Source organism: Noviherbaspirillum denitrificans, from assembly GCF_002211445.1.
Lineage (GTDB): Bacteria > Pseudomonadota > Gammaproteobacteria > Burkholderiales > Burkholderiaceae_D > Noviherbaspirillum > Noviherbaspirillum denitrificans.
On the sequence record NZ_LSTO01000001.1, the window covers coordinates 2,880,829 to 2,938,499 of the forward strand.

The following is a 57,671-nucleotide window of genomic DNA, read 5'->3' on the forward strand; positions in this document are numbered from 1 at the left end:
GGGATGTCAGCGAGAAGCTGGAAGAGATTATGTCTGGCCGCATCGATCTGCGTGGTTGCGGCCAGTTGTTGGGTTTTGTTTGACGGCGCAGCGACTGCCGTGGCGAGATTGCTGGCCGCACTGCTTCCCCTGGCCGCGGCCGGTATCCTGTTTTCTTCCGGCCGCAACGCGCACGCGTCCGCTATCAGGTTGCCGGCCACGGTGGAAATGATCGAGGTTCCCGCTGATCCGGACGAGCAGCAAGGGTTTCTTGTGAGCGAACAGGAAATGCATGCGTTGCATAACCGCGTTCAGAATCTGTTCTCTTTGCTCGAAAGGACCATTGCCGACATGGCGCGCGCGGGCGCGGTGGCCAAGGAATCTGGAGGAAGTGTCGACCGGGCAGTGATGGCGGTGCAGCAGGCTGTGGAATCGGTGACGACGATCGGCATTTACATTGATACCTCCTTGCAGACTTACCGCAAGCTTGTCGAGCAGGCGGCGACGATCGGCAATATCGTCGAAGGCATCCGCGAAATCTCCAGTCAGACAAATCTTCTTGCGCTCAATGCCGCGATCGAGGCTGCCCGGGCGGGTGACAGCGGACGTGGCTTTGCCGTTGTGGCTGCCGAGGTCAAGCGCCTGGCAAGCAGGGTCGACCAGTCCAGCAACGAGATCGGAAAAATTGCCGAGTCGCTCAGCCGTTCGTCCGGAGATGCCTTGCGCGATGCGGAGAAAGCCGCGGCCCAGGCCAGCGTCGGGCGCGTCGGAGCGGAGCAGGCGCACGAGGCGATGGAAGAGGTAATTGACGGCGCGCGCAAGCGCGTTACCATCGTTAGCGCAATCAATGACGCGCTGAATGATCAGAGCAAGCTCACAACGCGCTTGTCGCGGGAAATACAGATGCTGTTGCAACAGGGTGCCGCCGGGCGTAGCGATGGTCCCAGAGATCTAGCGAATTGCGTGGAGAAATGAACACGCCTGGGGCGAAAGAATTTTCCGAGGCACCCAAGGTCTTGGCGAGATTGAAAATCCCGCAACCCGATAGCGTGCGTCATTTGCAGAAAATCAAGTTACGATTCGGCAGACTAGAACAAGAAAGTCAAAGCCGCAGAATGGATTGCTTACGTAAATCCACGAGCTCATCCACAGTCTTTCCCGCAGAATCTGTGGGTACATGGCGACATGACGCTTGAATGTCCTGGTGCTGGATACTGCATCGAGGAAAGAGCGAACCAGAATGATGCAGGCCGTGCGCCAGAATAGGTCGGCATGATCTGCAATGGGGCGGTCGGCTTTCAGAACTCGGCGTCGAGTTCGTCGATCTGGTCCGGTTCCGCCAGTGCCGCTTCCACCCATTCCTTCATCTCCGACAGCGACATGATCTGCTCGCAATAGGCGGCACAAACCTTGTCCAGCGGTACCCCATAAGTGAGGAAGCGCGTCACTACTGGCGCATACATCGCGTCCGCCAGACCCGGTTCCGGACCGAACAGGTAAGGACCGCCATGGGCGTCCAGGCATTCGTGCCAGATGGTCTTGATGCGGTCGATGTCCGCCTGGGCACGTGCCCATATCTTGAAGTTCTCGAAACGGCCCTTGATGTTCATCGGTAGCGCCGAACGCAGTGCCGTGAATCCCGAGTGCATCTCGCCGCAGATGGCACGGCAATGCGCGCGGGATGCGCGGTCGGCAGGCAGCAGGCGGGCATTGGGTTTGACTTCGTTCAGATACTCGCCGATCGCCAGCGTGTCCCATACCTTGATGCCGTTATGCGTGAGGCAGGGTACCAGGATTGAGGGCGCCAGCAGCAGGATTTCCGCACGCACCGCGGGATCGTCGGAGGGCACCTCTTGCACATGGAAGGGGAGGCCGGCGAATTTCGCCATCAGCCATCCACGCAAGGACCAGGATGAATAATTCCGGCTGCTGATCGTAAGGCTGGCACGTGCCATCGGCGGGTCTCCATGTCGGTGCATTCGACTGCGGCAACGGTGCAATCATGCAAACCATGTGCCACGCCAGTGATGGCCTGCAACTTGCTTCGAGAAAGTATTCTCTACGCGAGAAGTCCGGGGATAGCATGCGGTATCAGGCTTATCAGGTTCATGCAGACACAATGGCTCTGCTGCACTTCCTGTCGCAGACGACGGGACGGGTACTCTCGCACATCCCGCATGGTTGGACAGGCAGGCAGCCGTTTGCACATTCGCTGGCAGCGGCGCAGGAAGTGTTCGCCGCCACCCGCATCACACATGCGCGGCCGGACTACGGCATCAACAGTGTGCGCCTCGACGGCAGCGGGCTCGAAGTCACGGTGCATGAGGAAGCTGTGCACGTCGAAGCTTTCGGTACGCTGCTGCATTTCAGGAAGGAAGGCATCACCGGCGAGCCGCGCGTGCTGCTGGTGGCGCCGATGTCAGGCCACTTCTCGACACTGTTGCGCGACACCGTGCGTACCATGCTCGCCGACCATGACGTGTATATCACCGACTGGCACAACGCGCGTGACGTGCCGTTGTCGGCAGGCCGGTTTGACATGGATGAATATGTGCACTACCTGATCCTCTACCTGCAGATCATGGGACCCGGCGCGCATGTCGTCGCAGTGTGCCAGCCATGCGTAGCGGCACTGGCGGCAGCTGCAGTCATGGCCGAAGACCAGGATCCGGCACAGCCGCGCAGCCTGACCTTGATGGCCGGGCCCATCGACACCCGCATCAATCCAACCCGGGTCAATGAACTCGCCACCAGCAAGCCCTTCCACTGGTTCGAGAAGAACCTGATCGGCATCGTGCCGAACCGCTATCGCGGCGGACTGCGCCGGGTCTATCCCGGTTTCGTGCAGCTGGCTGCCTTCATGAGCATGAACCTGGAGCGACACACGCAATCCTTCCGCGATTTGCATCATTGTCTGGTCGCAGGTGACACCGCCAGGGCAGACGCGATACGTGCGTTCTATAAGGAGTACTTCGCGGTACTGGACCTGACAGCCGAGTTTTATCTGGAGACAATACGCGATGTATTCCAGGAACATGCGCTGCCGAAAGGGCAACTGGAATGGCGCGGACGCCTCATCAGGCCGGCGGCCATTCGACATACCGCCTTGCTGACCGTCGAGGGCGAGCGCGACGACATCTGTGCAATCGGACAAACCATGGCCGCGCAGGAGTTATGCAGCCGAATTCCGTCCTATATGAAGCTGCATCACATGCAGACCGGCGTAGGGCATTACGGCGTATTCAGCGGCAGGCGGTGGGAACAGCAGATCTATCCGATCGTCAGGGACGTGATTCATTCGAGCAGCCAATGAAACCCGGTTCGGCCTGTTGATGATGATCCGGCTTTGTTCGGTGGTTCAGACAAATGGAACTTGCAATTTTTGACGCTGTAAGTGTTTGATTTTATTGTCCCCGCCATTTTGGACAATTCGTCAAAAGCCCTGTCACAGATGCCAATCGGATGTGACTCGCTAAAAATGCGCAATTGATACTTGAAATCAAGTTGCCATCGTAAAACAGCTCCCGAAACAAGCGGAGGGGGGAGATGACATTATGAGCATGAGGTCAGCAATCTTCCTCTGCCGAGGAAAGCGCAAGATCGAATCAACCTATCGCGTGCTGCCCTGAACAGACTCGCCGATATACCGCGTCGTGCGCGGCGCATCCTTTCCGATATGGAACGCCAGTCGTCGGTTGCGCAGACCGATGTCGGCTGCAGTGAACCGTTCCAGTCGTCGCTGGTGCTCAATCCAGTTTTCGTCGAGAAAATATTCGATATAGCGTCCGGCATGGGTCGTGTCGCGAAACAGGCCCCAGGACAAGGCACCTTGCCTCAGGCGGGCCAGTCGGGTTTCCTGCATGACTTCCCGAAACTCGCCGGACTTCGCCGGATCGATCAGGTACTCGACCGTCACCATCACTGGTCCTTCGTTCGCGTCAATTTCGATCACCGGTGGTGGTGCAATGAATGCTGGCGCCGCCGGCGTGAGGTCATCGTCGCCAATGCCCCCTACACCGTGACGTTTCGTGAGCAGAAGCACGATTGGTCCCGCGGCGGCGGCGGCAAGAATGCTTGTGGGCACGGAAGTCATGCTTGCCAGGTAACCCCAGAGGGCAGCTCCGGATGCACTGCCGCCCATGAGTGCCATCTGGTAAATCGACATGCCTCGCGCACGCACCCAGTTCGGCAGTGCAAGCTGAGCGGCCACGGTCAACGAGTTTGCGGTGCCGATCCAAGCCATGCCTGCGACAGCCATGGCGGGGACCGCAAGCCATAGGTTGGGAGATAGAACTGCGGCGACGGATGCCGCGGCGTGCACGCAAGTCCCCCCGTACACCATGGTGTTCCTGTCGACATGGCGTCGTAGCCGGGTGAGATTGAGTGCCATGAGCAAAGCCCCGAAACCCATTGCCGCAAGCAGAACGGTGAATGTTCCAGGCCCGCCATTTTCAATTCGCCGCGCGATCACCGGCAATAGCGCGGTCAGCGACGTGGCCTGGAAAAAGAACAGGAAAATGCGCATGAGCACGACACGCAGGCGGGGCGACTGCACGACGTGTTGCAATCCCACGCGCATCGCTGCAAAGAAGCGTTCCCCGGGCAGGGCGCTGATCTTCGGTTCCGTTCGCCAGCGCATGATCAGTGCGAACGCGACGATGGACATCACGGCATTCACCAGGAACACGTAGGCGATCCCCGCGCTGGCAATGAGTGCGCCGGCAATGATTGGTCCGATCACACGCGACATGTTCATTGCAATGCCATTCAGGGCCAGGGCGGGAGGCAGCTCCTGCCGAGGAACCAGGTCAGGGACGATGGCGGCGAACACCGGCCAGCGCATTGCCATGCCGATTCCGTTGGCGAAGGTCAGCCCCAGCAACACCGGAGCAGTGAGTGCGTCGAGAAAAGACAATGCGGCGAGCAGGACGGCAATGCAGCCAACCCAGATCTGGGTGGATGCGAAATACCGGCGCCGATCGACGATGTCGGCCATTGCTCCGCTGGGCAGGCCGAGCATGAATACGGGAAGCGTCGACGCGGCCTGCACCATGGCGACCATGAAGGCACTCTCGGTCAGCGAGGTCATCAGCCACGCAGAGGCGACGTCATTCATCCACATCGTCACATTGGCGGCGAGCCAGGCCAGCCATAACATGCGGAACACGGGACGATGCAATGGAGCGAGGGCTGATGGGTCCGTGACTGGATCGTTCGACAAACTTATATCTCCTTCAATCGGACTCGCGGCACCCGCTGTGCCTCGTTGGCTTCGGAGCGGGAATATCATCGGGAAAAAAGCATTGAAACAAATTCGCGGACACGCTCATGGTGTCTGCGTCCGCAGCAAGCCGTCGATTATGGATCGCGCAAGTTCGATCAAGGGTGCACCCAATTGCCCGGCAACTTCAGATATGGGGGCCTGTGTTGCGAGACTGAAGTTCAGGACAAGGACCGGGCGGGCAGGGACCTGGATGGGGGCGGCGAGCGCCACGACTTCCGGCTGCCAGGACGCAGCACAGTATCCCACGGACATGACACTTTCGCTTGCCTCGAGGATCTCGCGTTCAACGACTTTCCAGTCCCCCGGCCTGCGTGCACGGAAGATGCGAAACAGCTCCTCCCTGCGCGATTTCGGTGCGACCGCAAGATATGCGCGCCCCAGTGATGTCAGTTCCATGGGGATGCGCTGCCCGGCAACGATATTGCGGAGCGAGACCTTGCGGTTGTATCGAACCGATTCCAGGTAGACCATTTCGTCCCGATCGGGAGCGGCGAGGCCAACGTTGATGCGGCGTTTCTCGGCCACCGTGCGCATCATCGGCGCGGCGACCTGCAGCACAGACGAGCCGCTCAGCATGGCATGCGCAAGGCTCAAGACCGGAGCGGCGAGCCGATAGGCGCGCGCGTGTGGATCATGTTCGAGGAACCCGCATCGCACAAGTGTCTGGGTAAGCCGGCTCACCGTTGCTGCCGACAGGCCGGTCCGCTCGGCCAGCTCACCGTTGCCAAGCAATTCGGAGCCGGGGCGGAAGGCTCGCAATATTTCCATGCCCCGTTCAAGGGATCGATTGGATGGCGAGCTGCCAACGCGTTGAATATTCTCTTCTTCGCAATGCATGCTGCGCATGGCATCTCCGCTGCAGGTGAATATGGATTATTGCATCGTCAGACGCGGTGGTTGTCGAGATCCATAACGCCTATCGATGGCACTGAATAGCGAAATCGTCCGCTCCCCAGCAATGGTACTTCACCCCCATCGGTAGCGCGCCATGACGCGATTCCACCTGGTGAAAATCACCTGTCGCATCCGGAATTCCCCGGGACTATCCTCATCGCACCGCGAAGGCGGCAAACACGATTTACACGGGAGACGTCGTATACGGCATGTCGTTTGTTCGCCCAAGGACCTCTGGCCCGGGGCCATTTTTGACTAGGGAGAGTAATGCAATGAAATTGAGAGCAATCGCACTGGCGGCCGGTACGCTGCTTGCCGGTGCCGCCACCGCGCAATCGAATGTGGTCATCTATGGCATCGCCGACGCCGGCATTGCGCGGTCAGATACCAGCACTACCCCCGCCGTGTGGCGACTGCAGAGCGGTCAGCAGTCCGGCAGCCGCATCGGCTTCCGCGGCACCGAAGACCTCGGCGGAGGCCTTTCCGCGATCTTCGTACTGGAGAATGGTTTCAGCATCGATGACGGAAGTTTCGCCCAAAGTGGCGCGACTGCGACGACACCCGCCGGCACACGTCTGTTCGGCCGCCAGGCCTATGTCGGTCTCAAGAGCGGGAATGGCACACTCAGGGTTGGTCGACTGGAAACGCCAATGCACGCCGCTTTTCTTGTCGTGGACCCCTTCGCCACCAACCTCGCCGGCAATATCGAGAATGTGTTCAATCCCTACGCAATCCGTATGGACAACACCATCAACCTGTCGCACTCGATCGGCGCGTTCAGCGGCGAACTTGCCTATGGTTTCGGCGAACAAGCCGGCAGCATTTCGGCCAACCGCCAAATAGGAGCGAACTTTGTTTATAGTGCCGGCCCTCTCGCGGCAATGGCGACATACCACCAGGCAAAACCGTCCGCAGGTGCGACTGGCGCGGGCTCGGCGGCGGATGATAGCCGGACCTTGCTCCTGGGCGCGGTGTACGATTTCAAGGTGGCGAAGCTGCATCTCGCCTTCGCCGAGAACCGTTCGGACGACGCGCTGGGCGCCGCTGACGGCAAGAGCCGCGACATGATGATTGGAACCACGGTCAAGGTCGGCGCGTCCGGCACCGTGCTCGCTTCCTGGATTCGCAAGGACGACCGGTTCGGCGCGGGAACCGGCGACCGCGACCAGCTTGCCATCGGCTATAGCCACAGCCTGTCGGCACGCACCAACCTGTACACCTCCTTCGCCAGGACCGACCGCAAGCCTGCCACACAGGCTGACTCGACCTTGTTCAACGCTGGCATCCGCCACCGCTTCTGATATCCCTCGGGGTAGCCGGGCGGACCTGTCCGCCCGGTGCCTTTCTCCTGCCTCTCCATTTCCGGCAGCGCGGTAATTCCGCGGTCACTTCCCCAAAAGCAGGGAAGGCCGCCCGTGCACCTGCCCCGAACGCAATCGGGGGATGAAAAACAGGCTGGCGCGGCGGGCATGATGCCCAGTCCCGATCGGCCACATCAATTCCACTGGATGGAATTGGGGCGATGCGTACGGAGGCCGCAAGAACTAAGCTGTTTCTCATGGAACGACAGGTAACGGCCTATTCCTGTCACTTGCACGTCCGCCTGAAAACCACACTTCACTTGGAGACACCATATGCAAACGCTTCTGGCTTCATCACTCCGCAAGCTCGGCACGCTCGCCGCCCTTGCGGTCTCCTCCGTCCTGACGCTTGTCCCGGCACACGCTGCGTATCCTGAGAAACTCGTTCGCATCATCGTTCCGTTCGCGCCCGGCGGTGGCACCGACATCATTGCCCGCAGCCTGGCCGATGGCATGGCGCGGGAACTTGGCCAACCGGTGATCGTTGAGAACAAGCCGGGTGGCGGAACCATCATCGGTTCCGACGCTGTAGCCAAGAGCCCGCCCGACGGATACACGCTGCTGATGGCCACGTTCGCGCACGCGGTCAATCCCAGTCTGCAACCCAAGCTCCCCTACGCCACCAACAAGGCATTCGCGCCGGTGAGCCTGGTGGGCATATCGCCGAACGTCCTTGTTGTGCGTCCGGACAGCCCTTACAAAGGTGTTGCTGATGTGATCGCAGCGGCCAAGTCGAATCCCGGAAAGCTTACCTACGCATCGCAAGGCAATGGCACGTCGGCGCACCTCGCCGGCGAATTGTTCAGCAATCTGGCCAAGGTGGACCTGGTACATGTGCCGTATCGCGGTGCGGGCCCTGCGATCACCGATCTGCTGGGTGGACACGTCGACATGATCTTTGGCACGGCGGCCGCAGTCGGACCCTTCATCCACAGCGGAAAACTGCGCCCGCTCGCCGTCACGACCGGAAAGCGCGCAGCCACGCTGCCCAATGTGCCTACCGTCGCCGAGAGCGGTCTTCCGGGCTATGCCGCCGAGAGCTGGTACGGCGTGTATGTGCCGGCAGGAACCCCGGCGGACATCGTTGTCAAGCTGAATGCCGCCGTCAAGAAAGCCGCCTCGGGACCGGAATTCCAGAAGCGCGCGGTTGACGAGGGACTCGCAGTGAGTGCGACTTCGCCGACAGAGCTGGACACCTACGTCCGTGCCGAGGAAGCGCGCTGGAGAAAGATTGTCAAGGAAAACCAGATCAAACCTGATTAAACCAATTCACAAGCAAGGCTAGACACCTATGAGCACCGACCTGATCGAAGTGCGAATCCATGAAGGGATCGCCACTCTCCACCTGAACCGTCCCGAGAAGCGCAATGCCATGAGCGACGACATGCGCACCCAATTCATTGCCGCGCTGGAGCGCATCGCTTCTGACCGGGAAATCCGCGCGCTCGTCCTGACCGGCAATGGAAAAGGCTTCTGCGCCGGCGGCGACGTGGCCGGCATGGAGCGCCGCATGCAGGCGCCGGCGGGAGAAGTGGGCTTCAACGGCTGGGCGCGCCAGCAGCGCGTCCATTACACGCAGTCCCTGCTGCACACGATGCCCAAGCCGACGATCGCCGCGGTCAACGGCGCCGCATCCGGACTTGGCGCTGACACCGCGCTGGCGTGCGACTTCATCATCGCCAGCAGCGAAGCAAGCTTTACCTGGTCCTACATCAACCGTGGCCTGATTCCGGACGGGGGCGGGATGTACTTCCTGCCGCGCCGCGTCGGCCTGGCGAAGGCGAAGGAACTGATTTTCAGCGGCCGCAAGGTGGAGGCCGAAGAGGCATTGCGCCTGGGGATCGCCGACCGCCTCAGCCAGGCGGAGACGCTACTCTCGGACGCACAGGCCTGGGCGTCCGAGCTGAGCAAGGGATCGAGGACGGCGCTGGCGCTGGGCAAGGCCATCCTCAACCAGAGCTTTGAGCTGCCTGCCGAGCAAGTCTTCGCGCAAGGCAGCCAGGCGCAGGGCATCTGCTACACGAGCACGGAGCACCGGGAGGCCGTCATGGCTTTCCTCGAAAAGAGTGCTGCGCGTGCCAGCAAGGGGTAATCGACATGACTGCCATTTCTCGCCTGATCAAGCCCCGAAGCGTTGCTGTCATCGGTGCTTCCGCCGACCTGAGCAAGACCGCGGGACGTCCTGTGTCCTACCTGCTCAAGCACGGATTTGCCGGCGACATCTATCCTGTCAATCCGCGCGCGGAAAACATTGCCGGCTTGCGCTGCTATCCGGACATTGGCTCGCTGCCTGGCGTTCCCGACGTGGGGATCGTTCTGCTGGGCGCCGAACGGGCCCACCTGGCCGTGCGTGAGCTTGCCGCACGCGGCACGGCAGCGGCCATCGTCCTCGCCAGCGGTTATACCGAAACCGGCGACGAGGGCGCGCGGCGCCAGCAGGAACTGATCGAGGCCGCAGGGTCGATGCGGCTGCTCGGCCCGAACACCATTGGACTGGTCAACCTGACCGACAACATCGTCCTGTCTGCGAGTGGCGCACTCGAGATGGATGACCTCCCGGTCGGTTCCATCGGCGTCGTCTCCCAGAGCGGCGGCATCCTTGGCGCCTTGCTGTCGCGGGCGGCGGCACGCGGCATCGGGCTGTCCAAGCTGATTTCGACCAGCAACGAGGTCGATCTGGATCTGGCCGACTTCATCAGCGAACTCGCCGATGATGAAGCGACCAAGGTGATCGCGCTGTACATCGAAAGCGTGCGCAATCCGGCGACATTCCGCGCAGCCGCACTGAAAGCGGCAGCGGCCGATAAACCTGTTGTTGCCTTCAAGATCGGGCGCTCCGAAGCCGGTGCTCGCGCCGCCGTCTCGCACACCGGCGCCATGGCCGGCGCGGACAGCATGTACGACGCGTTGTTCAAGCAGGTTGGCATCGTGCGTGCGCAAACCTTCAGCGACCTGCTCGACATTCCGGCGGCGCTGGCATCGGGCCGTGTCCTGCGCGGCAATCGCGTCGCCATCCTCACCTCGACCGGGGGCGCCGGCACGCTGGTGTCGGACAGTCTTGGTGTCTCCGGCTTCGAAACGCCTGCACCGGATGCGGCCACTGCGCAGAGTCTGCGCGATCTGCAGACGGGCAGCCATGCCGCGCTCGACCGCAACCCCATCGACGTCACGCTGGCGGGCCTTCAACCGGACCTGCTGCGCGGCGCAATCAAGGCAATCCTCGCCAGCCCGAGTTACGACGCGCTGACAATCATCGTCGGTTCTTCCAGCCTTGCGATGCCTGATCTGATGGCTGGGGCAATCCAGGATTGCATGCCGCTGAGCGACAAGCCGATTCTCGCCTATGTCAGCCCGCACGCACCGGAAGTTGCGGCCCTGCTAACGCGCCGTGGTGTGCCGGCATTCACGGCGCCGGAAAGCTGTACGGCCGCCCTGGACGGAATGCTCAAATCGGCCCACTGGAAACCGGCATCGGCAGGGAAGACGGATTCACCAACTGATGTACAAACTGCCGATTTCCTCGCGGGTTCGCTCGACGAGGCGCAGGCGAAAAAATTGTTCGCGCGCTTTGACGTACCGGGCGTGCGCGAGAAGGTCGTCACGACGCCGGAGCAGGCCGAGCAAGCCGCGCGAGAGCTGGGCGGCCGCGTCGTGTTGAAAATCCTTTCCTCGGAAATCACACACAAGAGCGATGTCGGTGGCGTTGCCGTCAATCTTACGGCGGAGCAGGTCGGAGAGCGCCTCGTCACGATGACCAGGGAGGTGCACGATAAGGCCGGCACGACGCCGGAGCGTTTCCTCGTGCAGGAGATGGTGTCAGGCGGCACCGAACTGATCCTCGGCATGCATCGCGACGCGCTGGGAACGGCAATCATGCTTGGCATGGGTGGTGTGACGGCGGAGCTGTTCAAGGATACGACACTGCGCCTGATCGGTGAAAACGGACTCAGCCGCGCAGAAGCGCTGGACATGGCGCGCGAACTCAAGACCTGGCCCTTGCTTGATGGCTTTCGCGGTCGGCCCAAGGCCGATGTCGAGGCGCTGGTGTCGGCAATCGTGGCATTTTCGCGGATGGCGGCGAAGATGGGGGAGCGCCTCGTCGAAGCCGAAATCAATCCGGTCTTCGTCCTGCCTGAAGGTCAGGGCGTACGGGCGGCCGATGGCGTTGTAGTGCTCAAGGGCTGAGGAGCCGGGCGTGGAGGCTGCAATGGAAAGCCGGTGTGAACCTGGCCAGATGGGACAGACGCCGGCAGAACTCATCGGTACGCTGGAGGCCAAGGCGCGCAAGCACTTCGTGAACACCGGCGGATGCCGGATGGCCTGGCGCTGCTTCGGTGCAGGCAAACCGCTGGTACTTGTGCACGGCGGCCATGGCAGCTGGCTGCATTGGGTGCGCAACATCGACACGCTGGCACAAGGTTTCGAGGTGTGGGTACCGGACCTGCCCGGCTACGGCGATTCGGATGTGCCGTCTGCGCCGGAACTGTCATCGATTGTCGATGCGACGGCCCCGGCCATCAACGAATTGCTTGGCGCGGAAACCATAGTCCGCATGGCGGCGTTTTCGTTCGGCGGGCTGGTAGCGGCGAATGTCTCGGCCGTGCGCGGCGGTGTCGACAGGCTCGTCCTCCTCGGGGCTGCCGGACACGGCAGCGCCAGGCGGCCGCGCGGTGAACTATTGGCGTGGCGGGCGGCGCAGGCGGCAAATGATGACCAGGCTGTCCATTCCGCGATGCGGCACAACCTGGCCATGCACATGCTGCACGATCCGACGCGCATCGACAACCTCGCCGTGGAAGTCCATACGTCAGCATGCATGCGAACCCGATTCCGCAGCAAGGAAATATCTCGCGGAGCCGTGCTTGCGGCGGCACTCAACCTGCAAACGGCTGACGTGCTTGCCGCATGGGGCGAGCACGATGTAACGGCCGATCCGCAGCGTGTGATCGGTGCACTGTTCGAGGGGCGCGACGGCCGTGCAGGGTGCGTGATCCAGGGGGCAGGGCATTGGGTCCAGTACGAACGCGCCGATGAAACCAACCGGCTGATGATGGAATGGCTGGAAAAAGGAGAAACGAAATGACCGCTTGTGTTCGTGTCGAGCGCGACGGAAATATTGCTGTTGTCGTGATCGACAACCCGCCAATCAATGCCGGATCGGTTGAGGTCAGGCGTGGCCTGGTGGCCGCCATTGACGAGGTGAACGCCCAACCCGAGGTATTCGGCATCGTCATCATGGGTGCCGGGAATACATTCATTGCCGGATCGGATCTGCACGAATTCGGACAACCGATTGCCGAACCTTCACTGCCTGCGGTGATTTCGGCCATTGAGACTTGTGAAAAGCCGGTCGTAGCTGCGTTGCACGGTGCTGCCCTGGGCGGAGGATTTGAGCTTGCGCTGGGCTGTGATGCGCGCGTCGCCCTCTCGGGAACGGTTTTAGGATTGCCCGAGGTGACGCTCGGCATCATTCCCGGCGCGGGCGGCACCCAACGGCTGCCGCGCCTGACCGGCATCCCTGAAGCCATCTCGCTCGTTTGCAGCGGCGAGCGGGTGCGTGCCGACGCAGCACGGATGCTCGGAATGGTCGACATCGTCGTGACGGACGATCTGCGTGGCGCTGCTGTCGCCTGCGCAAGGAAAATGGAAGGCAGGAAGGCGCGCATCCGCGATCGCGCCGTTCCTGCCTGCGACGACGGCGCGATCGAGAAGGCATCTGCAGCCGCCCTCCGCGCCGGGAAGAACAGGCCGGCTGTCCGTGCGGCGATCGATGCAATCGTATCTTCAGCCACACATTCCTTCGATGATGCCCTGGCGAGCGAACGTGCCGCGTTTCAGGCACTACGCGTGTCGCGCGAGGCGCGCGCACTGCGGCACCAGTTCTTCGCCGAGCGCGACGCGGCAAAGCATCCCGCAGCCGAAACAGCCACGGCACGCCCGCTGCAACGGGTGGCTGTCATCGGCGCCGGTACGATGGGTGCCGGCATTGCAATTGCAGCGCTAGAAGCGGGTTTCGACGTTGTACTGCTGGAGCAGGATGAAGCGGCGCTCGTCAGGGGCGTGGATCGCATCCGCAGCCATTACCAGGGGCGTGTGGATGCGGGCAAGATGGATACCTCGGTCGCGCGCGAGCGGGAAGGGCGGCTGAAGGCAAGCGTCGACTGGACGCTGGTTGCCGGCGCCGATCTTGTCATCGAGGCGGTCTTTGAGGACCTGAAGGTCAAGCAGGAGGTTTTTCGGCGCCTGGACAGCATCGCGCGGCCCGGTGCCATCCTGGCGTCAAATACGTCTTATACGGATCTGGATGCGATCGCCGCTTCGACATCGCGTCCGCAGGATGTCATCGGCCTCCACTTCTTCAGTCCGGCCCATGTGATGCGCTTGCTCGAGATCGTACGCGGGGCCGCCACCTCACAGGATGTCCTGGCCACCGGCCTGCAGCTGGCAAAACGCCTGCGCAAGCAGCCGGTGGTGTCGGCCAACGCCTTCGGCTTTATCGGCAACCGTATCTATGCAGCTTACCGCCGGCAGTGCGAGTTCATGCTGGAGGAGGGCGCCAGTCCGCAGCAGATCGACGCGGCGCTGGAAGCCTTCGGTTTTGCCATGGGCCCGTTCGCCGTTGCGGACCTGTCCGGTCTCGATATCGCCTGGCGCATGCGCCAGAGCCTTGCCTCCACGCGTGAGCCGCAAGCACGGTATGTGCACATTCCCGATAGATTGTGTGAAGCCGGCCGTCTAGGACGCAAGACCGGGGCTGGCTATTACCTGTATGACCAGACGGGAGGTGCGCGACGCCCCGACCCCGAGGTGGACAGGGTGATTGATGCGGCGCGTCTGGAGAAAGGTATTGCTGCCCGTGTGATGAATGACGAAGAGATCGTCCGGCGTTCCTTGCTGGCCATGGCCAATGAGGCGGCGCTGCTGCTGGCGGAGGGCATCGCGCGCCAGGCAAGCGATATCGATGTGGTGCTGGTCAATGGCTACGGTTTCCCGAAGTGGGAGGGTGGTCCGATGTTCTGGGCGCGCGAACGCGGCGTGGAAGCGCTGGAAGAAGATCTTGACTGGCTTGCCGGACTGAGCGGACCAGGCTTTGTCCGCGGCGACATACGGCAGCTTTTCAGTGCCGAACAGCGGACATGAGCCACCTGCCCGGCGCTGACTCCAACGAACATTCACGCAAGGAACAACGATGACCCAATACGCCTATATTTGCGACGCGATCCGCACCCCATTCGGCCGTTACGGCGGCGCACTCTCGAGCATACGGACAGACGACCTGGGTGCGCTCCCGCTGCGCGCGCTCATGGCCCGTCACCCGCGGTTGGATTGGGAGGTACTGACCGATGTCATCTTCGGTTGCGCCAACCAGGCAGGCGAGGATAACCGCAATGTCGCACGCATGTCTTCCCTGCTGGCCGGGCTTCCGCCGAGTCTGGGAGGATCGACGGTAAACCGCCTGTGCGGTTCCGGCCTGGATGCGGTCGGCACGGCGGCACGCGCGATCCGCAGCGGAGAGGCCGGGCTGATGATTGCGGGCGGCGTCGAAAGCATGAGCCGGGCGCCGTTCGTGATGCCGAAGGCAGAGAGCGCCTTCTCGCGCAGTGGCGAGATCCACGATACGACCATCGGCTGGCGATTCGTCAACAAGGTGATGAAAGAGCAATACGGTGTCGACTCGATGCCCGAAACCGCCGAGAACGTCGCGCGCGAGTTCGGGATCGAGCGCGAAGCGCAGGACAGGATGGCCCTGGCATCCCAGCGCAAGGCTGCCGCCGCGCAGCAGGCCGGCGTCTTCGATAGCGAGATCACGCCTGTCTTGATCCGACAGAAGAAAGGCAGTCCTGTCCTCGTTTCGCGGGATGAGCCGCCGCGCGAGACCTCGATGGAAGCGCTTGCCCGGCTCAAGGGCGTCGTCCATCCTGATGGCACCGTAACGGCTGGCAATGCCTCGCCGGTGAACGACGGCGCCTGCGCGTTGCTGCTGGCCGATGAGTCAAGCGCGGCAAGATACGGCCTGGAGCCACGCGCGCGCGTCCTTGGCATGGCAACGGCCGGCGTCGCCCCACGCATTATGGGAATGGGGCCCGCGCCGGCAACGCGCAAGGCCCTGGCGCTGACCGGGCTGTCTCTGGATCAGATGGATGTCATCGAGCTGAACGAGGCATTCGCGGCGCAAGGACTTGCCGTATTGCGCGACCTCGGTCTTGCCGACGACGACGCGCGGGTCAACCCGAACGGCGGCGCAATCGCCCTCGGACATCCACTCGGTGCCAGCGGCGCCCGTCTGGTGACCACCGCGGTCAACCAGTTGCACCGCAGCGGCGGGCGCTACGCCTTGTGCACGATGTGCGTGGGTGTGGGTCAGGGCGTGGCGCTCATCATCGAGCGCGTCTGACTTGGCATAGGGACAGGGAAATCATGAAAGCTGCCGAGAAACTTGCCGAGTTTGGCGCGCAATTCCAGTCTGCTGAACTGAGCGACGAGGTTCTGCATCACGCAAAGCGCGCCGTCGTCGACTGGTACGGAGCGCTCTTTTCGGGCGCGGTCACATCGCCGGTGGTGTTACTGCAGAAAGCGCTGGAAGAAGAACTGGGCAGGGGCGATGCGCATCTGCCGCTTGGCGGACATGCACCGTCCAGGCTGGCAGCGCTGATCAACGGCGCGGCGGCGCACGCGGCCGAGGTTGACGACAGTTTTCGTGACGCGATGTACCACCCGGGAGCGCCTACCATCGCCGGCGCATTGGCTGCAGCCCAGGGAAGCCACGCCAGCGGAGCAGCGTTCTTGCGTGCCGTCGTCATCGGCTACGAAGTGTCAACGCGGATCGGCGTGGTGTTGGGACGCTCGCACTACCGGTTCTGGCATAGCACCGGCACCGTCGGAACGTTTGGCGCAGCCGCTGCAGCCAGCGCAATTTACGGGCTCGACAAGGCCGCATTCGCCCATGCGCTGGCAACAGCAGCCACGTTTGCCGCAGGTTTGCAGCAGGCTTTCCGCATGGATTCGATGTCGAAACCCTTACATGCGGGACGCGCTGCCGAGGCGGGGCTGCTCGCCGCGAAGCTGGCCAGGCAAGGTGTCACCGGGGCACTGGATGTGCTGGATGGGGAAGCAGGGCTTGGAAAGGCCATGAGCAATGAAGCGGACTGGGCAAATGTCGCTGATACGTTGGGGCGCGATTTCCATATTACCCGTCTGACGTTCAAGAATCATATCGGCTGTGGCCACACCTTTTCCGCGATTGACGCTGCCCTCGAACTGCGGCGCAAGTTCGAACTCGATTTCCGCAACATCGAAAGAATCCGTGTGTCCACCTATCGTCCGGCCATCGACATTGCTTGTTACGAGGCGCCGCAGACGGAGAATGAAGCGCGCTTCAGCTTGAAGTACGTCGTCGCCGCCGCGCTCGTTTTTGGCAGTGTTCGCCTTGCCGCCTATGAAGCAAAGCAACTTGCAAACAGTGATGTCAGAAAGCTCATCGACCTGATTGAAGTCGAGGTGGATCCGGACCTGGACAGCCGGTTTCCGCGCCAGCGCGCGGCACAAGTCGACATCCGCGTTTCGGATGGCCGAAAGCTCAGCCACTTGCAAGCCAACCGGAAAGGCGATCCCGAGGAGCCATTGAGCGATACCGAGCTCAATGAAAAAATGCTGGAGCTTGCATCACCCGTCCTGGGTAGCGAACGCGCCGGGAATCTGCTCGCGCGGCTTTGGTCGCTGCAAGACGTCCCGGACATTTCGTCCATGGACCACTAGGTTCCGCCTTGGCAGCGGCCTTGCCGCACGGTTCTTTAGTCGCCAAAGGATGCCGCCGGTGGTCGATATAAACATGACCTCGAGCCAGCGGTATGCCTCAACCAATGCGCCGATGAGAATTCAACGCGAGCGGAAAGCGGCTCAAAGCTTGCACTACGCCGCCTACGGCGACTCGCCGCAGCCAAGAAAACTTGTTTGACGAGAGCGTGCACTGCACCGCGTGTCATCTGGCGCTGCTATGTACCGGTCGGCAGGAGCAGTGGGATTTCCTCGGTAGATCGGTACTTCACTATGGCCTGGCGCCGACACTGCAGGTATTAACGCGCTAGCCACCAGTTAGCAAACGCTCTCAGATCCCGATGTTGCGAATGTGCAAGCACGAGATCGTCGCCTATATTTGGCGAACCGTTTGGCTCACGAAGAACCAACGCTGCGTGGATCTCAGCGGGAATTCCACGAAGGTATGGAAGGAAATCGTCGACGAAGGCGACTGGCTTGATATTGCGGAGCGCTTCGGCCTTGGGACTCACTGCAGCTGTGGAATTGGACGTAGCGAATACGCGGGCGATCGGAAAACCACAATCTCGCAAATTCTGTAGTCGTGCCGACTCAAACTGAGGCTCGATGGCACTTACACACACGAGTTCGTATCCCGCTTCGTTGAGTTCGTGGCAGGCCTCGACGGCGCCGGCAACGGCCGGAATCGTGGACCAGTAATGGTGATCGAAGCATGTACGAAATTGATCGAGCTCGTCGCCTGTGAGGCGGCGCACCTCCCAGCGATCGATCGGCCAGTAGGCAAGAGGGTCGCGTATGGCCGGCATTGCACCGAACGCCTTTGCCCAGGCGCCCGCATATGCTCGGTGGTAGTCCAGCAAGACGCCGTCGGCATCAAGAGCAATGATTGGTTTCATGAGGGAATCATTCTAGAGTGGACGCAGGTAACGTGAACTGGAGCACAGTGCCCTTTCCCTCGGTCGTCACAATCGACATTTCCCCTCCCATGGCAGTTATTCGTTCGCGGATTCCGATTAGGCCAAATGATCTCGGCTTGCGCCTGTCGATAGGGAAATGACCATGGCCGTCGTCGGAAACCTCGATGCGCAATTTGGATTCCCCATGCTGAATACGCACGACGCACGTCGTTGCCTCGGCGTGGCGGATAACGTTCGTCATCGCCTCCTGGATCGCGCGAAACAGGGAGATCGCGTCATCTTCCTTCAGTCCAAGAAAGGCGTTTTCGTCCTGGCATTCAAGGGTGAAGTGCACCTTTCCGAGTTTGTTCATGTGGCGAGTTAGCCAGTGCAGTGCGTCGAAGACACCCAGGTCGAGCACGCTGGGACGAAGGTGATTGATGATCTCACGTACCGACTTGATGGTTGCGTCGATATGCTTGAGGGCGAGATCCATTCTTGCTTCGCCATCCGGGAATTTCTCGCCGATGTCATGGGCTAACGCGCCGACATCCATGCGCAAGACCAGGAGGTTCTGACCCAGGTCGTCGTGTATTTCCCGTGCAATATGCTTGCGTTCGTCTTCCCGGACGCGCAGCTGATGGGTCGCGAGTTGGCGAAGCTCCGATTCTGAGTTGCGAAGTGCAGTTTCCGCGCGTTGACGCAGGGCGCCATCACGCTTGAGTGCTTCAACGGCTAATCTCAGGGCAGTCGCACGGTGCAGCATGTGATGGATAAATGCCACAAGCATGCCCGTCAGGATAAACCCGAACACATAAGTGAGCCGGGATACGGGGGCCGCATCCATCCACTCCTTCGGCGCCGACACCACAACAGTCCAAGGTACCCCGCCGACGTCAATGTGGTGCCTGATGTCGCGACTGCCGTCATGATCGTCGCCCGGGCGCGTTTCCTCGGCCGGGCGAGGGAAAATCCGGTTACCCTGATCGGGCCTGTCTCCAGAGTAAATCTGCACCAAGAATGTTTCGTCGCCCAGAAATCCGCCTTGCTCCATGATGCGGTGCGCGAGGTCCGATGCGTTGAACGCTGCGACAGTGAAGCCGCGAACGTCCGGTTCGGCATGGCCGTATCGCTGCGCATCCGGCGGAGGGCGTCGAACAACAGGTTTCAACAACATGAAGCCCAGGTGGCGGCCATTTTCCTTGACCAGGGGTATGAGTCGGGTTGACGCGATAGTGCCGGTCGCGCGCGAACGCAATGCCGCTTCTTCCATTTCCGGGATAGACGAGGCATCGATTCCAAGCACCTGCTCATTACCATGCTGCGGCGATATGTAATGGACGACGCGGTACCGGCTCTTTTCAATGGCGGGTACGCGCTTGCCATCGCGCGCATCGGTAATGATGAAATCGCCGAAGGTCCGTCTCATGGAGGTCTCGTAGGACTTTCTCGACGACCCGGAGAGGTAGCGCTGATAGGCAAACGATAGGACGTATGGATATTTGTCGAGGATTGGCTGCGTGAAGACCGAAAACTGTTCCCTGCTCACGTCAGCGAGGGTGGCAAAGAGTTGATTGACGGTATCGAGGGCGTGCATGGCGTTCTCGATGCCGTGTACAAAAGCGTCGACTCGCTCTCTAGCCTCTTGTTTGAGGATGATTTCACGTTCGCGTTGCTCGGCGTTTGAAATCCATTCGCCGAGCACGAGCGTCACACAGATGCCAGCGAACAGCGCGCCCAATGAGTACGCACGAATCAGCCTCAGCCGGTTTGGCTCCATTACAACGCCCCCATCTTGATCAATCCGCCTTTATCGCGATTATGCTGGGTTGCCTAAATGGAAATGGCAATGATCTAGCTCAATTTTTGACGGATGTAACGCCGCCCCTGGATGTTGAAAAATATCCAACAGATGGGGCCCGCTGAGCCGACGTGTGCGGGGAGCAGCGCCAGTTGTAGGGTCACATTCTGGGGATTGGATGAAGCAGCAGCGGTGAATCTGGATCCTTTCGCTAGCTCGATCATCGGACGGTTGTGACAGACGGCTTCACCGATGGCGCGAACCTTCCCGAAGCTTGTCCAGGTGCCTGGACCCGTGGCGCTGGAGCGGCGTGCGTTGGTCCGACGAGATCGACTCGATAATCTTCCGAGAACCGCCGCCTCTTGACGGAATCGAATATTGGCCCCCTCCTGAATGGCGTCAGTCTTGCGCCATCGTCAAGCAATAACCAACCTACATGCAAAAGAGCACGTCTTCTCAGGCAAAGCGCGAAAGTCACAGCTACACACGCCTGCACGCCATTCTCGACAGCCTGAATGAAGGCGTGCTGATGATCGACAAGGACGGCCGGGTGGTCGAAGCAAACCAGGCAGCACTGGATTTTCTCAGTGTAACTGGAAAGGAAGAAATCGATCTCTCGAAAGGCGGACTAGAAGCCACCTTCGACGTTTCCACGCTGGAAGGAAAACCGGTACCGGTTGAAGCGTGGCCGGTATGGCGGGTCATGCAGGGGGAGAATGTGTTCGAAACCGTACTTCGCGTCAGAAACAGACGGACGGGACGGCAATGGATTTCCAGCCACAGCGGACGGAAACTCCTATTTCCAGAAACTGATGAGATGTTTGCCGTGTTGTCGATTCGGGACATCACACGCAGCAAGACCGCCGAGATTCAGGTGCAGTCGATGGAAACACGGCTTAAATCCGCGTTCGACAGTTTCACCGATGAGGTCGTAATTATGGATCGCCACCTCAAGCCCACTTATGTCAACGCCGCAGGCCGGCGCTGCGCAGCCTCACTAGTGGGAGACAGGGAGCACACCTTTTGGCATTCGGCCGCCCGGGAAGCAGTGGAGAGCGCCACGTCTGTCATTACGGACGTCCGGCATGCCACTGACGCGGGAGTCCGTGACTATGTCATCAGCGCGATGCCGCTATTCGACGCCGCTGGCGCCGTTGACGAAGTTGTTGTCCTGCTTCACGATGCGACGGAGCGGAACCAGGCTGCGGAGAGCGTGAGACAGGCAGCGCTGCACGATACATTAACGGGACTTCCGAATCGCGTCTTGCTGTCCGAAATTGCCAAGCGCATGCTTGCCGAGGCAAAACGTTCACACCAGCGCATCGCGGTGCTGCTTATTGATCTGGACCGCTTCAAGACGGTCAACGATGTCTACGGGAACGAGGCGGGGGACAAGCTCTTGCGCGAGTTGGCCAAGCGCATTCGCTTTCGCATGCGCAGCCAAGATCTGATCACGCGCTTCGGCGGCGACGAATTCGTCATTCTGTTGCCGCTGGTGAATGAGCATCACCTCCCGCATACGGTGGCTGCCGACCTGATCCATCTCATCGGACAACCCGTCCAGGTGGATGGAGGGCAGCTGACGGTGGAAGCCTGCGTCGGCATTAGCCTGTTTCCCAACGACGGAGAAACGCTCAACGAACTGCTGCGCCAGGCAGACGCGGCGATGGATGCCGCCAAGGAATCGGGGAGAAACAGCTATCGGTTCTATACAGAAGAACTGGCGCATCAATCGATCACGCAATCGCGCGTGGAAAACGAGCTGAGACGGGCGCTTGGGCAGGGCGAGCTCAGCCTCGCGTATCAGCCGATCATCGAGATCCATTCGGGAAAGGTGTTATGCGCAGAAGCCCTTATCCGCTGGGAAAACGGCCGCGTCAGTCCGGACGTTTTCGTGCCGATTGCGGAAATATCCGGGCTGGTCGGCAGAATGACCGACTGGGTGTTGGATGAAATTTGCCGCGAGCAGCGTCGTTGGCGACAGCTGGGGATTCCGCTGATTCCGATTTCCATCAATGTCTCACCGGTGCAATTCAAGCTGCGGGGCTTTGTCGATGACATAGAGAGGCGGCTGCGTGAAAAGCAGTTTACCGCCGAGGCATTGCAAATCGAGCTGACGGAAACGGCGGTGATGGATAACGTCGACCATTCGATACACATTATCAAGCGGCTGCGCGGGCTGGGCATCAAGATTGCACTCGACGATTTTGGAAAAGGCTACTCCAGCCTCAGCTATCTCAGCCGTCTTCCGATCGACAAGATCAAGATCGACAAAGAGTTCATTCTCGGATTCGATCAGAGTGCGACGAATCGCGCGATTACCGACGCCGTGATTGCGCTGGGCACCGCGTTGCAGCTCGAGGTCGTTGCCGAAGGCATCGAGTCGCGCGAAGCCTTGGACTATGTGCGGGAACAGGGATGCAGACAGGCACAGGGTTTCTACCTGTGCAAACCGGTTCCCGGTAAGACCTTTGCTGCGCTCTTCGGCGACGGGACCGCTTCCAGCGTGGTTCTTTATCCGGAGGACAGAATGAAACGATGACCTGCGTGCGCTTCTGTTACCCGTAGGTGACGAATCGACGACAACCCATCCCGGCGGAAAGAAATCCTGTGGATGATCGCGCTGGGGCAGGGCATTCATGCAACCGGTGCGCACCGTGATCTTATCCGGATTTCTGTTCGGGTAGACGGCCCACCAGCTGAATGAGCTGAAGCCGGCGGTATGTTGTGCAGGCAGTGACGCATCAGGTGCAAGTCTTCGTATCCCTGCTCAGGGCCATTGCGATCCACATAGATGGCGGTGCCGTCGGTCACCACGTCCTGTTTTATCCAGGGGATGTCATCTGATAAAACGTAGAGGTGTGAGTGGGCGGCGCGGGCGCGAATGCAGTCAATGGCATTGCGGTAGTAGCGGTTCGTCACGACGCCTGCGTTCCAGCCTCGATACTCCGGATTCATAACCGCATCGCCGCCCCGGAATTGGATGCTGATGGCGTTCGTTGCGTCAAGCTGTTTGCGCATCTGCAAAATAATCACGCGTTGGTTCTACCTTCTGCTATTGACGCCATTGATGCTCATGACTCTTGCCGAGCACCTGCAAGAGCATGGGTTCCACGGAGCCCTTCATGAGGAATTGCTCGCATTCCTGGGCAGACAGTGGAGAGAAGAACAGAAAGCCCTGGGCTTCGTCGCAGCCTTGGTCGACAACGAATTTCAACTGCTCCTGCGTTTCGACACCTTCGGCCACGACCGTGAGGCCGAGGCTGTGACCCATCGCGATGATCGCCGAGGCAATGGCGGTACTGTCGGGGCCGTCAGGGATCTCTTCGATGAATGAACGATCGATTTTCAGCGTGTCCACCGGGAGCTGCTTGAGCGAGCTGAGGGAAGAATATCCAGTGCCGAAGTCATCGATGGCAATCGTGAAACCGATCGCCTTCAGTTGCCGAAGCGCCTCCGCAATGCTCGGCTCGGACTGTAGCGTCGTTTCAGTGACTTCAACATCCACACCGAATCCGTCGAAGGGCGAGCACGCCGCCAATTTCTTCCGGATGTTCTCGACATAGTGCGGATTCCTAAACTGGCGCGCGGAGACATTGACGGCAATCCGCACCGGCGGTACCTGGCGGTCTTTCCATTCACGGATCTGGTTGCATACCGCATCGAAAATCCAGTCGCCGATCCGGTCGATCAACGACGTTTCTTCCGCCACATGGATAAAACTGTCGGGCGACCGCATGCCTTGCGAAGGAGGATGCCATCGAACCAGGGCTTCGACGCCGGCGATGCGGCCGGTCGAAAGTTCGATCTTCGGCTGGTAGAGAACGACGAGCTGATTCGACTGGATGGCATTGCGCAGGCCGCGGTCGATGGCAAGCAGCTCCGAGGCCGCGGTCGTCATCTCCGGTCTGTAGAATTCGTACGCGTTTCTTCCCTTGTTCTTGGCGCCATACATGGCCGTGTCGGCCACCTTGGCCAGGGTCTCTGCGTCTTCTGCATCATCCGGGAATATGGCGATGCCGACGCTCGCCGAGATGGTAATCTCCTGGCCGGCTATCTTCATCGGCTGCGATACGAGGTGCACCACCTTCTCAGCCATCAGCGCCGCGTCCGCCGGTTCCGCTACCTGGGGTAGTATGATCGCGAACTCGTCCCCTCCCAGTCGGGCAATCGTGTTTTCCGCGCGCCCGCTTGTATTTAACCGGGCGGCAATGGCTTGCAGCAGTTCGTCGCCGGCGGAATGGCCGAGCGTGTCGTTCACTAGTTTGAACCGGTCGAGATCAAGCATCAGAAGAGCACCTCGCAGGGCGTGCCGCCGCGCGTACGCGAGCGCCTGCGAGAGGCGGTCGTTGTACAACAAACGATTGGGCAGCCCGGTCAGCGCATCCTGGTATGCAAGACGCGTCAGCTTTTCTTCGGTTTCCTTGATGGTTGTGATGTCCGAGAAGACCGATATGTGTTCCGTGACTTTCCCGCTTTCATCCTTGACGGCGGTAATTGATTCCCATGCCGGAAACATCTCGCCAGATTTTTTCGTGTCCCATATTTCTCCTTGCCAGAAGCCGTGTTCTTCGATGGCATTCCAGAGATGGCGATAGAAGGCTTCATCCTGGCGACCCGATTTGAGGAGGCGCGGGTTCTTGCCAATGACGTCCTCAGGTGTATAGCCGGTGATCCGAGTGAATGCTTTGTTTACCGCGACGATCGTGTTGTCCGCATCGGTGATCAGGATGGCTTCATTCGTATGCTCGAACACCGCCGCAGCCTGCCTCAGCTTGGCGCGCGCTTCCCGCATCTCGGTGATGTCGAAGAGCGTCGTACGGCTGGATAGCACATTTCCCTGGGCGTCGAAGATGCCGGCGGCGCTGACTAGCACTGGCAGGATCGTGCCATCCTTGCGCAAGAACTCGAATTCGACGTCGTGCACGCGCCCGCGGCGAAGGAATTCTGGATAGCCTTCCCGGAACTTCGCCTGGCTCTGCTCCGTCAGCAGGTCTGTCACGTTTTTCCTGCCCACCAGTTCTTCGCGGGTATAGCCGAGCCAGTCCAGTTCGGTCTGGTTGATTTGAACGATCACCCCGTCCCGGTCCAGTGAATGATAACCGCACGGTGCATTGTCGTAGAGATCCCTGACCTCTTCGGCATAGCGGGCAATCGCCTGGTGGGCGCGCCGGCGTTCGCTGATGTCGCGGACGCTGGCCATCCACCTCCCGTCGGGCAGCATGCGCGTGCTAAGTTCGACGGGAAGAAATGTGCCGTCCTTGCGTTTTAGCTCCCACTCTGTGACCTCGGAATGTGATAAGTCCTGTTGCAGGTACGACATTGACTTCGCAAAACGGTCCGCTTCGCTCGATGAAATCAAGTCGACGATCCGTCGTCCTTTCAGCTCTTCGTGCGTGTAGCCGAGCATCGTGCAGGCGCTCCGGTTGGCATCGGTATAGACGCCATCCCTGTTAGCAATGATGATACCGTCGCTCGCATGCTCGAACAGTGTCCGGAAGCGCTGCTCGCTATCCTCCAGGGCGCGTTCTGCCTTTCTGCGCAGGCCGATATCCTGCACCACGCCGATGATGACGTGCGGCTGTCCGTGTTCGCCCCGACTCAATACCTCTCCGCTCGCATGAATGAGTTTTTGTTTTCCATCGGGAAGAACAATCCGATACTCAACCTGATAGCCCCTGTTACCAGAGAAGAGCGACTCGATAGCCCTTTCGACAGGCGGCCTGTCCTCCGCAAGAATGCGGTCGAGGAAGTACTCGATCGGCACCGGCTGCTGAGTCGGCTTCAATCCGAACAGGCGAAAGGTATCTTCGGATGCCGTGGTCTCGCCGGTCCGGTTGTCCCATCGCCAAGTGCCGGAAAGCGCCATCCTTTCGGCCTCCGCGAGGTTGCTCGCAATGCGGCTCAGCGATTCCTGGGTTGTCTTGCGTTCTGTAATGTCCTCTATCGTCGCCAGCAGGCACGTTTGGTGTCCGCCCTCGCGCGGCGCCACGGCAAGGTCCAGGTCGACCCAGATGATCTTTCCGTCATTGCGTACATAGCGCTTTTCGCCATGGAAGGAAGGCAATTTTCCGTCGAGGAGCTGCATCATGATGTTCCGGTCGGCTTCACGATCTTCCGGATCGAGAATGTCGAGGTAAGCTAGCGCCAGCAATTCCTCATGTCGGTAGCCGAGAAGCCTGCAAAAGACACTATTCGCTTCGGAGAATGTTCCATCGGCTGTGATCTCCGCCAGTCCAATCGACACGCCATTGAACACCGAACGCAGGCGCTGCTCGTTCCGCAGCAGGGCAGATTCATTCTGGCGGCTGCGTTCAAGCTGTTGGCGCATACGTTCCATTGCGCGCGTCAAGCGATTCACGCGCGCCTGGAGCCGCTTCGCTTGGTAGTGGTCGTGCTTCGTGGCCATCGTCAATTTCTCCCTTCGCAGGATTGCCGCCACTCATCCACGGTGCATCCAGCGCCATCGTCGCAAGCGTGGCGAAAGCCGGATTGACGAAGGTCAGGACAATCGTGCTTCCTTGGCATTCACGATGGCTTGCATCCGCTTTACATGCTTGCGCCGGGTTTGCTGCGTGCAAACACCTGCTTGATGCATTCGAACCATACGATCATTCCGACTACCACGACGGGAATGGCAAACCAGACAACAGGTTTCACCGGGGAGAAATGAAAGACGGCGCGCAAGACGGGAATGCTGACGACCGCGGCCATTGCAAGGCCGCCCATGCCCAGGATCCACCACTGGGCACTGTTGGGAATGCGGATCAGGGACAGGAAGCTGCTGTGCAGGGCTCGGCTGGAAACGATCAGCGCGAGGTTGCCGAGGACAACGGTCGCGAAACCAAGCGCACGCGCTGCCCCCGGTTCCGTACGGGGGAGGGCGGTCAGGAACACGGCCGCCGCAGCGGCAAGGATGCCGATGCCGAGCAGCAACGCCATGGCAATATCCGGCGCGCCGAACAAGGATTCGGCGCTGTCCCGCGGCGGCATTTTCATCAGGTCCCGATGTTCCGGCTCCGGCTCGAATACCAGCGCACAGGCCGGATTGATGATCAGTTCCAGGAACACGATGTGCACCGGGCCAAGCGCGGGGGGCGTGCTAAGCAAGACCGCCAGCAATACCATGCCGGCGATCGGGACGTGCACGGCGACGACATAGGTCAGGGCCTTGCGCAGGTTGTCGTAGATGTGGCGGCCCAGCCGGATGGCACGCACGATCGAGGCGAAATCGTCGTCCAGCAGCACCAGCGACGATGCCTCGCGCGCGACATCGGTGCCACGCCCGCCCATGCCGATTCCGATATGGGCAGCCTTGAGTGCCGGCGCATCATTGATGCCGTCACCGGTCATGGCCACGACGTGGCCTTCCGACTTGAAGGCTTCCACCAGGTGAAGTTTCTGTTCGGGGCGCACGCGCGCAAAGACATGCGTCGTGCGAACGATGTCTTTCCACTCGCGGTCGTTTGCGGCGCGCAAGACATCGCCGGTGACGATCGGCTGCGCAGGCAGGCCCGCGTCCTTCGCAATCGCCTGCGCGGTCGCCGGGTAATCGCCGGTGATCATGACCACGCGTATGCCCGCTTTCCGGCATTGCGCGATTGCCGCCGGTACTTCGGGGCGCAAGGGGTCCGCCAGGGCGACCAGGCCGAGCCAGATGAAGCGGAAGCCGTCGGGACGGAGCGGCCAGGCCTCGCCCTCGTGGCCCGCCTTGGCCACCGCCATCACCCGCATGCCTTCGCCGGCGAGGCGTTCCGCATGCTGCAGCACGGCGGCATAGCGCGGGGGATCGAGGCGGCAAAGGCGCCCGACCGCCTCCGGCGCACCCTTGGCGGCCACGACGTGCATCGCCTGCCCCGGCATGCGCCAGACGTGGGTCATGGCCAGGAGTTCGGTTGTGATCGGGTAGTCGTGGACGAGCACCCCCTCGCCGAGACAGCGCACGGCCCCGGGGTCGACGTCAGCCAGGGCCTGGTGCAGGGCCTTTTCCATCGGGTCGAAGGGAAGCACTTCGCTGGCCAGTACCGCATGCGCCAGCACCTCGCGCACGCCGTCGGGCGCCCGACCGGCGTTTGCGTCCCAAAGCGTTTGCACGGTGTCGCCGAACGCCACCGCCGCCACCGACATCCGGTTTTGCGTCAGCGTGCCGGTCTTGTCCACGCATAGCACGGTCGCACGTCCCAGTGCTTCAATCACCGGTGTGTGCCGCGTCAGTACGTGGCTCTTGGCGATGCGCCACGCGCCGAGGGCCATGAAGGCGGTGAAGACGACGGTGAATTCTTCCGGAAGCGTGGACATGGCCAGCGCAATGGCGGTCAGCAGCCCGCCGAACCAATCATCGCGCAAGGCCACATACAGGAGAAAGGTAAGGCTGGACACGCCGGCGCCAAACCAGGCGAAGCGCTTGATCAGCCCCCGGATTTCCCGCTGCAGGGGGCTGTCTTCCGCCTGCACCGATTGCAGGGTGGTGCCGATCTTGCCGAACTCGGTGCGCGGCCCGGTCCCAAGGATGCGTGCCATGCCGCCGCCGCGCACGACCATCGTGCCGGCATAGACCGGTGCGGAAGCAGCGGTGCGTACCTCCTTGCCGACCGGGAGTGATTCTCCCGTCAGCAGCGACTCGTCCACCAGCAGGTCGTGGCTTTCGATCAGGACGCCGTCGGCCGCTATCCGGTCACCTTCTTCCAGCAGCAGGATATCGCCGGCAACCACCTCCCGCCCCGGAAGGCGGACGGGAGCGCCGTCGCGCAGCACAAGCGCGCGCGGGCTCGACAAGTCCTTCAGCTTTTCCAGCGTGCGGTCCGTCTTGCGCTCCTGAAGGATGCTGATGGTCATCGAAACGATGACAAACCCGAGCAGCAGCAAGGCGTCGGCGGTATCGCCCAATAACAGGTAAATGCTGCCGGCTGCCAGCAGGAGCAGAAACATCGGCTCCCGGGCAACATCGATGGCTGTGTCGAATATCGACCGAGTCCGGCGGCGCGGAAGTTCGTTGTAGCCATGCTCCTGCAGCAGACGCGCCGCCTCGTCCGCCGTCAGTCCCGTCACTCCGGATGCCGGCCGGGTGGAGGAGGGTTGCAGCCGTTCCGCGCCTTGCCCGGCCATCCCATTAACCCGTCCTGAGGCGCGTGCGCCACCATACCGCCCAGCCACCCAGTCCGGCCACAATTGCCAGCAGCAGGATGAAGGCGCCGACGAAGGGAACGGCCAGCGCCACGCTCAGGATCAGGAGGGATAGGGCGAAGTAAAGCACTTGCCTGGTCCTGGATAGCGGCTCCGCTTGCCGGGTCGTCGCAGCCAGGCGTCCGCCGAGGAAAAAGGCTGACGCGAGGTAGCCCAGCATCAAGGCGAGCGGATAGAGCAGGAGCAGCGTAAAGCCGATTGGCAATCCGATCACCGTCACCATGAACAGCACCGCCATCGGCGGAACCGAAAACAGGAGAGCCACGCCGACTAGCAGGATGCGTCCAGGTTCCTGCCGCATTGCGTCCTGTACGCCGGCGATGGCGTTCGGGAAGAGCGCGTGGAGAAGAATGCCGGAGGCCAGCATGCTGGCCACGAAGAGGGGATGAAACCAGGACAGCGCACCGTCGCCCTTGCGCTCGCCTTGCCATTCGCGCGGCGTGCCAAGGCGCGTGACCTTGCCGTTGACCTGGCTGAACTGGCTTTCCGGCAATTCGGCAGCGCTTGCATAAGAAAGGTTGCCGTCGATGCGGGCGGACCGGGCCAGGACAATCCGTTCGGCGCGGAGCTCGGTGTCGCCGCCGATTTCGCCGGCCAGCGTAATCGTATTGCCATAGATTCTCGCGCCGCGACCGATGCGGCCGTCCACGATCACGTCCCTACCGGCGATCCATCCCGACCCATGCACCGACGCCCCGGGTGCCACATGGACAGTGCCGCCAGCCGCGACCAGGTCTGCGCCCACGTCCTTCTCGATGCGCACCGTGCCTCCGGCGGCACGCAAGTCCTGCCCGACCGGCGCGCGAATGTCGATCGTTCCTCCGGACACCGCTGCGTCGGCGCCCACATTCTGCTCCACGCTGACGCGCGCTCCAGCCGCAATCAGATCTCCTCGGACGGGCTGCATGATCCGTACTTCTCGCCCGGCCAGATAGGTATTGCCCGCCTCGCTGGTTTCGGCATGGGTGGGCGCCGCCGGCAAGATAACGGCACACAAGAAAAGAATGGACGAGGGGAATACCGCATGCATGATGGACTCCTTCCCGGTTGATTCCGCACTGCTCTCACTGTGCGACGTGCCACCAGGGTCGATTTGACGGCGCACAAAAGATCATGATCGGCGGCCGTGCCCTCGTTCGGAGGGTACTGAAGCGATCGGACGGAAAGCGTAGAAGAGCTGCTTCATGACCTGCGCCAGCAAGAGATACAGGATGGCAAGACCCGCGATAGCCGCGTAGAAAAACGGCGGCAACGGCGCAAAGTTGAACCAGTCGGCCAGCGGTGTGAGCGGCAGGGCGATGGCGACGGCAAGGATGCCCGCGGCAGCGGCGACCAGTGCCGGGTGAGGGCGGCTTTTCAATGGATTCTTGCGCGTTCGGATGACAAAGATCACCAGGATTTGCGTGGCGAGTGATTCCACGAACCAGCCGGTCTGGAATTGTGTTTCCCCGAGCCGGAACACGCCGAGCATCAGGTAAAAGGTAGCGATATCGAACAGCGAACTGACCGGCCCCATGACGAGCATGAAGTCACGCAGGAAGTGCATGTCCCATTTCTGTGGCTCCAGCGTTTCGGACCTGTCCACCGTATCCAGCGGAACGGTCGCCTCCGAGAGGTCGTAAAGGACGTTGTTTAACAGGATCTGCAGCGGTTGCATCGGCAGGAAAGGCAGGTACAGCGCGGCGATCGCCATGCTGGTCATGTTGCCGAAGTTCGAACTGCTGCCCATCATGATGTATTTGCGCACGTTGCCGAAGGTGCGCCGCCCCTCGACCACACCGGCGGCAATGACGTCGAGATCGTGATGCAGCAGGATCAGGTCGGCCGCTTCGCGCGCGACGTCGACCGCCTTGTCGACGGAAATGCCGACGTCGGCACTATAGAGCGCGGGCGCGTCATTGACGCCGTCGCCGAGATAACCGACTGTACGACCATTGTCGCGCATGGCCTGGATGACCCGATTCTTTTCCATGGGACTGACACGGCAGAAGAGATTGGCGTTGCGCACGCGTTCGCGCAGCGCCGCGTCATCCAGCTGCGCGACCTCGTTCCCCATCAGCACGCCGCGCACCGGTACGTCCAGCATGCCGCAGATGTATTGAGTTACCCGTTCACTGTCGCCAGTCAGGATGTTGACGTCGATGCCGAGGTCCTTGAGCTTCCGGATCGCCTTGGCCGCGCCTTCCTTGGGCGGGTCGAAGAAGGCAGTGAATCCGGCCAGCGTCAGCCCTGCTTCGTCATCTAGCCGCGCGTGGTCCCTGTCGGGCGGCATGCACTTGACCGCGACGGCAAGCGTACGGAAGCCCGCGTCTTCAAGCTCCGCCAACCGGGCCTGCGCCATGGCCCTGATGTTTCCCTCCAGGGGGATGACGGCGGAGGCGGGATCGTCCGGATCGTCCAGCGCGTCCCGGCAGTGCGACAGGACCGCGTCGGGGGCGCCCTTGAGAATCAGCCAACGCCGCTCATCTTTTCCGGCGCCGTGAGCCAGCAGGACTGAGAGGCGTTTTCGCTCGAAGTCGAACGGCACCTCGTCGAGTTTCGTCCACCCGGTCGCCTCCACCGCACCATGTGCAAGAATCGCTTCTTCGAGCGCCGTGCGGATCCCGGACTCGAACGAGCTGTTGAGCCAGGCGTAGCGCTGTACGGCTTCGCATTCCCGGCCGCGGATGTCAACGTGCCTGATCAGTTTGATCGCGCCCTCGGTCAGGGTGCCGGTCTTGTCGGTGCACAGGACGTCAATCGCGCCGAGATCCTGGATCGCCGACAGACGCTTGACGATCACACGCTGCCGGGACAGGCGCAGTGCACCGCGCGCCAGGGTGACGGTCACGATCATCGGCAACAGTTCCGGGGTGAGACCGACCGCCAGGGCCAGCGCGAACAGAAACGATTCCATCAACGGCTTTTGTCCGACCAGATTGGTCACGGTAACGAACAGAACAAGCAGCGACACAACGACCAGGATCATCTTCCCGAAGTCTCGTACGCCCTGTTCAAAGGCCGTGGCCTTGCGGAACGTCGCCAGTACGTTGGCAACGGCGCCGATCCGGGTAGCATGTCCGGTCTCGCAGACCAGCATTACGGCTTCGCCCGAAATGACGCTGGTGCCCATGAACAAAGCACCGCCTTCCCCGTTTAGCGCGGCGCCCTTCTCGACAGGATAGGGCTCACCGGTCAAGGCCGCCTCGTTGACGAACAGGTCGGTCGACGTCACGATTCGTCCGTCAGCGGGGACCAGCCGCCCGGCATGGAGGAGGACGATGTCGCCAGGGACCAGGTTCTCAGCCAGAATGTCGTCTGGCCGGTTGTTACGGAGAGCGGTGGCTCGCAGGGCTACGGCGCGCTTCAAATGTTCGGCGGCCCGGCCCGCGCGGTGCTCCTGGAAGGTATCTAGCAACACGCTGCAGAGGATGATGGCAGCGATAATGAGGGTGCTGGCCGGATCGTCGGTTGCGGCGGACACGGATGCGGCGAAAAGCAGGAGCAGGACGAGCGGACTGGCGAGCTTGCGGATGATACGCTTCCAGGCGGTGAGCACGGACGTATCCGCGAGCAGGTTCTTGCCGTGCAGCGCAAGCCGCCGCTCCGCCTCTTGCGTGGTAAGGCCGGCGGCGCTGCTGCCGAGCGTCGCCATTTCCAGGGGAAGAGGACGGCGCCACCAGATGCGGTCGACGCCGCCATCCTCCCCAGTTCCCCGGCGGGCAGAAAGCTGAGGCGACGAACCGGAGGTACTGGCGTTGCGCATGAGCGAAGGCGGCTTCAGGATGGCGGCACCTCCAGCCGCTCTTCCGCAAACGGCACCACCGTCCCCGATGCCATGTCGCACCATTCGACGCGGTTCATCACTGCCTTTACGCCTGGCACGTTTTCCGCGGCCACGCGCAAGGCATCTCGTTCCCTGGCATCGGTAACGATCCCGTGCAGGTGCACCACCCCATCCTTCACGATCACCGTGATATAGCCTTTGTCGCCCCAGGATGTTCCCTGCAGTTCATCGAGCACGCGCTGCCGGATGCCAGTGTCGGAAGGACTCGGGCCTGAAAATCCAGGCGAAAAGTACATCAGCGCCTGCATCAGGTTCGCCCGCGTGATCATACCCGCGAGGCGGTCGTTTTCCACGACCGGGACATGCTTGATGCGATGCTTTTCCATTGTCGATACAGCCACTTCGAGCGGCGTTTCCGGCGTAACGGAAATCATCTTCGGGGACATCAGATCGCGTACCCGCCGGCTATGGCTGTGGACATACTCTTCCGCCAATTTTCCTTGTCCGGCAAGGAATGCAATCCAGCGCGGACGCGAGCGTTCGGTACCGGTTTCGGAACGGCGCAGCAGATCGCCTTCGGTCAGCATGCCGATCGGCCTGCCATCATGGTCGACGACGGGCAGTCCGCTGATCCGGTTCTTCAACATGAGCTGGATGGCCTCGCGCAGCGATGCGTCGTGACAGACCGCGATCACGGGTTGTGTCATGACATCAGATGCCTTCATGCATTCACCTCCTCGCCTGATCAGGTGGAAACAGCGCACAGTAGAACATTGCGCGTCATGCGCAATTCCTGATGGCAGACTAGGCTGCCGCCACTCTTTCTTCCATGATCCACCTCAAATGCGGACAAGGCGAATCGGGGTATCTGTGGCATTGTTCGGCGTCGCAAGCAAAGGAGTGGGAACATGAAGAAGGAATTGATAGCGGTCATACTGGGGACAAGTCTGGTTGCATGTGCACAGACGCAGGGCGAACCGCGGGCCGCACTCACAACGGGCGAATTTGACGCGCAGGCGGCACAGGTGCAGGAAAGCATCGGCAAGATGCAGGCGCAGATGGACCGAATCGCGAAGACGCAGGACCCGGCGGAGCGGGAGCGCTTGCTGCAGGAGCACTGGGTTGCCATGCAGTCCACCATGCGCATGCTCCATGGCATGAATGGACCGGGCATGGGCGGGGGGCCGGGTATGGGCGGCGGCATGATGGGTTGGCGCCACATGGGCGGCTATTACGCAGGGCTAACACCGGAGCAGCTCAAGCAGCGCCAGTACATGACCGACCAACGACTGCAGATGCAGCAGATGATGATGAATCAGATGATGGAGCACCATTACTGGGCAGGGCAGGCGCGTCCGCCCACTTCCGGACGCTGATCGGTTGACGCGCGGCATGCGCCGCCCGGGTCGGCCGCATGCCGAACCGGCGCAACCATGACCAGGTGCAGGCCCCCTTATCCACGCCAGGAGGGAAACGTCATGTATAACCGTATTCTCCTGCCGACAGACGGATCCGAACAGTCCAGGCAGGCCGTGGAAAGCGGCATCATCTTCGCTCGGAACATGGGTGCAGCGGTCGTCGGTCTTCACGTCCTGCCGAGGCCGCACAAGGACCTTCTCGACGCCTGGATGCATCACGACCCCGGCTATGCTACGCAACGGCTTGCGCTATTCGATCGCATGGCGGATGAAGCCCTGAGCTTTGTGTCCAACGCGGCGCTCGGGCTGGAGGTGCCGTGCATCTGCCGCAAAGTGGAATCGGATGAGCCCCATGCTGCGATCGTCGCCGTCTCGGACGAAGAGCGGTGCAATCTGATCTACCTCGCTTCGCATGGGTGGAAGGGACAGCAGCTGTATCTCGGAACCGTGACGCTCAGGGTCCTGCGCGACAGCAGGGTACCCGTCCTGGTATACAAGCCGCATTTCCGGTAGGCATAAAGAACGAACCGACCATGGACGCTATCGAAGCCCGCATGCAGCAGCGCGTGCCCCAACCTGATCACGAAATACCCACGCCAGAGCCTGGAACGCCGCCCGGCGAACGGGTAGTGCCGCCGTCCGAACCGGTGACGCCACCGCGTGAACCGATCGCGCCAGCGCCGGAACCGCTATCCATGCGGCACCACGTGCCAGTCGACAAGACAGAAATTCTACCTCGCTTGCGCTGAGTCAAACGCACATATTGGACGCAGCTGCGTCTGCGCATACGCTAAAGGTGGTCGTGGCCGAGATGCCGCTGACGGCGGCCGGATTCTGCGCTGGGCCGCACGCCTCTCCGTCCGTTAGACAACATCCTGCGAAGGAGAAGTGATGGCAGCGAGGGAATTGCACTTTTACCGTGAAGCCCGCGCGGGGATTTGCGCCGGCATGGAAAAGCTCGCGAACGCAGTGCGCGTGACCCTCGGACCGAAGGGACGCACGGTCATGCTCGAAAACCAAGCAGGTCCGCCACTCATCATTAACTCCGGCGTAGTCGTTGCGCGGCATATCGAGCTCGCCGACAAACTCGAAAATCTCGGGGCGAGCCTGCTGCGGGAAGTGTCGGCTAAGACCTCCGAGTCCGCCGGGGACGGCACGACCACGGCGACCGTTCTGGCGCAGGCGCTCGTCGGCCAGGGCATGAAGTACGTGGCTGCCGGCTTCGATCCAATGGACTTGAAACGCGGCATCGACGCCGCAGTCAGCGCCGTGGTCGGGCGTCTGCGTGACACCTCACGGCGCGTGTCGACCGACGACGAGATCGCCCATGTCGGCGCCATTTCAGCAAATGGCGACAAAGCCATCGGCGACATGATCGCGGAAGCGATGCGCCGTGTGGGACGCGAAGGCGTGATCCGTGCCGAGGACGGCCGCGGCATGGAAAACGAGCTCGACGTCGTTGACGGCATGCAGTTCGAACGCGGCGCGGTCTCGCCTTATTTCTCCAATCAGGCGGACGGCGTGCGTACCGTGCTGGAAGATGCCTGGGTACTGGTCACCGACGGAAAACTGACGGCAATAGCCGAGCTGCTGCCAGTGCTGGGAAAGGTGATGGACACCAAGCGTCCCCTGCTGCTGATTGCCGACGAGGTGTCCGGCGATGCGCTCGCCACGCTGGTCGTTAACGCCCTGCGCGGCGTGCTGCCCGCCTGCGCGGTCAGGGCGCCCGGTTTCGGCGACAGCCGACGGGCGGAACTGGAAGACATCGCGATCCTGACCGGAGCCTGCCTTGTCAGCAACGAGACCGGCGCGCCGATTGCCGATGTCACGCTGCAGCAGCTTGGACGCGTCCAGCGCGTCGAAGTCGACCGCGACAGGACAGTACTGATCGGCGCGCACGGCAACCCGGAAAAGATCCGGTCGCGCATCGAGCAGCTCCGTAGGCGGGCGTCGGAGGTGGCTGCGCCGGAGCGGATTGCGCTGGAGGAAAGGACTGCGCGATTGCGTGGCGGAGTTGCGCTTATCCGCGTCGGTGCGACGACCGAAACGGAACTGAAGGAAAAGCGGTCGCGTGTCGAGGATGCCTTGCATGCGACGCGGGCAGCTGTCGACGAAGGTGTCGGACCGGGTGGAGGCATTGCGCTGCTGCGTGCACGCGAGGTGCTCGCCACGCTGAAGACGGGATCGCAGACCCGCGATCTCGGCATGTCGCTCGTCTTCCACGCGCTTGAATCGCCGCTGCGCCAGATTGTCGAAAACGCCGGGGGCGAGGCCGACGTGGTGATCGAAGCAGTGGCGGCAGGCAACGAAAATTTCGGATTCAACGCTGCCACGGGCGCGTACGGCGACGTCATGGAAATGGGCATCATTGATCCGACGAAGGTTACCCGGCTGGCACTGCAGAATGCGGCGTCGATTGCAGGCCTGATACTGACCACCGACTGCGCGGTCACGTCCGTGGCGTCGGTGGCCTCGGAGTTTGTGCCGGGGGCACTGGAAGGAATGGGTCTGTGAGCATCGCATTCATGCCGCGCAAAGCCACACCTGTCGCAATCCGGCATCGGTTGATCCACCTCATGGTGCGATGGCAGGACGCTTCCTATGCTGGTGTTCGCCCGGCCTGTGCAATCGCGGGACGGACACCGTGGTGGAAGGTTCTTGTTGTGCTTCATCTTCCGGGACGCGATTTCCCTTGTTCACATTCCACAGGAGGCTTTTATGGCTGGCAATCTCATGCGTTTTGATCCCATCAATGAACTGATGCGTCTCGATCCATTCAGGAACATGGATGATCTCTTCCGCGAGTTTTCCGTCGCGCCCTCGCTGCGCGGCCTGGAACCGGAACCGCGGATCCGGCTGGACGTGGAGGAGGCCGACGACGCCTATATGGTGAAGGCGGACCTGCCCGGCGTGAAGAAGGAAGACATCAAGATCGCCGTCGAAGGAAACCGCGTCAGCATTTCAGCAGAATGCAAGCGGGAAAAGGAAGAAAAAAGCAACGGCAACATCGTGCGCAGCGAACGCTATTACGGTCAGCAGCACCGCAGCTTCACGCTGCCGCAGGATGTGGATGATTCGAAGGCTCAGGCGCGCTACAGCGACGGCGTGCTCAGTCTGTCGTTGCCGAAGAAGGCAGGCGCCGCCAGCAAGCAGATTTCGGTGCAGTAGTGCCGCGATAACTGATGCTGCAACCGCGCCTGCCCTGGGCGGTTGCAGCAGAGGTTTAGTGGAAGACGGTGACGGGAATCGCCGAATGCGCAAGCACCTTTTGCGTCTGGCTTCCGAGGAATACCTTCGACAGCCCCTTGCGCCCGTGCGAGGCCATGAAGATGGCGTCGCAGTGGCATTTTCCTGCGGCATCGACGATTTCCTTGTAGGGGTCGAACGACTGCGCCACGACGGTTTCCACTTTGACGTGCCGCTGATCGGCCATCTGTTGCAATCGATCCACGTGGGAGCGCGCCTCTGTCATCGCCTTTTCCTCGAACTCCTTCGCGCCAATGGCCGAAGTGCCTTCATACAGCGGCGAGTAGGGATAGGGTTCCGCCACCGAGAGGGCAACGACGGTGCCGTCCAGCCTTTCGGCCAAATCGAAAGCGGCCTGAGCCGCTTTTTCCGAAAGAGCGGAACCGTCGGTAGGAACCAGGATTTTCTTGAACATGATGAAACCTCCTTTCGTGCGGTGTCGTTGCCGGCTGGCCGATACATCGTCCCATGCCTGTACCAGCCGCGTTTGAGAGGCGTCAATCCTGAACGGACAGGTGTCCTATGAACACGACCGCGTCACCCTATATCCGCTGGTTTTCCGATCTCGGTATCGCCGATGTCGCCTCCGTCGGCGGCAAGAATGCCTCGCTCGGCGAAATGTATCGCGAGCTGTCAGCACAGGGGGTGCGAGTGCCGAACGGATTCGCGGTCACCGCCGACGCATACCGGCACGTGCTGGACGAGGGCGACGGATGGCTGGCACTGCACAAGGTGCTGCAGGGAATGGATGTCGCCGACGTTGCCGACCTGGCGCGGCGTGCCCATCTTGCCCGTGAAATCGTGTACGGCCTGCCGCTGCCGGACGATCTGTCCGGCGCCATTCTCGATGCCTACCGGCAGTTGCAGGCGCAGTACGGCGAACAGATGACCGTGGCCGTGCGCAGTTCCGCCACGGCGGAAGATTTGCCGACTGCCAGCTTCGCCGGCCAGCACGAGACCTATCTGAACCTGTCGGGGAGCGCCCGGCTGCTGGACGCTGTCAAGCGCTGCTACGCCAGCCTGTTCACTGACCGCGCGATCCGTTACCGCGCCGACCGCGGATTCGATCATCTCAAAGTCTATTTGTCGGCGGGTGTGATGAAGATGGTGCGTTCCGACCTTGCCTCGAGCGGCGTGATGTTCACCCTGGATACGGAGACCGGCTTTCGCGACGTCGTCTTCATCACGGGCGCTTACGGCCTCGGAGAAAACGTAGTGCAGGGGACGGTGGACCCGGATGAATTCCACGTATTCAAGCCGACCTTCCTGCGCGGTCACAGGACCGTATTGCGACGTTCGCTCGGCGCAAAGGAGGTGCGGATGGTGTATGCGAGCGCGGCCGGAAGAGAAACGACGCGCAATGTTCCGACGCCCGACGCCGATCGGGCACGCTACTGCCTCGACGATGGCGAGATCCTGCAGCTAGCCGATTACGCCCTGGCGGTTGAACGGCATTACAGCAACAGGGCCGGAATGGACATGCCCATGGACCTGGAGTGGGCCAAGGATGGCGTGGATGGACAGCTCTACATCGTACAGGCGCGTCCGGAAACGGTAGCTGCGCGGAAAGCAGTCAACGTCATTGAGGAGTACGTGCTGGAGCAGCGCGGCGAGATTCGCGCCAGGGGGCGGGCTGTCGGAAGCAAGCTGGCGACGGGTGTCGCCCGCGTGGTGCGGGATGTGTCGGAATTGCCGCAGTTCCGGCCGGGCGAGGTGTTGGTCGCGGATACCACCACGCCGGACTGGGGAACGGTGATGAAGACCGCAGCCGCCGTGGTCACCAATCGCGGCGGCCGGACCTGCCATTCGGCGATCGTCGCGCGCGAGACGGGCATTCCGGCCGTCGTCGGTTGCGGCAATGCGACCGAGCGGATCCGTACCGGCGAAGCGGTCACCGTCTCCTGTGCGGAAGGCGACGTCGGCCTTGCCTACGCTGGAACGCTGCCATACCGGGTGACGCACACGGACCTGGCAACCTTCGATCGTCCCAGCACGCGCCTGATGCTGAACCTTGGCAACCCGGACCTGGCATTCCGCTCCCGCTTCCTGCCCGCCGATGGCGTGGGGCTGGCACGTATCGAATTCATCGTTGCCGAACATATCCGGGTCCATCCCATGGCGCTTGTCCATCCCGAACGCATCCCGGACAAGTCCGTGGTCGAGGAGATCCTGCGCCTCGCGCAGCACCATGCACGCCCGGAAGATTATTTTGTCCGGACGCTGTCGGAGGGCGTGGGCACCATCGCCGCCGCGTTCTATCCGCGCCCGGTGATCGTGCGCATGTCGGATTTCAAGACCAACGAATATGCGAGCCTGCTCGGCGGACGCTGGTTCGAGCCGGAGGAGGCAAATCCGATGATCGGCTTCCGCGGCGCGTCCCGCTACACCCACCCCGCGTACCGCGAAGGGTTTGCTCTGGAATGTCGCGCCATGAAACGCGTGCGCGAGGACATGGGACTGGACAACGTCAGGCTCATGATTCCATTCTGCCGCCGCATTCCCGAAGCCGAGGCGGTTCTGGCCGGCATGGCCGAGGAGGGCCTCGTGCGTGGAAAAAACGGGCTGGAAGTGTATGTGATGTGCGAAATTCCCAACAACGTGCTGCAGGTGGACGCGTTCTCCCGCCTGTTCGACGGATTTTCCATTGGTTCCAACGACCTGACCCAGCTCGTTCTGGGTGTCGACCGGGACTCGGAGACCGTGGCCTTCGACTTTGATGAGCGTGACGAAGGGGTGAAGACCATGATCCGCATGGCAATCAAGGGCGCGCGCAATAACAGGAGACATTGCGGCATTTGCGGTCAGGCACCCTCGGACTACCCTGACTTTGCGGAATTTCTCGTGGAGCAGGGCATCGATTCGATCAGCCTGAATCCCGACACCCTGGTTGCCACCACGCGCCGCGTGCTGGAGGCCGAGCGGCGGTTGACTAGCCCCGGCACTCGTCCAGGTACAGCTTGACGAAATCCAGCGCCGAGACAATGCCTTCCACTGACCGCCCTTCCATTACGAGTACGTGATGCACCCGATGCTCCACCATGAGTTCCGCGACCTTGGGAGCGGGAGTGTCGGCCGATACCTGCAGCGGTTTGTAGGTGCACAATTCCCAGGCCTTCGTCGCCCGGCCTTCCTTTCCGGACGCATGGTGCCTGACGACATCGGTGGTCGTGATGATGCCGATCACCGCGCCGCCGTCATCGTAGACGGGAGCCGAGGAAATGCGATGCGCGTTCATCACGCTTTCCACGATGTCGATCGTGTCGTCCATGTGAACCGGACTGACGGTCCTATGCATGATCGAGGAGATCGGTTTGCCCATGATGTCCCTCCTGCACGTGCGTGTCTCGGCCAGGGTGACCGATGCGCAAACCTTACGCGGATGGACGGCACCGGCCTTGATCTCGTTCAAACAGCGCCCCGGGTCGAAGTCCTGGACCGCCAGATATCGTCGAGGGCATGACACCATCCTCCTGTGCTGCTCCGACGGGCAGTTATACCCTGGTTCGCGTCTCGTGCGAACGTTCCGTGGTCATTGCCTGCACGGCCATCTGAAGTTCGTCGGCGACGATTTCGAGAATGTCATCCATGCTGACAATGCCCTCCAGGATACTGCCGCTCCTGACGACCGGCACCCTGCGTACACCTTTCTGACGCATCATCGCGAGCGTGTCGTAGATGGAATCTTCCGGGGCGACGGTGACGACCTCGTTGCTCATGACATCGGCGACGCGCAGGGTCTGGGGATCGAAGTCCCGTGCCACGGCAATGATGGCAATGTCACGATCCGTCATTATGCCGGCGACAACATGTCTTCCCTCGACCTCGCTCACCACGACCAGGCTGCCTACGTGCTCGGAGCGCATGAGGTTGGCCGCCTGCTTGAGGCTCATGTCCTCGGTGACACATATCACGTTGCGGGTGCAGATTTCGCCGACATTCAATGGCTGTTTCATGATGCCTCCTTTTGCATGGCTGTGTGGAAAGAGAATACGCGGAACGTCTCTGAGGAAGGAATGCCGCATTGACTATAGCCCCGCCAAATTCGGCGCAGGCAGGAACTGGATCAAGGTTCGCTACAGGTAGACGGAACGATATCCTCGCCGGCAAGCGGGGCCATGGCTTCCCTTGCGGCCTGCGCCATATCTTCCGGGCTACCGTCGTGATCGTCGCCGGGCTGCCATACCGCATGGACGACGACCATCAACGGGGTGCGGACCGGCTGCCATGTTTTGAGCGGCAGTGCCTGCCGGGCGCCGCGCATGCCCGCGAGCACGATGGGCACGCCATGGCGCGCAGCGATCACAAAGGCGCCGGAATGGAACGGCCTGAGGCCCGGTGCGCGCGCAATGGCGCCTTCCGGAAAGATGACCAGGTTATCGCCTTCCTCCAGCCGCTCCCGGAGGCGTTCGATATTGGCGTGTGCGGCATGGTCGGTGTGCGGACGGAGAATGATGGTTCCGACTGCGCGCAATATCGGCCAAAGTAACGCCTGGCTGCGGAATTCCTGCCGGGCGACAAAGGCATAACCGGGTGAAGCGGGCAGGGCAGCGGTGAGGATCAGTGCATCGAGGAAGCTGGCGTGGTTGGCGATGAGGATATGGGGATGTTTCGGCAGGCGGTCGAGCCCGTCGACACGCAGGGGAATGCAGGCGGAACGGAACAACAGGCGCGCGCCGCATCGTGCGACGCGCCGGCGCTGTGCGCGCGGCCCGGGCCAGAGAACGATTAACGCACCGAAAACCAGAAGAATGACGCAAAACAGCGTCCAGCAATACATGCTGTACACAAAGTGTCTGCGGGAGGTACTGCCCATCGGGCCAATCAGCGGTTTTGGCTGCGGCGAGGTCATGGTCAAGGTCCTGGTTGTGGTGCCTGTCAACTTACAGCCACCGGCAGTCATTGCCATGCGCCGCATCAAGGACGTATTGCAGACTTGTTGGTGATGAAGACAGGCTGCTCACCGACTTGATAATGCGCCCAACAGCGCCCATGTGTTCATCAGCCCATATTGGAGGTATTCATGGACCTGCATTCTTTCGGCCACGAAATGAAGCGCTTGCGGCGCGGTCTGGCTGCCAGGCTTGCATTGATGTCGCCCCGCTTTCATCACCTGCTTCCCACCGGAACATCCTTCAAGCGGATCGACTTTCGCTGGGATGAACACGGCGAACACCTGATGGTGTTCCTGCCCGGCATTGGCGATGTGGCGGAGGATTTTATCCGGCGCGGTTTCATCGAAAGAGTACGCCATCATGGCGTAGCGTCCGGCTCCGTCGTGCTCGATGCGCATTACGGTTACTATGCGTCTCGCTCCCTGCATGCGCTGCTTCGGCGCGACGTGCTGGATGCCGCAGACAAGGAGGGATACCAGAAAGTGTGGATGACAGGTATTTCGCTGGGCGGATTCGGGGCCGCGAGCTTCGCCGCCATGCACCCCGACCGGGTGGCCGGCTTGCTGCTGCTCGCCCCTTATCTGGGCAATGAAAGCCTGATCCGGGAAATCCGCCAGGCAGGCGGTGCAAGACACTGGGAGCCGGGGCGCATTACCGAGGACGACTACCCTCGGAGATTATGGGCCTGGCTGAAACACGCGTACGCCGCAGGCGGTACGGACATGCCGATCTATCTTGGTTACGGCACGCACGACCGTTTTGCGCCAGCCCACCGCCTCCTTGAGGAACTGCTTCCGCCGGCCAACGTATGTGCACTTCCGGGCGGACACGACTGGAGGACATGGGAGCGCTTGTGGCGTCATTTCATGCAACGCAAGGATGTGATGGGCCGCTAGCCATCGCTTTGAAATAACCCATACGACCTTACGGACCGTAGACGGCGCACTTCGGCGTTGCCCGACGCTTGCGAAAAGTCCACCGCGGCGCGTCCCCGAGAGGAAAAAATGGACAAGATGGACCGATTTTATGACGGCGAGAAGGCGCCGTCCGCGTTGTCGTAAAGGGAACATCGGCACGGCCTGGCTTTCCGCTTTGAGAGAGATCAACGGCTCCGCTCCACCGGTTCGTAATCTGAGGATATCGAGAAACGGACGGTGTCGCAGGACGTCGGCGGCCGCCGCCCGGGAAGGAGCAGTGGCAGAAATGGTTCTAGAGATCGGGGCATGGCAGTGAGAGGCGGCTGGCTGCAGGCGGCCATCTTCGACATGGACGGCGTGATCACGCGCACCGACCGCCTGCACGCAGCGGCCTGGAAGAGCACATTCGACGATATGCTGCGCCAACGCGCGGAGCACGGCGGAACGTGGCAGCCATTCGACGAGCATGCCGAGTACCGTGCCTACGTGGACGGCAAGCCGCGCCAGGAAGGGGTCCGGACCTTCCTCCGCGCGCGCGAAATCACGCTCCCCGAGCAAGAGATTGCCTCGCTCGCCGAACGCAAGGATGCCATGTTTGAACAGCTCTTGCGGGAAAAGGGCGTCCAGACCTATCCATCGACGCTGGCCCTGATCGAAGCACTGCGCGCCAAAGGGATCAAGACGGCGGTCGTCACATCGAGCCGCCATGGACGGGAGGTCTTGCGGTCGGCCAAGCTCATCGCTCTTTTCGACGTCTGCCTGGACGGCAACGATCTTGCGGCATCAGGATTGAAGGGCAAGCCGAACCCGGACATCTTCCTCCGCGCGGCGGAACTGCTGGAGATGCCGCCGCGCCGCATGATGGTGGTGGAAGATGCCGTCGCCGGCGTGCAGGCGGCACGCCTCGGGAACTTCAATCTCGTCGTCGGGATCGATCGCGGCGGAAACGCCGAGGCGCTGGCGCGTGCTGGCGCGGACATCGTTGTGACCGATGCCGCTGCGCTTTCGATTGACCGACTGGACTCCGCCTTTCGTGACCGGCAAGAGAAGGCGGCATGGCGGATCGAGCAGGAAGGTTTCGATGCCGCCCGCGAGCGGCAGATGGAAAGCCTCTTCCTCGTGGGTAACGGGTATCTCGGCGTGCGCGGCGCGCTCGACACGCCGCTGCCCGGCTCCCAGGCCGACCTCTTCATTGCCGGCCTGTACGATCGCAAGCGTGCCGCCCTGCCGTACTCGGAAATCGAGTTCCTCGCGCCCGAACGCGACGATCCCTACGCCGAACTGGTGCCGTTGCCGTTCCCGTTCCGCCTAGCGATATCTGTCGAAGATGTCGCGCTCGACTTCTCCGCTAACGCAGGGCGCGAACTGCGCCGGTCTCTGGACATGCGCCAGGGAACCCTGCACACCGAGGCCGTCTACGAAACGGAGGGTGGACGCCGGACCACGGTGCGCACCAGTCGTTGCGCATCGCTCGCCAACGCGCACGTGCTGCTGCAGGAAGTCGTCATTACGCCGGAGAACCACTGGGCGACAGTCTCGCTGGACGTGGCGCTCATTGATCCGGACATGGCCGCACGGCATCCCCACATCGAATGCATCGCACACATCGCAAACGGCGACATGGAGCTGGTTCATTACGCTACACGCGCATCCGGATTCCATATCTGCCTCGTTTCCCGCGTCTGGCGCGAGACAAACTCGCTGCGTCGGATCATTTCGGTATTCACGAGCCGTGATGGCGTCGATCCGGTCGCCGCCGCGACCGCTCAGGCAGAGGCGCTGAGGCCGGATGATTTCGTGCGCTTGCTCGGGGAGAACGGCGAGACATGGGCCGATTTCTGGTTCAGGGCCGACGTGCGCGTAACGGGACGTGCTTCAGTGGAGCAAGCCCTGCGCTTTGGAAGCTATCATCTTCGACTGGCAGCAAGCGATGACGCGCGGGTGTCGATCGGGGCGCGCACTTTGTCAGGCCGCGCTTACGAAGGGCATGTGTTCTGGGATGCTGAAATCTTCATGCTCCCCTTCTATCTGCATACCGATCCGAGACGGGCGCGCAACCTGCTCCTGTATCGCCACCATACGCTGGACGGCGCGCGCCGCCGCGCACGCGGATTTGGGTGCAACGGTGCCTGCTTCGCCTGGGAATCCACCGTGACGGGAGACGACGTCACCCCCAGCCATATCACGCTCAAGAGCACGGGCAAGGAAATTCCGATTTACACCGGCCGTCAGCAGATCCACATTACGGCCGACGTCGCGTATGCCGCATGGCGATACTGGGAAATGTCGGGAGACGATGACTTTCTCGCCGGGCCCGGCGCGGATCTGCTCTGTGAAACAGCACGGTTCTGGGCCAGCCGCGTCGTGCGGGGTGATCGGCACTATCACATTCGCGGCGTCGTCGGTCCCGACGAATACCACCATTCGGTCAACGACAACGCCTACACCAACTGGATGGCACGCTTTAACCTCGATCGTGCCGCCGTGCTGGCGAAACAACTGGGGATGAACCAGTCGGAAGCCGAGGAATGGACCGCCATTGCGCAAGCGTTGTACGTGCCGCCCCCGAACGAACATGGCGTCATCGAGCAGTTCGAAGGGTTCTTCGCGCTGGAGGACATGGCGGTCCCGGGGGAGGCACGGTTCAAGGTGCCGGCCGGCCGCCTGTTCGAATGGGAGCGGATCAATCACGCCAAGCTCCTCAAGCAAGCCGATGTCCTCATGCTCCCGCTGTTATTTCCGGACGCATTCACGGATGCGGTGGTGGCAGCGAACTATCGGTATTACGAACCCATTACCGACCATGGCAGCAGCCTGTCACCGCCTGTTCACGCTGCCATCGCGGCCCGCATCGGTGCCAAGGCAGATGCCGAGCGCTATCTGAAGCAAAGCCTGTGGCTCGATCTGTCCGACACCATGGGCAACAGTACCCTGGGCGTCCACCCGGCGACGATGGGCGGCATCTGGCAGGCACTCGTGTTCGGATTCCTGGGCGTGCGCTTCGACGACAGCGGTCCCCGTGCCGATGCCGCGGCGACAGAACGGCTTCCCGAGGGATGGGAAGGTGTCACGCTCAGGCTTGCACACCTTGGCCGCACACACACCCTGGAGGTCAGGCGGCCAGCGAAAGGCGAGGTGCCACCATGACTCCATTTCATTCTCTCCTGTTGTCGCTCGACGGATCACCGGAAGCAGCGCGCGCGGCTGGGACCGCAATATGGCTGGCCGAGGCGCTCGGCGCCACGCTGCATATCCTGCATGCGGTAGCGCAGCCGCTGCCGAAGCAGGACGCGCTGGCGCAACTGCACGTTCCCGAAATGCGGCGAGCCAGGCTAGTGTTGCACCAGCAGCCGGACAATGCGGAAGCGGCCGTGCTGAAGGCTATCGCCAAGTTCGACATCGACCTCGTTGTCATGAGCGCGCGCGGCCAGTCCGCGTCGGCCGGTCTCCGGTTGTCGCAGCGTCTGGGGAGCGTCGCGCAAGCCGTGATTGAACACACCCCGGTGCCGATCTTGCTGCTCCCCGTACGCTACCGCGAATCGCTGCCATGGAAATCGATTCTCGCCGCCGTCAGCGGCGAGACGGCGGCCGATAGGGCGCTGCAAGTCGCAACCCGGCTTGCGGCATCGCTGGGAATCAAGGTGACCGCAGTGCATGTGGGCGACGGTCTGGCCGAAGACCGGACCCAGCCGTTCGGCCGTTATACGGATGCGGCACACCATGAGTATCCCTACAGGATCGAGGAAATGGTCGAGCGCGGACTGGCTTCTCGCACAACCGAGGAATGCGAATGCGTGGGACAAGTCGTTTTTCGCCAGGGAGACCCGGCGGCGGAACTGCAGGACCAGGTCGACAGTCACGCAGCCAGTGTGCTGGCCCTCGGCTGTCATGGCGCGCTCATCGCCGGACGGGCACTCGTCTTCAAGCGCCTGGTAGAAAGTGCCGATTGCGCATTGCTACTCGTGAAGCAGACCGAACAACCGACCGCCCGGCTGAGAGTCGGTAAGGCCCTCGACGATTCGACGTGACGTAAGGCGAAAAGACAACGCTGATTGATTGTCAGCTCGCCTTGACTTGCGATGATGCAACGACCACGCTGAACGCATGGAGGATGGATGCGCCGCAGTTTCCCATGGAAAAACAGACCGCGAAACAAGCGGAGGGGAGATGGCATTATGAGCATAACGTCATCTACGCAAAGTTGCGCTGCACGGACTTCTTGTGCGCGCTTTGGAGACCTTCGAGGCCGGATTGTTAAAGCGCCGTCATTGCCGAACAGAGAGCTCGGGTGCGGCAGAGCGTTGTAAGCGATATCGGTGCTCTTTTGTCCCAAACTCGGCGCTTGGGTGCCAGAAACCGAATGATCAGGCCTTCTGCTTCACATAGCGGCCGGGTGCCGGTTCGATGGGCTTGTACTTGCGGCTGCCTGGTTTCTTCGGGGCCGGTATCTGCTTGCCGGCGTGCTGCTGCAACCAGTTTCCCCAGTCCGTCCACCAGCTGCCCGGCTGCTCCACTGCCTGCTCGAACCATTGCTGCGAATCTTCCGGCTGCGCGTTGCCTAGCCAGTAGCTGCGCTTTTTCGCGCTGGGCGGATTGATGACCCCGGCGATATGGCCGGACGCGCCAAGGACGAAGCGCCTCTCGCCCGTGAGCAAGGACACCGAGCGATAGGCCGAAGTCCACGGCACCAGGTGATCAGCCTGCGAGGCGTAGATATAGGCTGGTGCGCCGATCGTGCGCAGGTCGATTTTTTCGCCACACGCAGCCAGCGCGTCAGGCAGCTTGAGCTTGTTCTCGAGATAGGCGTTGCGCATGCACCAGCAGGCCAGCGGCCCGGGCAAATTGGTGCTGTCGCCGTTCCAGTACAACAGGTCGAAGGGCGGCGGGGTTTCACCTTTCAGGTAATTGCCGACGACATAGTTCCATACCAGGCTTTCCGGCCGCAGGAAACTGAAGACATTGGCGAGCTCGCTGCCCTTGAGCAGCCCGGGGCCGTTGGGTGCGTGCAGGCCAATCGTCCTCTCGCGCGGCTGCACGGACGCTTCATCGACGTGAAGGGCCAGTACCCCCGCATCGGCAAAATCGAGGAGTGTTGTCAGCAGCGTGAAGCTTGCCGCGGGATGGAATCCCTTGCGCGCCTGCACGGCGAGCGCGATGGAGAGCAGCATGCCTCCGATGCAGAAACCAAGCGCGTTAAGTTTGTCGCTTCCGGTGATGTCGAGGACCACGCGCATTGCTTCGACGGGCTCGTGCTCGACAGCCCAGCGGATCAGGGAGTTATCCGGCTGCAGGTCGAGGATATAGTACTTGTTGATGCAAGGCGATACGAACAGCAATGGCCGCGCGTGAACCTTGGCCGTCAACGGCTTGTACTCGATCAGTTGGAAAAGCTCGTTTTCGTACACCACTGATCCTTCAGTGGTCGCCACGTTGCGCCCCACCTCGAATGCGTCGTGGTCGGTCTGGGAGATGTGTCCGCGCTCGAGGTCTTTGAGCAGGTTCAGAAAGCCCTGTGTGATGCTGCCGCCGCCAGTTTCCATCGCCTTGCGCTGCGCTTCGGGGTTGAACCAGAGGAAGTTGCTGGGGCTGCCTGCGGCGATGAGCTGCTGTACGGCAAAACGTATGCGCTCGCGCGTCTTCTCGTCGCCCTCGATGCTCTCGGCCATTTGCTGCAGTGTGCGGGCATTGAGCAGGTACAACTGTGCCGTGAACGCAGCGGCCGGGTTCTCCGCCCAGTCGCTGGCGGCGAAGCGCTGATCCGGCAGCGCGGGTTTTGCAGGTCCGTTCGCTGCAATCCTGTTGGCGAAGTCGATCCAGATCTGTCCGGCCTGCTTGAGATAGTCGGCCTGCAGTTGTGCGAGCGCTTGCGCCGGCACCTTGATGTCCTGTGGCGACTTCACGCCATCACCCGCGTGAAAATGCCATCCGCTTCAAGAGAAACGCTCATCCAACGCTCCTTGCCTAAGTCAATACGAGATTGCCGCTCGCTTGAATCAGAGGCTACGCGAAGTCCTTGCGCGAAGCCCCTCCCAAATCGGAAGAGGGCGGTGGCGCAGATTTCATTGGTGAGCGTGCACGGCGATCAATTCTTGATCGCGTCTCTTTCATACATGCCTCCTCGTGAAGTGGACGTGGTCTGATCTGGAGCGGCTTTTGCCTCTGGAAAAATGAGGAAGCCGCCCTGTCTGGAACGATGAGCGTTTGCAACATCGTTTCCAAGCCGTCTGCCATCAAGTTAATGCTCGTCGGGCCGGTTCGGCCCCCCTCTCATTGGGGGCACGTGGCATGTTGCCGCTTTCATGGGCGGATTTTGATCCACGGAAAGAGATTTGCCGGATAACTGATCGTCGATCGATCAGGCGGTCACCAGCCTGGGGGCAGGGCAATGAATGATCACATGGCGCCAATTCCACCTGAGCAGTGGTCGGACGTGCTGCGCCTGCGTTGATGATTGCCGTTCAGCCCTGGGGACTCTCGGTCATCTGGCGACAGTAGTTCTCGAGGTTTTCCGGCAAGTTGGGCGGACAGACGCCGCATTTCCTGTTGCCTGGGACCGCATAGTCGATAAATTTGGGGTAGGGCAGGTTCAAGCCCGCCATGATTTCCCGGAATTCTTCCAGCGTCTTGTCGCCCCCCAGACGGGGATTGCGCTTCTTTTCCTGCGCGATTGAGGACACATGGCGGTCCTTGTAGTCGTGGCCCGGATAGACGAGCGTGTCACCGGGCAGTGAAAACAGCTTTTCGCGCACGCTCGAATACAAGGCATCTGCGTCACCGTTCTGGAAATCGGTGCGGCCGCATCCTTCGATCAGCAGCGCATCGCCCGTGAAGACCCGATCATTCCAGAGATAGGAAAAATGACCGTCGGTATGCCCCGGCGTGTGCAACGGGTTCAGGACGATGCTCCCTGCCTGGAAAGGCTTTCCTTCCTCGAGCCCCACGTCGGTACAGGGCAGGCGATCCATGGCAGGGCCGGCAATCCTGCTGCCGACGGCCTGCTTCAGGTGCAAAGCGGCGGTGATATGGTCGGCGTGGATATGGGTATCGATGGAACAGGCCAAGGTAAGGCCTAGACGCCTGATTTCGGCCAGGTCACGATCCATCGCCGATACGACCGGATCGATGAGGATCGCCTGGCCTGTTTCCTCACAACCGAGCAGGTACGTGAAGGTGCTCGACAACGGCTCGAAAAGTTGGCGAAAAATCATGTCGATCTCCTTGAGCGTTTCCTCAGGCATGCCGAAAAGCAGGTTCGGTGAATACATATTATGCTCGAATGGAAAAAGGGCGAGGGCGCCGCACGTCGCCAGGGTAATCATCCAGCCTTGAAACCGCCCATCGCTGGAGGACCGGGGGAGGTTCCGAAAATTGGAACTTGGAATTCTTGACGCTGTGCGTCTTTGCTTTTATTGTCCCCGCCGTTTTGGACAATTTGTCAAACGCCCTGTCACAGATGCCACTTAGACGTGACTCGCTAAAAATGAGCAATCAAGACTTGAACTTAAGTGTCCCATCGAATGCTGGTTCCCGACAATTAAGATGGAAAATTTTGAAGCGCTAACTCGTTGATTTTTCTACGAGGAGGATTTCTGACAATTCGCCTAAAAGATGGAAAATTTTCGTCTCTAGGTGGAGTGCCGTTTCCCAATGGCACTCTCAAGATGGAAGAATGGCTGCCGCTCGGTTTGTCCCCATTTGTAAAGAGTCTGCTGGCTAAAAAAGTTGACATTATGAGCAAAATGTCAAAAGCGGAGTTAAGGTGCAGGCCTACTCTTACAAGAGTTTCCATTTTGCACATGATTATCGCGCTCAAACCCGCTCGATCATTACCGCAATTCCCTGGCCGACGCCGATACACATCGTTCATAAGGCAAATCTGCCGCCTTTTCGCTGCATTTCAAAAGCAGCAGTCGTGACCAGGCGCGCTCCACTCATTCCTAAAGGGTGGTTAAGGGCAATTGCTCCACCATTCGGGTTGACGCGTGGATCGTCGTCCTGAAACCCGATTGAACGCAATACAGCCAGTGCTTGTGCAGCAAACGCTTCGTTTAGCTCGATTACATCGACCTGGTCGAAAACCATATCCAACTTTGACAGCAGTTTGCGAGTGGGCGGCACAGGACCGATTCCCATTACACTAGGTGCAACACTGGTGGTGGCCATTCCGATCATTCGTGCCAAGGGCCTCAGGCTGTAGCGGATTGCGGAGTGCTCATTCGCCAGTAATAGCGCGCACGCACCATCATTCACGCCCGATGCATTGCCAGCAGTGACAGTGCCGTCCCGCGTGCACGACTCCCTTTAGCTTCGCGAGCGATTCCAACGAAGTCAGGCGAGGGTGCTCGTCCTGCATAAACACTAACGGGTCTCACTTTCGTTGCGGAACGGACACAGCCGTAATCTTCTCTTCCAGCGCGCAGCCCGCTTGTGCAGAGGCAGCCTTCACCTGGCTGCGCATAGCAAGCCTGTCCTGATCCTCGCGGCTGATGGCGAACTTCCGGGCGACATTTTCCGCAGTTTCCAGCATGGAGTCTGTTCCATACATGGCCTGCATTACCGGGTTGATGAAGCGCCATCCGATTGTGGTGTCCTGAAGAAATGCGCTGCGAGAGAATGCGCTGTCGGCCTTGCCCATGACGAATGGGGAGCGCGTCATCGATTCCACTCCGCCCGCAATCATTAGATTTGCCTCTCCGGATTTGATTGCACGCGCCGGTGTGCTGACGGTATCGAGTCCTGAACCACACAGTCGATTGATGGTCGAGCCGCTAGTCTTTTCTGGAAGATCGGCGAGGAGTAGTGACATGCGTGCGACGTTGCGGTTGTCGTCGCCCGCTCGGTTCGCACATCCGAAGACGACATCGTCGACAGCATTCCAGTCGACGTCTGCGTTGCGTTGCATGAGTGCGTGCAGCGGTACGGCGCCGGGATCGTCGGCACGCACATCTTTAAGCGCGCCGCCATAACGTCCGACCGGCGTACGGATTGCATCGCAAATGTAGGCACTGTTCATTGCAGATTCCTGCCGGCTCCGGTGTAATTTGCATACGCAAGAAATTTGAACGCTTGCTTCACTCATCTAGGTCGCAGCGGCGCGGCGGTCATGCGTTGCAATTCTTGAAATGAAAACACGGACACGATCTCGCGCACTGCGAGATCATCTCCAATGACATCGATGACGGCAAGGTCAGTGTAGATGCGGCCGACGTATCGAACGCCGGTGAGAAGGTCACAGCAATTCTCGACAATCTTGCTTTCGCCGGTCCGGGTCCGGTGTTCGATCATCACAAATATTTGTTTGGTGCGGCCGCCAGATCCATTCCCCAGCCTAAAGCAGGAATCGTGTCCTGCGCTCCTGCATGCCAAATGGCGGTGTCACAGTGTCCCGAAATCGCAGCGATTCCCGCCTCATTCCGGGAGCGGCACGAAGATAGACAGGCAATGCCAGATTCAAGCCTGGACTTCTTCTCCCGGATTGACGACTGCCCGGGAAGATTCGCGGCGCTCGCCGGCACTGAGGCAGGCTGCCGCCAAGGCAGCAATAAAAATTGGAATTGCCCCGATCAGGAAGATCTGGAATGCGTTCATGTTCAGCGAGATCAGCACACCACTGATCAGGGAACTGACCAGCGAGCCTACGCGGCCTACGCCCAATGCCCAGCCAACGCCGGTGGAGCGGATCATGGTCGGATATGCCATTGCGGCAAGTGCATTGGTGCCGACTTGCGCCCCGACAGAGCAAAATCCGGCGGCGAACGAACAGGCCGCCAGCAAGGGCAGGGACGACTGGCTAATGAGGCCAAGTGCGCCGACGAAAACGGCGGCGGCAACGTAGACAGCGGCGATGATGACATAGGGGCGCCGCGTATCGATGAAGCGTCCAAGCACAAGTGTGCCAATGGTACCGCCGACCGGAAACAACGAGGTGATCAGCACCGATTTTTCAAGCGGGATGCCCAGCCCGTTGAAGACGGTGGGCATCCAGTTGGAAATAAAGAAGATTTCGAAAAGGCTCATGAAGAACATCACCCACAGCAGCAGCGTCATGACCGCGCGGCCGTTCTTGAACAACTGGGCGACGGGGAAGCCGCTCGGGTTTTCTTCATGAACGGCGAAGCGAGTGTCCATGTCATAACGGACGCTTGAATCGATCCGCGCCAGGAGCGCACGGACGTCGCCGTCGCGCTTTCCGCGGACGACCAGGTAGCGGAGCGACTCGGGCAGCGAAACCGTCAGCCAGAGTACCAGCAGGAGCGGCAGCGTGCCGCCGACAATGAATACCGAATGCCAGCCGTATTCCCTGATCAGGTGGGCCGCCAGTACGCCGCCGATTGCGCCGCCAAGGGAAAAGCCGCAGAACATCGTCATGACGACCGTGGCACGGATGCGGGATGGAGCGTATTCCGAGGTCAGGGAAATTGCGTTCGGCATGGCCCCCCCAAGTCCGAGACCGGTCATGAATCGAAACAGGATGAGCATCGACAGATTTGAGCTCATGATCGTCAATAGCGAAAAGACGCCGAACATCGCAGTGGATGCGACAAGTACCGGCTTTCGCCCGAAGCGATCCGCCGCCGGGCCGAAGATCAAGGCGCCGATCATCAAACCCAGCAGCCCGGATGCGAAAACCGGTCCGAGCGCGGCCTTGGTCACCCCCCATTCCTTCATGATGAACGGGGCGACGTAGCCGATGGCAAGCGTATCGAATCCATCGAGCAGAACGATGAGTCCGCAAAGGACAAAGGTCTGGATTTGGAACCTGCCCAGCTTCCTGTTTTCAATAAAGTGCTGAATATTTTCGGTGTTCATTGTTGGTCTCCATTTTGTTTTGTTTCCGCTGCGGCTTGCAGCCGGAATAGCGGTTCCGCGATACCTTTTGCGTCGACCTTGATGGCCAGGACGCTCCCGGATAATTCCTGCGTGCGCAGCTGCTCCTCGCTCAATCGCCGTCTCGCCGTCGTGACAAAGAGGACGTCGAGATCGGGCCCGCCGAGGGTGCAGGAAGTAGGCCGGGTAACCGGCAAGGAAATCTGTGCGTCGCACGAACCGTCCGGCAGGAAGCGCAGGATGCGGCCACCGTCGATATTGGCGCACCACACCCGCCCTTGGCTGTCGACTGTCGCGCCATCCGGAAATCCCCGCCCATCCGGTATGCGCGCAAACGGCCGTCGACCCCCGACCCTGCCGGTATGCGCATCGAAATCGAAAACTTCGATCAGGCCGGTTGGCGAATCGGCGAAATACATCCGGGCGCCATCCGGGCTCCAGCACAGGGCATTTGGAATGGTCAATCCGCCAAGAACATGTTCAGTCGCTCCCGATCCGTCCAGCCGCCAGAGGTTGCCAACCGGCGCATACCCGGTCTCCCGCAACGATCCTGACCAGAATCGGCCATGCCGGTCGACCTTGCCATCGTTCAGGCGGTTGTCCGGGAAGTCGCGCTCGGGCGCCGCCAGTTGCGTGCGCGCGGCGCTGGCCGGGTCGAAGAAGTGAAAGCCCGAACGCGCGGCGACGACAAGACCGCCACTGCAAAGGCCAACGGCACCCACTTCTTCGCCGAATTGCCACGTTGACGTTTCCTTGTCTGTCCAGCCACGCCGGTGGATCGTGCCAGCAATGCTGTCAACCCAATACAGTGCCTGTTCCGATACCGACCAGAGCGGAGATTCGCCCAGGATGGCCGCGCCGCCGGCAAATTGCATGACTTTGCTCATCGCTTCAGGTCCGTTGGCCTAATCCGAGGTCGAGTTGGCTGCGGAGCCGACCAATTTGCTCCTCTCTGAAATACGCCACAGACCTTGCAAGGCTTCCGCCTTTTCCCGTGTTTCGGCAAACTTCAGGTCCGGTCCCAGCGCCGGATGGCAATTCACATAGCGCTTCGGATAGTCGAGATGCACGCCAAGCTTGGCTGCCGCATGCCATGCCCATCTCGGGTTGTACAGCATGCCGCGTGCAAGCGCGATCAGGTCTGCCTTGCCGTCCTGGAGGATCGCTTCGGCCTGCTCGGCTTCGGTGATTTGTCCCACTGCCATCGTCGGGATGCCGCCTTCGTGCCGGATACGCTCGGCGAACGGAACCTGGTAGCCGGGGCCGTGGACGATTTTCTGCTTCATTGACGAACCGCCGCTGGTCGCACACACGTAGTCACAGCCGCGGGCCTGCAATTCCTTTGCGATGGCTACCGAATCATCCAGGTCCCATCCGCCATCGACCCAATCGACGGCCGATATGCGGACGCCCATGGGCTTGTGCTTCGGCCAAAGCGCGCGGCACTCGTCAAAAATTTCCAGCGCGAGACGGAAGCGCTTCATGCGGTCGCCGCCATACGCGTCCTGCCGCAAGTTGGTCAGCGGCGAAAGGAATTGGTTGACCAGGTAGCCGTGCGCGAAATGGAATTCGATCAGATCAAAGCCAACTCGATCCGCACGAATGGTGGCATCCCGCCAGGCCGCTTTGATTCGGTCAATACCTGCCTGGTCCAGCTCCCTTGGCAGCGAATGGACGCCGTCCTCTATCACTGAGGGCGCGTCCGGTTGCCACCATCCCTCTTCCTCGGTCAGCGGGCGGCGTACCATCCACGACGGGGTCACCGCACCTTTTCGGCCCGCATGCGCGAGCTGGATACCCAGCTTTGCCTTGCCGTAGCGGCGGCCGAATTCGACTACGCGCGCCAGCGCGCGCTCATTGTCATCCGAATACAGTCCCAGGCAACGGTTGGAAATGCGTCCCTGCGGTTCGACCGCAGTCGCTTCGGCAATGACGAGCCCCGCGCCGGAAACGGCGAGATTCCCCAGGTGCATGATGTGCCAGTCCGAGGCGTTGCCATTTTCTGCAGCGTACTGGCACATTGGCGCCACAACAATACGGTTTTCAAGCGTTAGCTCACGCATTGTGTAGGGCGTAAATAGATGTGATTTCACAAAAGTCTCCTTGCTATTTATTAAATTCGGGCGTCGAACAAGACGCTCGGTGTTCTTCAATCCTTCTTCGCAACCAGTCGGGAACGGGAATGGCCCGGCGCGCTTCGGCTGCGATGCAGACAGACGTGATTCCGGCATCGAACACCGGTGTCCCGTCGACGAGGCTCCCATGCATCGAAAAGCTTACGGTCGAATCTCCCACGGCGCTAACGCTTGCCCTGATATCAAACAATTCGCCAGGCCACAGGGCCCGGTGGAGGGCCAGCGACAACGCCTTGGTCGGCATTGCGCAATGCAGATCTCCCTCTGCCGGTGCATGCCACGGACGCCCGAAGAGTTCGCTCCTGAACGCGTCCAACGCATGATGTACATAGAGCGAAAAGTTGCCGGCGAAGACGACGCCCGCGGGATCGCACTCGGCCCAGCGAGCGCGACGCCGAATCACGAATGGCGTGCGGGACAGGACGATATCGCCGCTTACGGCGGCATCGCAGTCCATTGCGGCCTCGTTCACAAATCGTCTCGCTCGATGCGCAATTGCTCGCGATCGAAGCGAGTGATCTTGCCGGCCAGGCCTCCCGTGAGACTGCCGTACCAAATGGCCGGTTTGAAGCCGAGCTCCTTGCGCGAAAACTCCAGGACATCGTCACTGGAAATCTTAAAATAATTCCGGCCATGTTCGGTAACGACGCATGCAGGTTTTTTGCGCGCCACCTCGACCAGCGCAATAAATTCAGGAACATTCAGGACATAAATATGCGGCATATCGCTCCCCTTATTGCGGCTTCGCAAGAAGGTCGCTCTTCATGCGCCAGACAGTATCGATATCCGCGAGCGCGCGGCGTTCCCTGGCGGCTTCTCCATCGGCAGCCATCGCGGCTTCGACAGTCAGACGTGCATCTTCCTTGTCGCGCGCATCGAACTCCCGCAGCTGCACAGTGATCTCGATGGGATAGCCGTTCGGATCTGCAAAATAGATGGATTCAATGACTTCATGCCGCGTGAGCGGGGAGACTTCCACACCCCTGGCTTCGAGCATCGCTTTCCACCGCTCCAGTTCTTCCCGCGTATTCACTCGCCACGCTGTATGCGTTCCCCGATAGAAGAATTCGTCGGTGCGAGGTGTCAGGTAGTCGGGGCGCTCGGTCCCGATGTAATAGAAAAAGGCGATCGTGCTGCCGTTTCCGCTGTCGAAGAAGAAGTGCACAAAATCGGGATGGCCTTCGCGCCCCCAACCTTTAGCAGAAATGGCGTGAATGAGCGGCAATCCAAGTACGTCACGGTAAAAGCGTACCGTTTCCTGCAGCTTCCAGGTTGGGCGCGCAGTATGGTGCACGCCA

At 61.0% G+C, this 57,671-nt stretch carries 44 protein-coding genes and 1 pseudogene (1 of these 45 running past the window's edge); 20 read left to right on the forward strand and 25 right to left on the reverse strand.

Translation table 11 applies throughout. From position 1 onward, the window contains the following. Positions 1-954 (forward strand): methyl-accepting chemotaxis protein (locus AYR66_RS30415; RefSeq protein ID WP_272938343.1); only part of this gene is annotated, 954 nt, incomplete at its 5' end. A 323-nt stretch (positions 955-1,277) separates the two neighbouring features. Here the strand turns inward: AYR66_RS30415 and AYR66_RS14025 are convergent. Next, on the reverse strand, positions 1,278-1,934 hold the full coding sequence (locus tag AYR66_RS14025; RefSeq protein ID WP_088707990.1) for a glutathione S-transferase family protein: 657 nt from the start codon (positions 1,932-1,934) through the stop codon (positions 1,278-1,280). A gap of 128 nt (positions 1,935-2,062) precedes the next feature. On the opposite strand from AYR66_RS14025, the gene AYR66_RS14030 reads away from it, so the two are divergent. Beyond that, positions 2,063-3,292, forward strand: a complete 1,230-nt coding sequence (locus tag AYR66_RS14030; RefSeq protein ID WP_088707991.1) for a polyhydroxyalkanoate depolymerase — start codon at positions 2,063-2,065, stop codon at positions 3,290-3,292. A gap of 297 nt (positions 3,293-3,589) precedes the next feature. On the opposite strand, the gene AYR66_RS14035 is transcribed toward AYR66_RS14030, so the two are convergent. Beyond that, complete coding sequence (locus AYR66_RS14035) at positions 3,590-5,200, reverse strand: MFS transporter (RefSeq protein ID WP_272938367.1); 1,611 nt, start codon at positions 5,198-5,200, stop codon at positions 3,590-3,592. Between the two features lie 105 nt (positions 5,201-5,305). After that, a complete protein-coding gene (locus AYR66_RS14040; protein ID WP_234814905.1) occupies positions 5,306-6,109 on the reverse strand; it encodes an IclR family transcriptional regulator in 804 nt (267 codons plus the stop codon). 320 nt (positions 6,110-6,429) lie between these two features. On the opposite strand from AYR66_RS14040, the gene AYR66_RS14045 reads away from it, so the two are divergent. The 8 genes from AYR66_RS14045 to AYR66_RS14080 all read left to right on the forward strand — a co-directional run bounded on the left by AYR66_RS14045 (position 6,430) and on the right by AYR66_RS14080 (position 17,274). Beyond that, positions 6,430-7,458 carry a porin gene (locus tag AYR66_RS14045; RefSeq protein ID WP_170942141.1) on the forward strand — a complete coding sequence of 343 codons (1,029 nt, stop codon included), beginning with the start codon at positions 6,430-6,432 and terminating at the stop codon, positions 7,456-7,458. A 333-nt stretch (positions 7,459-7,791) separates the two neighbouring features. Continuing rightward, positions 7,792-8,781, forward strand: a complete 990-nt coding sequence (locus AYR66_RS14050; RefSeq protein ID WP_088707994.1) for a tripartite tricarboxylate transporter substrate binding protein — start codon at positions 7,792-7,794, stop codon at positions 8,779-8,781. Between the two features lie 28 nt (positions 8,782-8,809). Then, complete coding sequence (locus tag AYR66_RS14055; protein ID WP_088707995.1) at positions 8,810-9,610, forward strand: enoyl-CoA hydratase/isomerase family protein; 801 nt, start codon at positions 8,810-8,812, stop codon at positions 9,608-9,610. 5 nt (positions 9,611-9,615) lie between these two features. Further along, a complete protein-coding gene (locus AYR66_RS14060) occupies positions 9,616-11,703 on the forward strand; it encodes an acetate--CoA ligase family protein (protein ID WP_088707996.1) in 2,088 nt (695 codons plus the stop codon). Positions 11,704-11,725: 22 nt separating this feature from the next. After that, complete coding sequence (locus AYR66_RS14065; protein WP_234814906.1) at positions 11,726-12,601, forward strand: alpha/beta fold hydrolase; 876 nt, start codon at positions 11,726-11,728, stop codon at positions 12,599-12,601. Continuing rightward, positions 12,598-14,658: a 3-hydroxyacyl-CoA dehydrogenase NAD-binding domain-containing protein gene (locus AYR66_RS14070; protein WP_088707997.1), complete on the forward strand. Its 2,061-nt coding sequence runs from the start codon at positions 12,598-12,600 to the stop codon at positions 14,656-14,658. The genes AYR66_RS14065 and AYR66_RS14070 overlap by 4 nt, the downstream gene beginning before the upstream one ends. A gap of 49 nt (positions 14,659-14,707) precedes the next feature. Beyond that, on the forward strand, positions 14,708-15,913 hold the full coding sequence (gene pcaF / locus AYR66_RS14075) for a 3-oxoadipyl-CoA thiolase (RefSeq protein ID WP_088707998.1): 1,206 nt from the start codon (positions 14,708-14,710) through the stop codon (positions 15,911-15,913). A 23-nt stretch (positions 15,914-15,936) separates the two neighbouring features. Next, positions 15,937-17,274 (forward strand): MmgE/PrpD family protein, encoded by a 1,338-nt coding sequence (locus AYR66_RS14080; RefSeq protein ID WP_088707999.1) that lies wholly within the window; start codon positions 15,937-15,939, stop codon positions 17,272-17,274. Between the two features lie 317 nt (positions 17,275-17,591). Here the strand turns inward: AYR66_RS14080 and AYR66_RS14085 are convergent, their stop codons facing one another. Then, positions 17,592-18,188: an HAD family hydrolase gene (locus tag AYR66_RS14085; protein ID WP_088708000.1), complete on the reverse strand. Its 597-nt coding sequence runs from the start codon at positions 18,186-18,188 to the stop codon at positions 17,592-17,594. Between the two features lie 7 nt (positions 18,189-18,195). Beyond that, complete coding sequence (locus AYR66_RS14090) at positions 18,196-19,968, reverse strand: sensor histidine kinase (RefSeq protein ID WP_088708001.1); 1,773 nt, start codon at positions 19,966-19,968, stop codon at positions 18,196-18,198. A gap of 457 nt (positions 19,969-20,425) precedes the next feature. On the opposite strand from AYR66_RS14090, the gene AYR66_RS14095 reads away from it, so the two are divergent. Beyond that, positions 20,426-22,531 carry a putative bifunctional diguanylate cyclase/phosphodiesterase gene (locus AYR66_RS14095; protein ID WP_088708002.1) on the forward strand — a complete coding sequence of 702 codons (2,106 nt, stop codon included), beginning with the start codon at positions 20,426-20,428 and terminating at the stop codon, positions 22,529-22,531. A gap of 95 nt (positions 22,532-22,626) precedes the next feature. On the opposite strand, the gene AYR66_RS14100 is transcribed toward AYR66_RS14095, so the two are convergent. The 6 genes from AYR66_RS14100 to AYR66_RS14125 all read right to left on the reverse strand — a co-directional run bounded on the left by AYR66_RS14100 (position 22,627) and on the right by AYR66_RS14125 (position 33,663). Next, the gene (locus AYR66_RS14100; RefSeq protein ID WP_088708003.1) at positions 22,627-23,025 is read right to left on the reverse strand and encodes an alpha-1,2-fucosyltransferase; all 399 of its coding nucleotides are present in this window, start codon (positions 23,023-23,025) and stop codon (positions 22,627-22,629) included. 19 nt (positions 23,026-23,044) lie between these two features. Beyond that, a complete protein-coding gene (locus AYR66_RS14105) occupies positions 23,045-26,398 on the reverse strand; it encodes a PAS domain S-box protein (RefSeq protein WP_088708004.1) in 3,354 nt (1,117 codons plus the stop codon). A gap of 140 nt (positions 26,399-26,538) precedes the next feature. Further along, positions 26,539-29,094 (reverse strand): cation-translocating P-type ATPase, encoded by a 2,556-nt coding sequence (locus AYR66_RS14110; protein ID WP_088708005.1) that lies wholly within the window; start codon positions 29,092-29,094, stop codon positions 26,539-26,541. A 4-nt stretch (positions 29,095-29,098) separates the two neighbouring features. Beyond that, on the reverse strand, positions 29,099-30,202 hold the full coding sequence (locus AYR66_RS14115) for a DUF8173 domain-containing protein (protein ID WP_088708006.1): 1,104 nt from the start codon (positions 30,200-30,202) through the stop codon (positions 29,099-29,101). Positions 30,203-30,283: 81 nt separating this feature from the next. Beyond that, positions 30,284-32,917, reverse strand: a complete 2,634-nt coding sequence (gene mgtA, locus AYR66_RS14120) for a magnesium-translocating P-type ATPase (protein WP_088708007.1) — start codon at positions 32,915-32,917, stop codon at positions 30,284-30,286. A 14-nt stretch (positions 32,918-32,931) separates the two neighbouring features. Beyond that, entirely contained in the window at positions 32,932-33,663 is a 732-nt protein-coding gene (locus AYR66_RS14125; protein ID WP_088708008.1) for a CBS domain-containing protein, read from the reverse strand. Between the two features lie 183 nt (positions 33,664-33,846). Between AYR66_RS14125 and AYR66_RS14130 the strand changes: the two genes are divergently transcribed. From AYR66_RS14130 to AYR66_RS14145, 5 genes are all read left to right on the forward strand, one after another. Beyond that, positions 33,847-34,314 carry a hypothetical protein gene (locus AYR66_RS14130; protein ID WP_088708009.1) on the forward strand — a complete coding sequence of 156 codons (468 nt, stop codon included), beginning with the start codon at positions 33,847-33,849 and terminating at the stop codon, positions 34,312-34,314. Between the two features lie 102 nt (positions 34,315-34,416). Further along, a complete protein-coding gene (locus tag AYR66_RS14135) occupies positions 34,417-34,869 on the forward strand; it encodes a universal stress protein (RefSeq protein ID WP_170942142.1) in 453 nt (150 codons plus the stop codon). A 20-nt stretch (positions 34,870-34,889) separates the two neighbouring features. Further along, complete coding sequence (locus tag AYR66_RS28405) at positions 34,890-35,105, forward strand: hypothetical protein (RefSeq protein ID WP_141104077.1); 216 nt, start codon at positions 34,890-34,892, stop codon at positions 35,103-35,105. Between the two features lie 142 nt (positions 35,106-35,247). Beyond that, the gene (groL, locus tag AYR66_RS14140; RefSeq protein WP_088708011.1) at positions 35,248-36,870 is read left to right on the forward strand and encodes a chaperonin GroEL; all 1,623 of its coding nucleotides are present in this window, start codon (positions 35,248-35,250) and stop codon (positions 36,868-36,870) included. Positions 36,871-36,957: 87 nt separating this feature from the next. Then, positions 36,958-37,524, forward strand: coding sequence for an Hsp20/alpha crystallin family protein (locus tag AYR66_RS14145; RefSeq protein WP_337367057.1), 567 nt, complete (start codon positions 36,958-36,960; stop codon positions 37,522-37,524). Positions 37,525-37,579: 55 nt separating this feature from the next. Here AYR66_RS14145 and AYR66_RS14150 read toward each other — a convergent pair whose 3' ends face one another. Further along, positions 37,580-38,017 (reverse strand): universal stress protein, encoded by a 438-nt coding sequence (locus tag AYR66_RS14150; RefSeq protein ID WP_088708013.1) that lies wholly within the window; start codon positions 38,015-38,017, stop codon positions 37,580-37,582. A gap of 107 nt (positions 38,018-38,124) precedes the next feature. On the opposite strand from AYR66_RS14150, the gene ppsA reads away from it, so the two are divergent. After that, positions 38,125-40,563: a phosphoenolpyruvate synthase gene (ppsA, locus tag AYR66_RS14155; RefSeq protein WP_088708014.1), complete on the forward strand. Its 2,439-nt coding sequence runs from the start codon at positions 38,125-38,127 to the stop codon at positions 40,561-40,563. Here the strand turns inward: ppsA and AYR66_RS14160 are convergent. The 3 genes from AYR66_RS14160 to AYR66_RS14170 all read right to left on the reverse strand — a co-directional run bounded on the left by AYR66_RS14160 (position 40,532) and on the right by AYR66_RS14170 (position 42,508). Further along, the gene (locus AYR66_RS14160) at positions 40,532-40,921 is read right to left on the reverse strand and encodes a CBS domain-containing protein (protein ID WP_170942143.1); all 390 of its coding nucleotides are present in this window, start codon (positions 40,919-40,921) and stop codon (positions 40,532-40,534) included. The genes ppsA and AYR66_RS14160 overlap by 32 nt on opposite strands. Before the next feature lie 172 nt (positions 40,922-41,093). Beyond that, positions 41,094-41,555, reverse strand: a complete 462-nt coding sequence (locus tag AYR66_RS14165; protein WP_088708016.1) for a CBS domain-containing protein — start codon at positions 41,553-41,555, stop codon at positions 41,094-41,096. Positions 41,556-41,665: 110 nt separating this feature from the next. Next, complete coding sequence (locus AYR66_RS14170) at positions 41,666-42,508, reverse strand: lysophospholipid acyltransferase family protein (protein ID WP_170942144.1); 843 nt, start codon at positions 42,506-42,508, stop codon at positions 41,666-41,668. Between the two features lie 114 nt (positions 42,509-42,622). Between AYR66_RS14170 and AYR66_RS14175 the strand changes: the two genes are divergently transcribed. From AYR66_RS14175 to AYR66_RS14185, 3 genes are all read left to right on the forward strand, one after another. Beyond that, positions 42,623-43,390, forward strand: coding sequence for an alpha/beta fold hydrolase (locus AYR66_RS14175; protein WP_088708018.1), 768 nt, complete (start codon positions 42,623-42,625; stop codon positions 43,388-43,390). Positions 43,391-43,717: 327 nt separating this feature from the next. Next, positions 43,718-46,558 (forward strand): beta-phosphoglucomutase family hydrolase, encoded by a 2,841-nt coding sequence (locus tag AYR66_RS14180; RefSeq protein WP_088708019.1) that lies wholly within the window; start codon positions 43,718-43,720, stop codon positions 46,556-46,558. After that, entirely contained in the window at positions 46,555-47,439 is an 885-nt protein-coding gene (locus AYR66_RS14185; protein ID WP_170942145.1) for a universal stress protein, read from the forward strand. The genes AYR66_RS14180 and AYR66_RS14185 overlap by 4 nt, the downstream gene beginning before the upstream one ends. 336 nt (positions 47,440-47,775) lie before the next feature. On the opposite strand, the gene AYR66_RS14190 is transcribed toward AYR66_RS14185, so the two are convergent. The 10 genes and pseudogenes from AYR66_RS14190 to AYR66_RS30065 all read right to left on the reverse strand — a co-directional run. Next, positions 47,776-49,311, reverse strand: coding sequence for an alpha/beta fold hydrolase (locus tag AYR66_RS14190; protein WP_088708021.1), 1,536 nt, complete (start codon positions 49,309-49,311; stop codon positions 47,776-47,778). A gap of 558 nt (positions 49,312-49,869) precedes the next feature. Further along, entirely contained in the window at positions 49,870-50,619 is a 750-nt protein-coding gene (locus AYR66_RS14195; protein WP_088709816.1) for an MBL fold metallo-hydrolase, read from the reverse strand. A 655-nt stretch (positions 50,620-51,274) separates the two neighbouring features. Then, positions 51,275-52,424 (reverse strand): annotated as a pseudogene (pcaF, locus tag AYR66_RS30420) (3-oxoadipyl-CoA thiolase). A gap of 62 nt (positions 52,425-52,486) precedes the next feature. Beyond that, positions 52,487-52,699, reverse strand: coding sequence for a hypothetical protein (locus tag AYR66_RS14205; RefSeq protein WP_141104079.1), 213 nt, complete (start codon positions 52,697-52,699; stop codon positions 52,487-52,489). A 162-nt stretch (positions 52,700-52,861) separates the two neighbouring features. Further along, a complete protein-coding gene (locus AYR66_RS14210) occupies positions 52,862-54,220 on the reverse strand; it encodes an MFS transporter (protein WP_088708023.1) in 1,359 nt (452 codons plus the stop codon). Further along, complete coding sequence (locus tag AYR66_RS14215) at positions 54,217-55,125, reverse strand: SMP-30/gluconolactonase/LRE family protein (RefSeq protein ID WP_088708024.1); 909 nt, start codon at positions 55,123-55,125, stop codon at positions 54,217-54,219. Before AYR66_RS14215 ends, AYR66_RS14210 begins: the two co-directional genes overlap by 4 nt. 18 nt (positions 55,126-55,143) lie before the next feature. Further along, positions 55,144-56,331, reverse strand: a complete 1,188-nt coding sequence (locus AYR66_RS14220; protein WP_420093132.1) for an NADH:flavin oxidoreductase/NADH oxidase — start codon at positions 56,329-56,331, stop codon at positions 55,144-55,146. A 13-nt stretch (positions 56,332-56,344) separates the two neighbouring features. After that, positions 56,345-56,830: an acyl-CoA thioesterase gene (locus AYR66_RS30055; protein WP_234814908.1), complete on the reverse strand. Its 486-nt coding sequence runs from the start codon at positions 56,828-56,830 to the stop codon at positions 56,345-56,347. An 11-nt stretch (positions 56,831-56,841) separates the two neighbouring features. Then, positions 56,842-57,096 carry a hypothetical protein gene (locus tag AYR66_RS30060; protein ID WP_234814909.1) on the reverse strand — a complete coding sequence of 85 codons (255 nt, stop codon included), beginning with the start codon at positions 57,094-57,096 and terminating at the stop codon, positions 56,842-56,844. Between the two features lie 10 nt (positions 57,097-57,106). Then, positions 57,107-57,671: the 3' end of an AMP-binding protein gene (locus AYR66_RS30065; RefSeq protein ID WP_234814910.1), read on the reverse strand. Its footprint extends 1,784 nt past the window's final position; the window shows 565 of its 2,349 coding nt (coding positions 1,785-2,349); its start codon lies beyond the right edge, outside the window — the gene reads right to left on this strand; its stop codon occupies positions 57,107-57,109.

What these genes read in the sequence shown, in the direction of transcription:
- AYR66_RS14125 (WP_088708008.1), bottom strand. Translation starts at nt 33,663, where the DNA reads ATGAAGGCATCTGATGTCATGACACAACCCGTGATCGCGGTCTGTCAC.
- AYR66_RS14090 (WP_088708001.1), bottom strand. Translation starts at nt 19,968, where the DNA reads ATGGAGCCAAACCGGCTGAGGCTGATTCGTGCGTACTCATTGGGCGCG.
- AYR66_RS14145 (WP_337367057.1), top strand. Translation starts at nt 36,958, where the DNA reads ATGCTGGTGTTCGCCCGGCCTGTGCAATCGCGGGACGGACACCGTGGT.
- AYR66_RS14180 (WP_088708019.1), top strand. Translation starts at nt 43,718, where the DNA reads ATGGCAGTGAGAGGCGGCTGGCTGCAGGCGGCCATCTTCGACATGGAC.
- AYR66_RS14110 (WP_088708005.1), bottom strand. Translation starts at nt 29,094, where the DNA reads ATGGCCGGGCAAGGCGCGGAACGGCTGCAACCCTCCTCCACCCGGCCG.
- AYR66_RS14045 (WP_170942141.1), top strand. Translation starts at nt 6,430, where the DNA reads ATGAAATTGAGAGCAATCGCACTGGCGGCCGGTACGCTGCTTGCCGGT.
- AYR66_RS14175 (WP_088708018.1), top strand. Translation starts at nt 42,623, where the DNA reads ATGGACCTGCATTCTTTCGGCCACGAAATGAAGCGCTTGCGGCGCGGT.
- AYR66_RS14150 (WP_088708013.1), bottom strand. Translation starts at nt 38,017, where the DNA reads ATGTTCAAGAAAATCCTGGTTCCTACCGACGGTTCCGCTCTTTCGGAA.
- mgtA (WP_088708007.1), bottom strand. Translation starts at nt 32,917, where the DNA reads ATGCGCAACGCCAGTACCTCCGGTTCGTCGCCTCAGCTTTCTGCCCGC.
- AYR66_RS14170 (WP_170942144.1), bottom strand. Translation starts at nt 42,508, where the DNA reads ATGGCAATGACTGCCGGTGGCTGTAAGTTGACAGGCACCACAACCAGG.
- AYR66_RS30060 (WP_234814909.1), bottom strand. Translation starts at nt 57,096, where the DNA reads ATGCCGCATATTTATGTCCTGAATGTTCCTGAATTTATTGCGCTGGTC.
- AYR66_RS14095 (WP_088708002.1), top strand. Translation starts at nt 20,426, where the DNA reads ATGCAAAAGAGCACGTCTTCTCAGGCAAAGCGCGAAAGTCACAGCTAC.
- AYR66_RS14165 (WP_088708016.1), bottom strand. Translation starts at nt 41,555, where the DNA reads ATGAAACAGCCATTGAATGTCGGCGAAATCTGCACCCGCAACGTGATA.
- AYR66_RS14080 (WP_088707999.1), top strand. Translation starts at nt 15,937, where the DNA reads ATGAAAGCTGCCGAGAAACTTGCCGAGTTTGGCGCGCAATTCCAGTCT.
- AYR66_RS14215 (WP_088708024.1), bottom strand. Translation starts at nt 55,125, where the DNA reads ATGAGCAAAGTCATGCAATTTGCCGGCGGCGCGGCCATCCTGGGCGAA.
- AYR66_RS14060 (WP_088707996.1), top strand. Translation starts at nt 9,616, where the DNA reads ATGACTGCCATTTCTCGCCTGATCAAGCCCCGAAGCGTTGCTGTCATC.
- AYR66_RS14210 (WP_088708023.1), bottom strand. Translation starts at nt 54,220, where the DNA reads ATGAACACCGAAAATATTCAGCACTTTATTGAAAACAGGAAGCTGGGC.
- AYR66_RS30055 (WP_234814908.1), bottom strand. Translation starts at nt 56,830, where the DNA reads ATGGACTGCGATGCCGCCGTAAGCGGCGATATCGTCCTGTCCCGCACG.
- AYR66_RS14065 (WP_234814906.1), top strand. Translation starts at nt 11,726, where the DNA reads ATGGAAAGCCGGTGTGAACCTGGCCAGATGGGACAGACGCCGGCAGAA.
- AYR66_RS14130 (WP_088708009.1), top strand. Translation starts at nt 33,847, where the DNA reads ATGAAGAAGGAATTGATAGCGGTCATACTGGGGACAAGTCTGGTTGCA.
- groL (WP_088708011.1), top strand. Translation starts at nt 35,248, where the DNA reads ATGGCAGCGAGGGAATTGCACTTTTACCGTGAAGCCCGCGCGGGGATT.
- AYR66_RS28405 (WP_141104077.1), top strand. Translation starts at nt 34,890, where the DNA reads ATGGACGCTATCGAAGCCCGCATGCAGCAGCGCGTGCCCCAACCTGAT.
- ppsA (WP_088708014.1), top strand. Translation starts at nt 38,125, where the DNA reads ATGAACACGACCGCGTCACCCTATATCCGCTGGTTTTCCGATCTCGGT.
- AYR66_RS14055 (WP_088707995.1), top strand. Translation starts at nt 8,810, where the DNA reads ATGAGCACCGACCTGATCGAAGTGCGAATCCATGAAGGGATCGCCACT.
- AYR66_RS14105 (WP_088708004.1), bottom strand. Translation starts at nt 26,398, where the DNA reads ATGGCCACGAAGCACGACCACTACCAAGCGAAGCGGCTCCAGGCGCGC.
- AYR66_RS14115 (WP_088708006.1), bottom strand. Translation starts at nt 30,202, where the DNA reads ATGCATGCGGTATTCCCCTCGTCCATTCTTTTCTTGTGTGCCGTTATC.
- AYR66_RS14085 (WP_088708000.1), bottom strand. Translation starts at nt 18,188, where the DNA reads ATGAAACCAATCATTGCTCTTGATGCCGACGGCGTCTTGCTGGACTAC.
- AYR66_RS14030 (WP_088707991.1), top strand. Translation starts at nt 2,063, where the DNA reads ATGCGGTATCAGGCTTATCAGGTTCATGCAGACACAATGGCTCTGCTG.
- AYR66_RS14185 (WP_170942145.1), top strand. Translation starts at nt 46,555, where the DNA reads ATGACTCCATTTCATTCTCTCCTGTTGTCGCTCGACGGATCACCGGAA.
- AYR66_RS14040 (WP_234814905.1), bottom strand. Translation starts at nt 6,109, where the DNA reads ATGCGCAGCATGCATTGCGAAGAAGAGAATATTCAACGCGTTGGCAGC.
- AYR66_RS14135 (WP_170942142.1), top strand. Translation starts at nt 34,417, where the DNA reads ATGTATAACCGTATTCTCCTGCCGACAGACGGATCCGAACAGTCCAGG.
- pcaF (WP_088707998.1), top strand. Translation starts at nt 14,708, where the DNA reads ATGACCCAATACGCCTATATTTGCGACGCGATCCGCACCCCATTCGGC.
- AYR66_RS14025 (WP_088707990.1), bottom strand. Translation starts at nt 1,934, where the DNA reads ATGGCACGTGCCAGCCTTACGATCAGCAGCCGGAATTATTCATCCTGG.
- AYR66_RS14070 (WP_088707997.1), top strand. Translation starts at nt 12,598, where the DNA reads ATGACCGCTTGTGTTCGTGTCGAGCGCGACGGAAATATTGCTGTTGTC.
- AYR66_RS14160 (WP_170942143.1), bottom strand. Translation starts at nt 40,921, where the DNA reads ATGGGCAAACCGATCTCCTCGATCATGCATAGGACCGTCAGTCCGGTT.
- AYR66_RS14050 (WP_088707994.1), top strand. Translation starts at nt 7,792, where the DNA reads ATGCAAACGCTTCTGGCTTCATCACTCCGCAAGCTCGGCACGCTCGCC.
- AYR66_RS14195 (WP_088709816.1), bottom strand. Translation starts at nt 50,619, where the DNA reads ATGATTTTTCGCCAACTTTTCGAGCCGTTGTCGAGCACCTTCACGTAC.